Origin of the sequence: Novosphingopyxis sp. YJ-S2-01 (genome assembly GCF_016093175.1) — a bacterium.
In the GTDB taxonomy this organism is placed as follows: domain Bacteria; phylum Pseudomonadota; class Alphaproteobacteria; order Sphingomonadales; family Sphingomonadaceae; genus Novosphingopyxis; species Novosphingopyxis iocasae.
The window spans coordinates 449,423-506,145 of sequence record NZ_JAEDAI010000001.1; the positions used below are offsets into that span (position 1 = coordinate 449,423).

Below are 56,723 nucleotides of genomic sequence, written 5' to 3' on the forward strand. Positions count from 1 at the left end.
GCCTTTCCTGGTGATCTCTACCGAGGAACGCCGCGGGCGCGCCGAGGAAGCTGTCGCCGATGATGCGATCGCCTGGATTACCAAGCCCTTTCCCTTCGGCAGCCTGTCTGAGCTGATCCACCGCCATCTGGGTTGCGACGCCGCCAGCGGAGCGGAGGCTGGCGCCGCCGATGGGGCCGTCCATGCGTAAACGCGCCGCCCCGTTGATCGCAAACGAGATGCGCCGGTCCGCCGACGATATCGAAGAACTCGGGATGCGCCTTGCGGTCGACCGGCACATGGTGGTGCACCATCCCGCCGATATCCAGCTTTTCGACCTGCTCACGCAGCGGCTGCGCTGCCTCGCGGCGATCTGCGAGGCTCCGGATATGGTCCAGGCGGTGGAGGATTGCCCACTGGGCGATCTTTCCCGCAACATCACCAGCACGCTGACCGCGTGGGACAGCGGTGCGGGCGACCAGCCCGAGATCGCACCGCTTACCGCGCCGACGACGCTTACAGTCCGGGCACGCTGATTTCGAACAGGGTGGGCCATAGCTTGCCCGTGACGAACAGCCGCTTGCCCTTAGCATCCCAGGCGATACCGTTCAGCACCGCGTCGCGGTCCGTCTCCGCCACTTCGGCCACCAATGCGCGGCAATCGATCACCTGCGTAACCAGTCCCGTCTTCGCATCGATCTTGAGGATGAACGGCGTCTGCCAGACATTGGCGAGGATCGCCCCGTTCACATATTCCAGCTCATTGAGCTGCGGGATGGCCCGGCCGTCCGGCATGTGGACCAACAGCGTGCCGCGCTCGGTAAAGCTGGACGGGTCCATGAAGCGCAGGATCGGCGATCCATCGCTCATGATCAGTGCATCGTCGCCCGTGGTCAGGCCCCAACCCTCGCCATCATAACGAAAACTGCCCTTAGGCCGGAAGTCCTTCAGCGCCCAGCGGTGCGCGACGCCCGCCTGCCAGGTGAGGCTGACAAGCTCATCCTTCCACAGCGCCAGCCCCTCGCCGAACTCCTGTGGCGGAATGGCTACGCTCTGCAGCACCTTGCCGTCCTCCAGCCGCACCTTGCGAATGGTGGATTGCTCCAGCTGCCCGGTGCTCTCGTACAAGGTGCCGTCGTGCCACAGCAGCCCCTGCGTGAACGCGCCCGGATCATGCGGGAAGCGCGCCACAATCGTCGGGGCGACGACGGGCGGGGCCTGCGCTGGCGCGGCGGCCTCGGTGGTCTCCGCGGCTTGGGTGGACGCGGTGCTCCCGGCATCGGGTTCGGCAAGGGCGCAGCCGTGAAAGGCGAAGGCTGCAATCAGCAGCGAAAGGAGCGGACGCTTCATGCGCGCGATCATGCCGCGCGCTTGCCTCCGCGACAATCGCTATTGCGGCTGGCCGCGCCGCGCTTGCGCCGTTCGTGCGGGCGGCGTCAGAACACGATCTGCGCGCGTGCCCCGATCTCGTCCACCGCATAGTCCCGGTTGCCGCTCGGCGTCGGGATGATCGCATCGCGGTACACCAGATGGCCGTAAGTCATCATGAAGCGCACATAATCGATCGGCGTCCAGATCAGCGAGGCTTCATAACCGTCCTGTGTGCCGCCCAGGATCGGCCCGTCATTGAGCCGCAGCCCGTCATAGCGCACCGCAGCCTGGATCGCGCCGAGGCCGCCCTCGCTCACCGGATCGCTCACCTTCACGCCCTTGAAGATGCCGTTCTTGTACGGCCGGGTGTCATTCGTGAGGAACATGCCCAACTCGACCGAGCTGCCGAAGAAGGTGGGATCGAAACCGGTATCGGCGTTCACATGCTGCCAGAAGCCTTCCGCCTCGGCCCAGAAGCGACCGCGGACCGCCGCCAGCTCCAGACCATAGCCGAAGGTGTTGTCGGCCAGCAGCAGGGGCGTGCCGATGAAGCGTACATCGGTGGTATGGACCAGCGGACGCTGGCGATAGATTACGCGCTGCGGCAGGGAACCGGGATCGTGATAATGCAGCGATCCGCCGAAATGCAGCTGGGTGCGGCCGATCTTCGGCGCATAGACCAGCCGCCCGTCGCCGCCGATCGCATCATTCGCATCGTCGAACAGATCCTCGACATTGGCGGTGAAGACACCGGCCTGCGCGATCAGCGGCCCGTCGAAATATTGCACGGACGCCCCAACGCGGCGAACAAAGTCGAAGGCATCGGTAAAGGCTGCGCGCTCGATGAAGCTGGTATCGTTGGAACTGGTCAGCTCCTCCAGGCCCTGGAAGCCGTTATGCTGACCCACGGTAAAGACCGCCTTGCCCGCCTCATATTCCATGAACGCGTCGGTGACGACGATCTCACCGTTCGCGAAGTCCACCTCCATCTTGTAGCCGAAACCGCCGGGCATCGTGCCCTCGACGCCAAGGCGCGCGCGGCGCAGTTCGTTGGAGAAGCCCAAGCCCGGATCGCTGATGCCGTCCGGCGAGCCGACATAGGCGGCATCGTACATGATGCGACCGCGCGGTTTGAAGCTCCAGCCATCTTCACCGCTGAACTGCGGCGCGCCTTTCCAGCTGATCTTGGTTCCGGCAGGCACGGCGGGAGTGGCGGGCGGCGGGGCGGCGGCAACCACCGGGGCCGCGGCACCGGCACGCGTTTCGGGCGGGACGACGACAGGCGCGGCGCCATCCGCACCGTCCGGCTCGGCCGCATTCAAGCGCGCCTCCAGGGCTGCCAACCGCGCCTTGAGTTCGGCAACCTCAGCCCGCAGCGCTTCGGTTTCGCCTTGCGGCGTCTGCGCCGCGGCCGGAACTGCCATCAGCAGACCGAAGCCGGCAACACCGGCCCCCAGAAATTTGCGCATTCCCATATTCCCTGAACCCGACTCCGCCGGCGGGAATAGGGCTGGGCTTCATCATTGCAAAGCCGTGATAGGAAAAAGACCGATATATGACCGTCCGGCAGGGGCCGCCGAACGCTGAATATCGCGCAGCGAGCTACCAGATCCGTACGCGTTGATCGGGCGCGAGATACAGCTTGTCGCCAGGCTTCACGTCGAACGCCTTGTACCAGGCATCAAGGTTTCGCACGGTGAGCGCGCGATACTGCCCGGGCGCGTGCCCATCGGTCGCGATGCGCTGGCGCAGCGCCTCCTCGCGCATCTTGGTGCGCCAGCTTTGCGCATAAGCGATGAAGAAGCGCTGATCACCCGTGAAGCCGTCGATCACGGGCGCTTCCTTGCCATTCAGCGAGGCGCGGTAGGCATCATAGGCCGCCTGTAGCCCGGCAACGTCGGCGATATTCTCGCCCAGCGTCAGCTTGCCGTTCACATTCACCCCCGGAAACGGCGAATAGGCATCATATTGGTTGGCGAGCGCCGCGCCCTGCTGCTGGAAGCGTTTCAGATCTGCCTCGGTCCACCAGTCGCGCAGCTTGCCCTCCGCATCGAAAGCGGCCCCGTTATTATCGAAACTGTGGCTGATCTCATGCCCGATCACCGCGCCGATCGAGCCGTAATTGGATGCCGCATCCGCCTTCGGATCGAAGAAAGGCGGCTCCAGGATCGCCGCCGGGAAGTTCAGCGCATTCTGCACCGGCAGGTTCACCGCGTTCACCGTCTGCGGCGTCATCCACCATTCGTTCTTGTCGAACGGCTGCCCGATCTTGGACAGCTGATGGCGATATTCCGCCATTTCGCCGCCGATCTCGTCGGCATAGGCGTTGGTGTTCGAAAGCTCGAACCCCGCATAATCGCGCCAGCTGTCGGGATAGCCCACGCCTACCTTCAGCGATTCGATCTTCGCGAGCGCTTCCGCCTTGGTTTCGGGCGCCATCCAGTCGATTTTCTGCACCCGGCTGCGGAAGGCGGCGATGATGTTGCTCACCATCCCGTTCACCTGCCGCTTTGCCGAGGCGGGGAAATATTTCTCGACATAGAGCTTGCCCACCGCATCGCCGAGATAGCTGTTCACTGCGGCCAGCGCGCGCTTGTCGCGCGGCTGCTGTTCAGGCGTGCCGTTCAGCTGCGTGCCGTAAAAGGCGAAGTGATCCTGATCGATCGTGCTGGGCAGCACGTCCGCATGCGCATTGATCTGGTGGAAGACCAGCCAGTCCTTCCAGCTCTGCAGCGGCTCGCTGGCGACAAGTTTCGACAGCCGCGAAATGGCGGGCGCGTGATAGGCGGCGAATTTCAATTGGTTGGAAAGCTGCGCCGCGCTGAAGAACGCGTTCCAGTCGATCCCCGGTGCCTGCTTTTCGAAATCGCCGCGGCTCCAGATCGTCGCGCTGTCCGCGAAATCCTCGCTCTGTGCGCGCGTTTCATGTGCCCGCGCGATCTTGGTTTCCAGCGCGAAGATGCGGTCCGCCCGCGCCGCGGCATCGGAAATTCCGGCATCGCTCAGCAGCTTCTGGATATAGGCCTTGTACGCATCCCGGATCGCCACCTTGTCGGGATCGGTCGACAGATAATATTCGCGTTCCGGCAGGCCCAGCCCGCCCTGCAACAGATAGGGCAGCACTTCGCCCGGCGTCGATAGCCCCTGCGTCACGAACAGGCCGAACAGATTTTCGGTCTGGAAATCGGTGGCGTTTAGCGGATCGACATCGGCGCGCAGGTTTGCGCCCAGCGTTTCGGATAGCTGCTGCTTATCCTCGATCGCGGCATAACGCTGCAGATCGGGCTGGATCGGGCGCATCCCCGCACTGTTGATCGCGTTCACGTCCATATAAGCGTGGTAGAATTTCGCGATCCGGCTGGCGTCGGTGCCGGCCATCGGCTTGGACTGCACGATTTCCTCGATCAGCGCCTTGTTGCGCTTTTCCGCTTCATTGAACACTTCCAGAAACACGCCGGTGCTGGAGCGGTCGGCCGGGATTTTCGCGGTCTTCTGCCAAGTGCCATTGGCATAATCGTAGAAATTGTCGCCCGGGTTCACTTTGGTGTCCATACCGGCCAGATCGATACCGATTTCGGTGCCCGCCGGTGTCGTCGCTTCCGCCTTCGGCCCTTGCTTGTCGGGCTGCATCGAGCAGGCGGGCAAGCTTGCAAAAGTGGTGGCGGACAGAAGCAGCGCGGCGATCAGGCGGCGGTTCATGAAGGGGCGGTCTTTCGTGGCTGGGTGATGGAGACGATATAGGTTTACGTTGGGGAAGGCGGAAGCGAGAACCCGGCGAAATTTTGTTGCGCGCGGCTTTTCATGGGAGCGCCTGCCCGCTAACCCCGTTGGGCGATAAAAGGAGAGACGATGCCGCACGCTTCTAAGCCGCACATTTGCATGGAGCCTGAACGATGAGCGCGCCGGTGCTGACCAGCATGGTCGACCGCGATGGAGAGGCGTTCAAGGGCAATGCCGCGCATAACCGCGCGCTCGTGAAGCAGCTGCGCGCCGATGTCGCCAAGGCCGCGAAGGGTGGATCGGAAGGAAGCCGTCAGCGCCATGTGGACCGCGGCAAGCTGCTTCCGCGCGATCGTGTCGAACGCCTGCTCGATCCCGGCTCACCGTTCCTGGAGATCGGCCAGCTTGCCGCCAACGGGCTTTACGGCAAGGACGATATTCCGGGCGCCGGGGTGATTGCGGGCATCGGCCATGTCTCGGGCCGCCAGTGCATGATCGTGTGCAACGATGCCACGGTAAAGGGCGGCACCTATTATCCGATGACGGTGAAGAAGCATCTTCGCGCGCAGGAGATCGCGGAGGCGAACCGTTTGCCGTGCATCTACCTGGTCGACAGCGGCGGCGCGAACCTGCCGCATCAGGCGGAGGTGTTTCCGGACCGCGACCATTTCGGCCGCATCTTCTACAATCAGGCGCAGATGAGCAGCCAGGGCATCGCCCAGATCGCCTGCGTGATGGGCAGCTGCACCGCCGGCGGCGCCTATGTGCCCGCCATGGCCGACGAGAGCGTGATCGTTCGGAATCAGGGCACCATCTTCCTGGGCGGCCCGCCGCTGGTAAAGGCCGCCACGGGCGAAGAAATCAGCGCCGAGGATCTGGGCGGCGGAGACCTGCACGGGCGCAAATCCGGCGTGGTCGATCATGTCGCGGAAAATGACGAACATGCGCTCACCATCGTGCGCGATATCGTCAGCACCCTGCCCCCACAGCCCGATCTGATGGGCTCCGGTTCGCTCAACCTGCGCGATCCGCGTCCGCCGAAATTCGACGCCGAAGAGCTGTACGGCATCGTCCCGCAGGACGTGCGCCAGCCTTATGACGTCCATGAAATCATCGCGCGCCTGGTGGACGGCAGCGCGTTTCAGGAGTTCAAGGCGCTCTACGGCGAGACGCTGGTTTGCGGTTTTGCGCATATCCACGGAATGCCGGTCGCGATCCTCGCCAATAACGGCATCCTGTTCTCCGAAAGCGCGGTAAAGGGCGCGCATTTCATCGAACTGGCCTGCCAGCGGCGCATTCCGCTCCTGTTCCTGCAGAACATCTCCGGCTTCATGGTCGGCGGGAAATATGAGGCGGAGGGCATCGCCAAACATGGTGCAAAACTCGTCACCGCCGTCGCCACCGCCAGCGTTCCGAAGGTCACCATCCTGATCGGCGGCAGCTTCGGCGCGGGCAATTACGGCATGAGCGGGCGGGCTTATTCCCCACGCTTCCTGTTCAGCTGGCCGAATTCTCGCATCTCGGTGATGGGCGGCGAACAGGCCGCCTCCGTGCTCGCCACGGTGCACCGCGATGCGGACTCCTGGAGCGAGGAAGAGGCCGAAGCCTTCAAGGCGCCCATCCGCGAGAAATACGAAGAAGAGGGTCACCCTTATTATGCCACCGCCCGCGGCTGGGACGACGGCATCATCGACCCCGCCCAGACGCGCGACGTACTCGGTCTGGCGTTCGCAGCGTGCCTGAACGCGCCGGTGCCTGAGAAGCCGCAATTCGGCGTGTTCCGGATGTGATGCAAGAAATGCGCTTCTCCTCAATCCTCCCCGGAACGGGGAGGGGGACCATCCGCCATCGGCGGATGGTGGAGAGGAACGCGCGCCTGGGCTTCGGTCTTGAAGCCGCCCGGCCGTTGTCGCAATTGGCGCCACAGCAGTACTTCCGGCAAACTCACCGCTCAGTGAAGTTTCCGCGCGTTCGCGATTGTTCTTCGTGGCCGAGAAAGCATCGCCAACTCCCCTCCACCACCGCTTCGCGGCGGTCCCCCTCCCCGTCCCGGGGAGGATTTGAGGTAACCTTATGATCCAATCCCTCCTCATCGCCAATCGCGGCGAAATCGCCTGCCGCGTCATCCGTACCGCGCGCGAGCTCGGAATTCGCACGGTCGCAGTTTATTCGGACGCGGACGCAGGCGCGCTGCATGTGCGAATGGCGGACGAGGCGGTGCACATCGGCCCCTCGGCGGCGGCGGAATCCTATCTGGTCGGCGACAAAATCATCGCTGCGGCGAAGGACACCGGGGCAGAAGCGATCCATCCGGGCTACGGCTTCCTCAGCGAGAACGCGGACTTCGCGCAAGCGGTGCTCGATGCCGGGCTGATCTGGGTCGGCCCCAAGCCCGCAAGCATCCGCGCGATGGGTCTGAAGGACGCCGCGAAGACGCTGATGGACGAGGCCGGGGTGCCGACCACGCCCGGCTATATCGGCGACAATCAGGAGCCCGCCTTCCTCGCCGAACGCGCCGCCGAGATCGGCTATCCGGTGCTCATCAAGGCCGTCGCCGGCGGCGGCGGCAAGGGCATGCGCAAGGTCGAGCGCGCAGACGACTTCGCGGACGGCCTGCAGTCCGCGCAGCGTGAGGCGAAGGCCGCCTTCGGCAACGACGTCGTACTTCTGGAAAAATGGGTCGAGAGCCCGCGCCATATCGAGGTGCAAATCTTCGGCGATTCCCACGGCAACGTCGTCCACCTGTTCGAGCGCGACTGCTCGCTCCAGCGCCGCCACCAGAAGGTGATCGAGGAAGCCCCCGCCCCCGGCATGGATGAAGACACGCGCGAAGCCGTTTGCGGCGCCGCGGTGCGCGCCGCCCAGGCGGTGGATTATGAGGGCGCGGGCACGGTGGAGTTCATCGCCGACGGCAGCGAAGGCCTGCGCGCCGACCGCATCTACTTCATGGAAATGAACACGCGGCTTCAGGTGGAACATCCGGTGACCGAGGAGATCACCGGCGTGGACCTGGTCGAATGGCAGCTGCGCGTGGCGGGCGGGGAGCCGATCCCGATGCAGCAGGACGAGCTGGCAATAGACGGCCACGCGATCGAGGCGCGGCTCTATGCCGAGGACCCGTCGAGCGGCTTCCTGCCGAGCACGGGGCGGCTCGAACTGTTCGATCTGGACCCGCATGGCCGCATCGAGACGGGCGTGGAGACCGGCGCCGACATCTCGCCCTTTTACGATCCGATGATCGCCAAGATGATCGTCCACGCCGACACCCGCGACGAGGCGCGCGAGGGGCTGCGGGAGATGATCGCAAACAGCGCGGTCTGGCCGGTCAAGAGCAATGCGGCATTCCTGGTGAACGCGCTCGACCATCCCGACTTCGCCGCCGCCAATCTCGACACTGGCCTGATCGGCCGCGCCGGGGACGATCTGCTGGCGGGCGGGCCACCGGAGGACGCACAGCTCGGCGAGGAAGCGGATGCGCTGGTGCAAAGCGGGCCGATGGCCGGCTTCCGTCTCAACGCGCCGCGCAAGGACAGCGCCTGGTTCCTGCTCGATGGCGAGGCGAAGGAGTTGCCGATCGGCACGGGTGTGGCGGAGCCCGCCGAAGAGCTGTTGGTGGCCAGCGAGGGACAGGTGTTTGCGCTCAAGCCCTTCCGCGCGGACGGCAGCGGCGCGGCGGCGGCGGGCGATGGCGCGATCCTCGCGCCCATGCCCGGCAAGATCATCGCCGTGAACGTGGCGGAGGGCGACGTGGTAAAGGCCGGCGACAAGCTGGTGACGCTGGAGGCCATGAAAATGGAACACAGCCTCACCGCACCCTTCGACGGTACGGTGAGCGAATTGAAGGCCAGCATGGGCGCTCAGGTCCAGAAAGACGCCGCGCTGGTCGTGGTCGAAGCGGACGCCTGAAATCTTCCTCGCTCGGGCAAGGATTGCTGGCCTTGACATCGCCGTGCGCGCTCGCCATTGACGCGGCCTTGTTCGCGGCGGCGGCCCGCCGCGAAACGGTGCTCCTCTAAACGGAGCGCACCGAACCTGGGGACAGGTGGCCGAGTGGTTAAAGGCAGCAGACTGTAAATCTGCCCGGTTTTCCGTACGCTGGTTCGAATCCAGCCCTGTCCACCAGATTTCGCGTTCTGAAGTTGCATGCGGGGCACTGTGCCCCTCTTTCTATCCGTCGCGACGATCACCCGGCGCGCTGCCTGTCACCCTCAGCCTTTGCCGGGCATGTCGTTCTTGCCCTGTGTTGCCTTCACGCTGGACAAGTGCAGCCTTTTGCCGTCAAGAAATGCGCCGAAAAGCGCCGCCATCCGGGATTTCTCCGCCTTGCCTTTCAGCCGTTGATGAGACTGCTCGCTCCACTCCCTCGCCTGTGGTCGTTCGCAGGCCTGGCCCTGGCGCTCCTGTTCCTGCCTGCGGCGGCGATGGCGGCGGCGCCCACGCAATCCTTCCTGCAGCCGATGAGCGCGACAGCGCAGGAGCAGTCGGCCCATTTGATGCGGGTGATTGCGGTTACGATGATCGTGATCCTGCCGGTGCTGATCGGGGTGCCGCTGATCCTGTGGCGCTATCGCCTGCGCGGCGCAAAGGCAAAATATACGCCGGAATGGGACTATTCGGGCAAGCTGGAATGGGTGTTGTGGGGCGTACCGGTGCTGGTCATCATCGTGCTGGCAGCCTGGCTCTGGTCTTTCACATCCAGGCTCGACCCCTATGAACCGGTGGGGCAGAAGCCCTTGCAGGTACAGGCGATCGGGCTCGATTGGAAATGGGTGTTCATCTATCCCGAAGAAGGCATCGCGACGGTCGATGAACTGGCGCTTCCGGTGGGCCGGCCGGTCGAGCTGACGCTGACAACGGACACGGTGATGCAGAGCATGTTGATCGCGCCGTTGACCGGGCAGATCTACGCGATGCCAGGCATGACCACGAAGCTGAACTTCGCCGCCACGCGCACCGGCTCCGCGGAGGGCGAGAACACGCAGTTCAACGGCGATTCCTTCGGCAGGCAAAAGTTCATCGTCAAAGCGTTGCAGCCCGGCCAATATGCCGCGTGGCTCTCCGCCGTCCGGGGCGCTCCCGTACTGGACGATGCGACCTATCGTGTGCTGCGCCGACGCTCCGTGCTGGCCGGCGCGCGGACCGATCTGGGCCTCAGCAAGCAAGCGATCCCCATCTATTTCAGCGCGCCCGACCGCAGCCTGTTCGACCGGATCGTGGCGAAATACCATCTGTCCGGCGATAGCGGAGCGGTGCCCGCCCTGGGCGGCACGGGCCTTCCCCCGAAGGGCGGAGTGAGCAGCAGGTGACGGAACAGACCAGCCTTATTTTCGGCAATCTCGACTGGAATGTGACGCCTTACACAGACCTGTTGTTGAACCCGAACAGCAGCACGATCATCGGAGCGGTTGCGGCGACCATCCTCGTGCTGGGCGCGATCGGCGGATTTGCGCTACTCAGCTGGAAACGCTGGTGGGAGCCGCTGTTTCGCATCTGGCTGAGTTCTGCGGACGCAAAGAAAATCGGTATCATGTATATCGTGCTGGCGCTCATCATGCTGGCGCGCGGCGTCATCGAAGGCTTTGTGATGCGCGCCCATCAAGCGACCGCTCTGGGTACGCTGGCCAGCGAGGAAAACGGCCTGATCGCGCCGGACCATTTCGCACAGCTGTTCAGCACGCACGGCACCATCATGATCTTCTTCGTAGCGATGCCGCTCTTGATCGGCCTCATCAACTTCGTCCTGCCGCAGCAGCTTGGCGCGCGCGACATGGCTTTTCCCGTGCTCAATCAGGTCAGCCTGGGGATGACCGCGGCGGGCGCAGCGCTGGTGATGATCTCGCTGCTGATCGGCAAGTTCGGTACCGGCGGCTGGACGATGTACCCGCCTTATACCGGGATCGACTACAGCCCCGGAGAGGGGGTGGATTACTGGCTCTGGGCAATCGCCATATCGGGCGTCGGATCGACGCTGACGGGCATGAACTTCGCCGTCACGATCTTCAAGAAACGCGCGCCGGGCATGCACTTCATGCGCATGCCGCTGTTTTGCTGGACCAGTCTGTGCGTCGCGATCATGTTGATCTACGCCATGCCCGCTCTGACGGTATCGAGCGCGATGCTGCTGCTCGATCGTTATGCCGGATTTCACTTCTTCACCAACGCCGCCGGCGGCAACATGATGAATTATGCGAACATCTTCTGGATGTTCGGCCACCCGGAGGTTTACATCCTGATCCTGCCGGCATTCGGCGTGTTTTCCGAAATCAGCTCCACCTTTTCCGGCAAGAAACTGTACGGTTACACCTCGCTGGTGATCGCCAGCATGAGCATTGCGGTGATCAGCTTCACCGTCTGGCTGCACCACTTCTTCACCATGGGGCAAAGCTCCAGCGTCAACATCGCCTTCGGCATCGCCACTATGATCATCGGCGTGCCCACGGGCGTGAAGATCTACGATTGGATGGCGACGATGTGGCGCGGCCGCATTCGCGTGACGGCGCCGATCGTCTATCTGGTGGGCTTCTTCATCCTGTTCGTCATCGGCGGGCTGTCCGGGATCATCCTGGCCAATCCATCGATCGATTATCAGGTGCACAATTCCACCTTCCTGGTCGCGCATTTCCACAATGTGATCATCCCCGGCGTGCTTTACGGCATGCTGGCCGGCATCCATTACTGGTTCCCCAAGGCGTTCGGCTTCCGGCTGAGCGAGACTTGGGGACGGCGCACTGCCTATCTGTTCGTGGGCGGGTTCCTCTTCACCTTCATGCCGCTTTATGTGCTTGGCCTGATGGGTCTGCCGCGCCGTTCGCCCACCTTCCAGAACCCCGATTTCATGCCGCTGATGTATATCGCGGCGTTCGGTGGGTGCCTGATGCTGTGCGCGCTCACCAGCCTGTTCTTCACCTTCTGGACCAGCTGGCGCAACCGCACCCAGCTGGCAGTGCCGGGCGGCGATCCGTGGAATGGCTCTTCGCTGGAATGGTCCAGCCCGGCGCCCGTGCCGGAATGGAATTTCCCGCGTATCCCGAAGGTGCGCGCCCGCGATGATTGGGGCGCCACCAAGCGCGCCGGGGATCCGTGGAAAGCGCCGTCGTCCTATGTCGATATCGAGATGCCGGCCAATACCTATTTCGGTGTGATCCTGGCGGCGGCGGCCTTCATGCTGGGTTTTGCGATGATCTGGCACATCTGGTGGCTTTCGATCGCCGGGCTGCTGACGATCGTCGGCTCGATTTTCTGGCGGGGCATGCGGGTGATCGAACCACATGTGGTGCCCGCGGCGCAGGTCGAGCGGGAAGACCGGCGCTTTCGCGAACAGGTGGCCGCGCTTACGCCTGTCGCGCGCATCGATGAGGAGACCGAGCGCAACCGCGGCGTTCCCGATCTGACGGAGTTCGCCGGATGAGCACGTCCCCGAATGGCGAATATCCAGGGCTGAACCTGGGCGCGGCGCATGGCGAGGCCAATGAGGAGGCGGAGACCAATGTCTTCGGCTTCTGGGTTTTCCTGATGAGTGACCTCATCCTCTTCGGCATCCTGTTCGCCACCTATGCTTCCTATCTCAACCCGATCGGTATCGCCGGCGCGCCGGGACCGGAGCAGATGTTCGACATGCGCAGCGTCGCGATCCAGACGGCACTGCTGCTATTTGGCGGGGTGGCCTATGGCGGGGTATCGCTGGCGCTGAAATATGAAGGAGGCCGCGGCAGGGTGATCCTGTGGCTGGCGATCAGCGCCCTACTGGGTGCAGGCTTCGTATTTTTCGAAGTCAGGGACTTCATCGATCAGGCGCATAAGGGCGGCGTGCCGCAGGCGAGCGGCTGGCTCAGTTCCTACTGGTCGCTGGTGGGCCTGCACGGCCTGCATGTCAGCGTCGGCATTCTATGGATCTGCAGCACCATTGCGCAAATTCTGAGGCGCGGGCTAGACGATGTGGTGAAGGTCCGCCTCTCCATGCTGGGCGTGTTCTGGCATTTTCTGGACCTGATCTGGGTGGGTATTTTCTCCTTCGTTTTCCTGGTGCCGCTCGCATGACCAAGCCGAACACCGGAAATCTGGATCCAGGTGAAACCGCATCGCACGAACTGCGTAGCTATGCGGTGGGCTTCGTCGTCAGCGCGGCGCTGACGATTGCGGCCTTCGCCGCGGTGCTTTCGGACCTGTCCACGATGATGAAGATCATCATCGTCTGCGTGGCCGCGCTTCTGCAGGTGAGCACCCACTTAGCCAAGTTTTTGCATCTGAGCATTCACGGCCGCCAGTCGCGCGAGGATCTGCTGCTCGTGCTGTTTTCCGCCAGCCTGCTTGCCATCATGGCGGGCGGCACGGTCTGGATCCTGTCGGACCTTCGCAGCCGGATGCACGGACCGATGGAAGAAGGTGCCATGACGCACCCGTCATCGGACGCGGTCCCGCCCGCAGCGCCGCTCACCCGCCGATGATTCTGGTCCCCTTTCGTCGCCGCTCGATTATCTAGCCTGGGAGACGATTGCCCGCGAGATAAGCATCAGCGATCAAGCGTATTTCCGGTGCATTCCCGATTGTCAGAGTGGGGGAGAAGTGGAAAAGACGGCGGCCGGATGGGGCTTACATTGGGGCAAGGGGGCAAGAATTTCCGATGTGTTTTTCGGCTGAAATGAATTTCGTGGCGGCGGCGGGCATCGGTGCCGTCGGCCTCGCCACAATGCGTCATGTGAAGCATCCGCGCGAAGTGCTGCTGGCAGCGATGCCGCTGTTGTTCGCGCTGCATCAGTTCACCGAAGGGTTCGTGTGGCTGGGGCTGACGGGCCGGATCAACGCCATGGCGCGCGACAACACGGCCTTCCTCTTCGTGCTCTACGCGCAGGCGCTATTGCCGTTTCTGATGCCGCTGAGCGTCTGGTTGTTGGAACGGCAGACATGGCGCCGCTGGGTGATCGGTGCGCTGACGCTGCTCGCGCTCGGTTTCTCATGCTACATGACGTACAGCGTCGTAGGGTTCGAGAACTGCACCTATGTCGAACAGAATTCGATCGTCTATCGCAACCCCCGCGCGGAATCGCTGTGGACGGGCGCCATCTATATTCTCGTCACCTGCGGCTCGCTTGTGCTGTCCGGCAACAAGGTTGTGCGCTGGTTCGGTGTCCTGAACCTGATCGGCCTGTCGATCGTGGCGGCGGTGAAGGAATATGCCTTTTCGTCCGTTTGGTGCTTCTACGCCGCGGTTCTCAGCGTGATGCTCTATTTCATGTTTCGCCAGGACCGGATCCGCTACGCTAATGATGACTGAGGATTAACCGCCCCGGCCATTATCCGGCCGGGGCGATAGACCTCGATCAGCGCAGGAAGTTGTTGCGCAGCAGCTCCACGACTTCGCGCGATTTGCCGTCCAGCACGGCCTTCACCCCGAACATTGCCGTCGCCGCCACCTGGGACACCTCGATCTTGGGCGGCATCACCAGCTCCATCTGGTTCACATGCACGTCGAGTAGCGCCGGGCCGTCCGCCGCCAGCCAGGCGTCCATCGCCGTTTCCAGATCGCCGCTTTCCTCGACATGCCAGCCCTGAATGCCGCAGGCTTCGGCCAGCTTCGCGAAGTCCGGATTGACGAGGCCGGTGAAGTGATCGACCAGTCCCTCGACGCGCTGTTCCATCTCAACAAAGCCCAGCGTGTTGTTGTGAAACACCACCAGCTTCAGCGGCACCTTTTCCTGCACCAGCGTCAGCAGATCGCCCATCAACATGGTGAGGCCGCCATCGCCGCACATCGCGATGACCTGCCGGTCGGGATAAGCGAGCTTGGCGCCGATCGCCTGCGGCATACCGCTCGCCATCGTGCCGTGGAGCAAACTGTTGAGAAAGCGGCGCTTGCCGTTTGCCTTCAGATGGCGAAGCATCCAGACCATCGCCGTGCCCACATCGGACACGAAGATCGCGTCATCATCGGCCTTCTTGTCGAGCATATTGGCCACGAATTGCGGGTGGATCAGCGAAGGATCGCTTTCCTTGCCCTCTTCCAGATAGCCTTTCTGATCTTCCTTCCACTGCTTCTGATGCTCTTCCAGATGCGCGCCGTCCGACTTCGCGGCGACCATCGGCGTCAGCGCGGCGAAGGTGGTTTTCGCATCACCCACAAGACCCATCTGGATCGCCGAACGGCGGCCCAGATGGGTGGGGTCGATATCGATCTGCACGATCTTTTTCGCTTCCGGATAGAACTGCGTATAGGCAAAATCGCAGCCCAGCGAGATAACGAGGTCCGCGCTTTCCAGCGCCTCCACCCCGGCCCGGTTCCCCAGGATGCCGTTGACGCCGACATTATAGGGATTGTCCGGCTCCAGGAATTCCTTGGCGCGGGTGGTGTGGACCATGGGTGCCTTCACCTTCTGGCAAAAGGCCATGATCTCATCCCGCGCATCGCGGGCGCCGATGCCGGCATAAACCGACACCTTGCCCGCGCCGTCAACCAGCGCGGCCAGCTCCGCCATCTCCATGTCATTGGGGCGGCAGACCGGCTGAGGCCGATAGACTTCCCAGTCCATCGCATCCTCGTCCTTTTCGGTGAACATGTCGCCATTGACGATCACCACCGCCACGCCCCGCTTGGTCAGCGCGGCCTGCGCGGCCTTGGTCATGATGCGCCGCGCCTGTGATGGGTGGGAGATATATTCGCAAAAGTGGGAATGCTGCTCGTAGATCTTTTTCTGATCGACTTCCTGCGGGAAGTTGAAACCGCTCTCCGTGCGCGCGACGTCCGATGCGATCAGCAGAACCGGTGCCCCGTTGCGGTGGCTTTCATAAATGCCGTTGACGAAGTGGAGCGAGCCTGGGCCGCAGGTGCCCGCACAAACCGCAAGTTCCCCCGTCATATAGGCCTCGCCACCCGCCGCGAAGGCACCCACTTCCTCATGCCGCACGGTGATCCAGCGCAGATCGGATTTGGACACAGCATCGGTGAAGTGGTTGATGGTATCGCCGGGGATGCCATAAATGCGCTTCGCACCCGCCTTCTGAAGGGAATCGACGACGATATCCGCGACGGTCTTGGCCATTATTTTCCTTTCGATCCTATCAATGGGCAGCGTTTCGGTGTCGTTACAAGAAACGGACAAGTCGCGCTTTAGCTGCGCGAGAGAATTGCGCCGTCCTTCAGCATCATGCAGGTTCCGCGGGCAAGCGGTTCCCAGCCTTCCGGATCGAGCGGGACCGAGGCGAACAGGTGCAGCGGCCCGGAAATGGCATCGATACTGGCACCGCGTGTTTTCCACTCATGCCCGTGATGGCGCTCGTCGAAACTGCGGATGCTCAGCCCCGGCTCGCGCGGCTCGGTCAACCCGCCTTCGGTCTCGAAGCGCCGCCGGTCGGCATGGACGAACAGATGCTCGCCATCGAAGAACAGGAAGTTCGCGCTGCCCAGCTCACGCATCTCGGCGGCGAAGCGGGTGAAGATGTCGAAACGGACTGCAGGCTCCACGGCCTCCGCTCGGCGCAGCCGGTCCAGCAGCAGCAGGAAAGCCAGCTCGGAATCCGTATCGCCGATCTTTTCCGCGATCAGGGCCTGCGTGTCATCCCGGTCCTCAAGCCCCGGCAGCCCGCCGTTATGGGCAAAGGCATGGCGCCGCCCGTGCACCACGCGGTCAAACGGATGGGTATTGGCCAGCTCCGGCTTGCCCGCCGTCGCCCGGCGGACATGCGCCATCAGCTGCTTGCAAGGGCGTTCGTTGCGGACGACCATCTTGGTCAGCTCACTGGTCGCGGCGGGATCGGGTTCGCGAAACAGATAGGCATCGCGGTCCAGCGCGAACAGAATTCCCCAGCCGTCGCGGTTACGATGCCGCTCGCCCCCTTCAGCCGCAAACAGATCGAGTTCGTAGCAAACCCGCTGCGGCACCGACGCGCTCATCGCAAAAAGCTCACACATAGAGTTCGAAGTTCCTCTGGCCTGATCCGGAACGCGCGGACGCACGGTGGTTTAGTTGATCTTGCCGTTCCCCACACTGCGTCACAAGAGGCTCGCGCGCCGGTTTCGATATAAATCTTGCCGGGCCTGAAGGGCCGAAATAGGTGAAAAACCGGGGCTGCCCCTCTTGCCTCCAGAATATTATGCGCCGGGACCGCGCAGCCGCCCCGGCCAGCCAGAAAGATGCCTGTGTCAAACCAGCAATCTGCAGACACCCAGCCCATCCAGCTGCGCGTCGATGCCACCGACATCGCGCGGGCCATCTTCTGGACCGCGCAGTCGCTTTCGGTTCGCGGCTATGAAGATCGGATCGTGCTGACGCTGGCCAAATGGCTGCCTGCCTATCATGCGCCGCGCGGCGCGATTGATCGGCTCGCCGGGCTACGGTTTCAGGCCGGCGGGACGGATTGCCGCTGGCACCGCGATCCGGATAACCCCTTCCACCTGATCGTCGAGCTGCCCGCAGGGGCTGAGCGGCTCGACATCGCGCTCCAGTCGCTTTCGCCCACCGAGAGCAATCAGGGGCGGATCATGGTGAGCGATGAGATCCTGCGCTTTCATTGGGAAGAATGCCTGCTCTATCCGGCGGATGCGCCGATCGACACGATCATGGTGGAGCCGGTGCTGCGCCTTCCCGAAGGATGGGAATGGGCATGCGCGCTGGACGCTGCGCGCGAAGAGACGAATGGCTCGGACGTCTCCGTGCTGCATTTCGGCGTCGTCGATGTCCGCACGCTGATCGATTCCCCCGTGCTGGCGGGAATCCACGCCCATCGCGAAACGCTGGATCAGGATATCGAGCTGCTGATCGTGGCCGATCGCGCGGACCTGCTGCCGCAAGGGCGCGACGAGCTGGAATGCCACCGGCGGCTGGTGGCGGAGGCGGATGCGCTGTTCGGCCGTCGTCCGTTCGGCAAATATCACTTCCTGATGGCCTGTTCCGATCAGATCGGGCGCATGGGGCTGGAGCATGAATGCTGTAGCGAGGAAGGCGTGCGCGCTACCTATTTCAGCAACTGGGCAAGCTCGACCACGGAACGGGACCTGCTGCCGCACGAATTCGTCCACGCCTGGGTCGGCAAATACCGCGTTCCGGCGGGCAATTTCCAGCCCGACTTCAGCCGCATGACCAATGAGCTGATGTGGGTCTATGAGGGGCTGACCCAATATTATGGCCATGTGCTCGCCGCCCGCTGCGGCCTGATTTCCGCCGAGCTGACGCTTCAGGCCTTTGCCCTGATCTTCGCGACCTATGACGAGCGACCGGGGCGCAGCTGGCGTCCGCTCGGCGACACGGACAATGATCCGATCTTCACCGCGCGGGAGAGCCAGCCCTGGCAAAGCTGGCAGCGCTCGGAAGATTATTATTCCGAAGGGCTTCTGATGTGGATGGAAGTGGATGTGACGATCCGTCAGGCTTCGGGCGGCACGCGCTCGCTGGACGATCTGATGCGCCGTTTCTTTGCCCCGCCGCAAGCGGATGGCCAGGGCAAGCGCCTTCACCCGCGCCCGTATGACCGGGCCGATCTGATCGCCGCGCTGCGCGATGTGCAGGACCATGATTGGGAAGCGTTCTTCGCCGAGCGCGTCGACAAGGTCACGCCGCATGCGCCCTATGCGGGGATCGAAAAAGGCGGGTACCGGATGGTCTGGTCAGACCGGCCCTCCGGCTGGCTTGCCGACGACCAGTCCCATCATTCCTATTTCGATTTCTCCTATTCGCTGGGCCTGAAAATGGGTCTCAATGCCAAGGTTATCGACGTCCTGTGGGACGGCCCGGCCTTCGCAGCCGGCGTCGTCAAAGGCATGCGCGTGCTTTCGGTGGGCGGCACGACCTATTCGCATGCCGCCATGCAGGACGCGATCGACAGCTGCGCCGATGGCGGCGGGACGATCGAACTGGTGGTGGAGCGGCTGGACCGGGTGAAGACGCTTTCGCTGCACTGCCCGGTCGGCCAGCGTTATCCGTGGCTGAAGGCGGCTGAAGATAGCCCGCGCCTGCTGGACGCTATCCTCGAACCGCTATTCAAAAGTTCGGCGGCTTAGCTTCCAGGCTTTGCCGGCTTATCCGCCGCCTGGTCTGAAGGAGCCGCGCCGGTTGGCACAGCAGCCTTTTCGGGGGCCGGTACGCTCAGCTGACCGCTCAGGATCAGGTTCTGATAGGCGTAGGGAATCTCGATCCCGGCGGCATCGAAGCGCTTTTTGACGTTTTCCAGTAGGTCATGCTCCACGCCTTTGGCGATGGCGGAATCGCGGCACCATGCGCGCAGCGACAGATCGACACTCGACGCGCCGAGTGAGACGACCGGGCAACCGACCACTTCCAGCACGTCCTGATGCGCCTGCGCCAGCTCGAGGATGATTGCGCGCGCCTGCTCTATGTCGGAATTATAGCCGATCGAAATGGTGGGCGACATCATCACCCTGGGGTCGATCGAGGAGAGGTTGATCATGATCTGGTTGGCGATGGTCCCGTTCGACAGAACGATGCGCCGATTGTCGAACGTCCGCAGCACCGTGTAACCCAGCGACAGATTCTCCACGATCCCGGTTTCCAGCCCCGTCGGCGTGGTCAGTTGCAGGCGGTCTCCCCGCCGGAACGGCTTGTATATCACCAGGCTGATACCGGACACGAGATTGCCGAGCGTCGATTGCGCGGCAAAGCCGATCACCACGGAGACGATGCTGACGCCCGCCAGCAGGGAGGTCGTCAACTTGTTTAGCGCGGGCACCGCGTGGGAAAAAAGCAGCGCCAGTACGATCCACATGATGAACGTCACGAGATTCGAGATGAAGCTCAGCGTCATCCGATCGATATGCTCGTTCGGATCATGATCGATCAGCGTCTTGAGCGCGCGGCGCAGCAGCCTGCTCAAAATTAGCCCGAAGATCAGGAACAGGACGCCCAGCACCACCGCACCCCAGAAATGATCGGGGTTCACATAATGCGTCAGATCGGTCAGCGCCTTGGGCGCGCTGGCCACTTCAGGCGATGCTTTCGCCGCGGGCGTGGCGTTGCCTTTGGTGTTCAGAACCGATGCTAGCATAAGGAGGGTTTGAACGAATCCGGATTGGCCGCCCGCCAATATTCGGCAAAGGGCGTCGCGTCCGGCTCGCTCAGCAGCCGTCCTTCCTCCACCTCGTTCACGATCCGCGACCAAGGCACCATTTCCGCATTGTTCTTCCACTGGCGCAGATGATGCGGGGTGAACTCGTCCGGCGATTCCAGGCCGCACGCGACAACGATATCATGCAGGCTGTCGAGCGTCTTGGATTGGAAATTGGCGACGCGCTGCGCCTTGTCCGGAATGACGAGGCCGCGCTGGCGCGCGGGCGAACTGGTCGCCACGCCGGTGGGACAGGTGCCGGTATGGCAGCGCAGCGATTGCACGCAGCCGAGCGAGAACATGAAGGCGCGCGCCGCATTGCACCAATTGGCGCCCAGCGCGGCGTTCATGGCGATGGAGGAGCCGGAGAACACCTTCTCCGAAGCCGCCAGCTTGATCTTGCCCTTCAGCCCGGTGCCGATCAGCGCGTTGTTGACGTAATAAAGGCCGATGCGCAGCGGCAGGCCGACATGATCGGACAGCTCGAGCGGCGCAGCGCCCGTTCCGCCGCCGCCCCCGTCGACCACGATGAAATCGAGATAGATACCGCTGTCGAGCATCGCCTTGCAGATCGCGAAAACCTCATGCGGCATACCGACGCACAGCTTGATGCCAACCGGCTTTCCGCCGGAAAGATCGCGCATCTTGGCCGCGAACTCCAGCATTTCGCGCGGGGTCGAGAAAGCCGAATGTCCCGGCGGCGATAGGCAGTCTTCGTGGGCCGGCACCTGGCGCGTATCGGCGATTTCCTGCGTGACCTTGGGCGCCGGCAGCAGGCCGCCATGGCCCGGCTTTGCGCCCTGGCTCAGCTTGATCTCGGTCATCTTGACCTGATCGTGCTGCGCCTTGTCCTGAAACGCGTCCGGATCGAACGAGCCGTCTTTCTGGCGCGCGCCGAAATAGCCCGAGCCAAGCTCCCACACGATGTCGCCGCCATGTTTCAGGTGATAGGGCGAGAGACCACCCTCGCCCGTATCATGATAGAAATCGCCAATCTTGGCGCCCAGGTTCAGCGCCTCGATCGCGTGGCTGCCGAGCGCGCCGAAGCTCATGGCGCTGATGTTTAGCCGGGCCGCGTCATAAGGCTTGCTGCACTGGTCCGTTCCCACATGCACGCGCGTGCGCTTCGGCGCGTTGGGGTTCGGATTGATGGAATGGCACAGCGCCTCATATTCTTCGGAATAGACGTCCAATTCGGTGCCGAAAGGGTGCGCGTCCTCCTGCTTTTTCGCGCGTGCGTAGACGAGCGAGCGGGACACGCGGTCGAACGGGCGGCCTTCCAGCGGGCCTTCCACGATATAGCTGCGCAGGAACGGGCGAAGATCTTCGAACAGCCAGCGGAAACGGGCGGACAGCGGATAATTGCGGCGCAGCGAATGCTTGGACTGCGCCAGATCCCAGATCGCGATCAACAGCAGCGGCGCGAACAGAATGAGCGCCCAGAAGAAGCCTGGCGAAACCCAAACCCCTAGCGCCACCGTCACGGCCACCAGCAAAAGAGGCAGCCAAAAGCCGAGATTTCTCTCCAGGCCGCCGTCAGCAACCAGACCGCGAAGCACCATGCAGGATATCCTCAAACTTTTCTAGGAAATGGACGAACTGACTTTTGTTTAGAAAGCATTCGCGCACCTTAGTAAACCGCCGTTGACATGGCGGGACATGCCGATCCGGAATGCCGCCATATAGGACGCAATTGCGGGGCGTTCGTTCCTGGAAAAACAGTAATAGACGCGCTCTTTGTGCAGTTCGGCCAGCGAACCTGCGTAAAAGCGCGCGCTTCCCAAACCGGCCGCGATACGTCATTGCGGCAGCATCCCTGGGCAGAACATGCAGTCGCCCACAATGACGATGGAGTAATTTCATGGCCAAGCGCGGACGCGCCCGCAAGGAAGCCCGGCGGGGCCTGCCGCATTTCTATGGCCGCCACGCGGTCGAAGCGGCGCTGGACAATCCCGATCGCGACGTGCGCAAGCTGTTCCTGACGCGCGAGGCGGCGGCGACGCTGGAGATACCGGACGGCATCCCGGTCCAGTTTTGCGAGGTGACCGATCTTGCCCGTCATGTGCCCAAAGACGCGCCGCATCAGGGCATGGTGGCCGAAGTCGCGCCGTTGGAAGACCTTCTGCTGGGTGATGTGCTGGATGCGGGCGATCGGGCGACGCTCCTCTTTCTCGATCAGGTGACCGATCCCCACAATGTCGGCGCGATCTTCCGCTCGGCTGCCGCCTTTGACGCGGTGGCGGTGGTGACGCAGGACCGGCACGCCCCGCCCGAAAGCGGCGTGGTCGCGAAGGCGGCATCGGGCGCATTGGAGCTGGTGCCGTGGATCCGGGTGGTGAACCTTTCGCGCGCGCTCGAGGAGGCGGCGGAGGCAGGATATTGGCGCATCGGCCTCGCCGGCGAATCGGACGCACTGCTGGCGGACGCGCTTACGCCGGGACGCAACGCGCTCGTCCTCGGCGCGGAAGGCGAAGGCCTGCGCCATAATGTGGGCGAGCATTGCGATACGCTGGCGAAGCTGCCGATTTCCGAGCGGATGGAGAGCCTGAACGTCTCGAACGCCGCGGCCATCGCGCTCTACGCCGCGGCGCAGCGCTAAAGCCGATGGGCCTCACCGCGCAGCAGATCGCCGCGTCGCTCGATGCGCTGGGCGCGCGCGAGCCCAGGGTGGCTGCGGCGGTGGAAGCGGCAGGCTATCCGACCCCGCGCATTCGCGAGCGCGGCTATGCAACGCTCCTGCGCACCATCGTCGGCCAGCAGGTGAGCGTTGCCGCCGCCGCCTCGGTCTGGAACAAGCTGGAGGCCGCGCTCGGCCCCGGCTGCCCGCCGAATGCGCTGATTGCGCAAGATGTCGACGCCCTTCGCGCCTGCGGACTGTCCCGCCAGAAACAGGGCTATGCCCGCTCGCTCGCCGAGCTGATCCTGTCGGAAGACCTTCCGCTCGATGCGTTGCCGGAGGATGACGAGGAGGCGATCGCCTATCTTACCCGCGTGAAAGGCATCGGGCGCTGGTCCGCCGAAATTTACCTGCTTTTCGCCGAAGGCCGCCCGGACATCTGGCCCGCCGGCGACCTCGCGGTGCAGGCCGGGCTGCACAAGATTATGGGGCTGGACGCGCGCCCCAGCGAAAAACAGGCCCGCGCCCTCGCCGAAGACTGGTCGCCCCTTCGCGGCGCCGCAGCGCTGCTGACCTGGCACGTCTACAACAATCCGGCTTTGTAAGCCCCGTGGCGGCGAAGGCTTTGCCGGGCTCCGTCTATTCGATCGGCGGGAGCACGCCGGGGTTCAGGCGCTTCACCTCCTGAAGGAAGCTTTTGGGCTTTTTCCAGAATTTCGTCTTCTCGTTGATCCGCAGTCCTGCCGATTTCGCCATGGCAGCAATGAAGTGGACGCAATTGGCGTCGTTCAGATCGTAGCTCGGCTGCTTGGCGGCGGCCCAGCGGCGGACCTCCATGATCAGCGCGCGATATTGCGCATCGCTCAGCCGCACCGAGAATTGCGCGTCACTATCGTCGATATAGCTCTGCTTGGCGACATCCAGCCGCCCTTTCACGCGGCCGAGCAGGATCGCCGGGCTGATCGACTTGGCGGTGAAGCCGAAATTATCATGCACCGTCTGGCCTGCGGGGTCGGTGCCGTCCAGCTTCACGAAGGCGTGCGGGAAGCTGCCGCCGAAATCCTGGCTGTAGAAGGTGGCGACCACTTCCGCCTGGGCAGCGGCGGGAAGGCCGAAAGCAAGCGACAAGGCCAGCCCGAACGCGGCGAACCATTTACGAAACATCACGAGATTACTCCTCGATACCGGTTTGTGCGAGGAGCCATCGCGCCGCTTCTTCCGGCGTCGCCTTATCCTCGTCGCGATCGACCATGTAATTGGCGCGGCGCATCAGGTCGACGTTTATCGCGCCTATCAGCGGCTGCAACGCCGCAATGAAAAGGGCATCATCGGCATATTCGGGCGCCACCATCAGGATCGCATCGTAATTGGGAAGGACACCCTTGGGGTCCTCCAGCGTCACGAAATTCTCCTTCGCGATGCGCCCGTCGGAGGTGAACGCGCTGATCGCATCGACCTGCCCGCTCGCCAGCGCCGCATACATGAAGGTGGGGTCATAAGACCGCAGCGAAGCGAAGCGGATCGGATAGGCCGCCTTCAGCTGCGCCCATTCGGGCCGCTCCAGAAAATCGAGGTCCGCACCGAAGTTCAGCCCCGGCGACCGGCGGGCGAGATCGTCCAATGTGCGCAGGCCGCCATCCGCCTCCTTCTGCCGCACCGCGATGGCATAGGCGTTCTCGAACCCGAGCGCGCCGACCAGCTTGATGCCGTAGGTTTCGGCCACCCATTTCGCGATCGCTTCACGCATCGCATCGCGCGGGATGGGCTTTTCGCGATTCATCTCATTGGCCCAGATGGTGCCGGCATAATCGACATAGGTATCGACCGAACCGGTGGTGAGCGCCTTGAACACCACGCCCGAACCCAGCCCTTCCTTATATTCGACGCGGTAGCCGGCGCGTTTGAGCTGGATGCCGACCACGCGGGCCAGGATATATTGCTCGGTAAACGCCTTGGCACCGACCGTGACGACGGGGCGATCGTCACCCGACGGGATCAACCGCGGCACCAGCGCGGCGAGCAGGCCTGCGGCGATGAGGCCGAGTGCTAGCCATATCTTCCATCGGCTGCGCTGCGCGATGCCGCGCTGGATTAGGCCGAGCAACTGGTCGGTCACGAGCGCGAGCCCTGCGGAGGCGATGCACCCGGCGAGCACCAATGTGAAATTCTGCGTCTGCAAGCCTGCGAAGATCAGATCGCCCAGGCTGGTCTGGCCAACCGTGGTCGCCAGCGTTGCGATGCCGATGGTCCAAACCGCCGCGGTGCGAATGCCGGCCATGATCGTGGGGGCGGCGAGCGGGGCCTCCACCCAGCGCAGCTTCTGCCACGGCGTCATGCCCACCCCGTCCGCGGCCTCCGTCATGGCGGGCGCAACGCCTGTTATCCCGGTCACCGAATTGCGAATGATGGGGAGAAGCGCATAAAGGGTCAGCGCCATCAACGCCGGCAGGAACCCTAGCGGCGTCAGCCAGTCTCCGGTGACCGAGCGCAGCCCGAGCAGCAGGGGATAAAACAGCGCCAGCAGCGCCAGCGTGGGAATGGTCTGCACGATCGAGGCGATGGTGAGCACCACCCCTGCCACCCGTTCGCTGCGCGACGCCCAGATCGACAGCGGCACGCTGACCAGGATCGCAAGGACCAATGCGGCGAGACAGAGTTCGACATGCGCGGCCAGCAGCGTCGGCACGCGCGCAAAGGCATCGGCCCAGCGCCCGCTCATGACGCCGCCCCGTTTTCCCGGCGTTGTTCCAGCTCCACCAACCGTTCGGCCTGGGCACGCGGCACCGCGATCAGCGCCTCCGCCTCATCGGCCTGACGCTCATTCAGCATGGCGGCGGGCGGCGCGTCGGCGACGATGCGACCGCCGGACATCACCAGGACGCGGTCCGCCAGAAGCAGCGCTTCGGCCATATCGTGCGTCACCATGATGGTGGTGAGGCCAAGCCGATCGTGCAGCGCGCGATAGGCTTCGCCCAGATTGTCGCGCGTCACCGGATCGAGCGCGCCGAAGGGTTCGTCCATCAGCATGAGGCCGGGCTCTCCGGCCAGAGCGCGGGCGACGCCGACGCGCTGCGCCTGCCCGCCCGAAAGTGCGGCGGGGCGGCGACCGGCAAAATCGCGCGGCAGTTCCACGAGATCGAGCAGTTCGCCGACATCGCCGCCGCGCGTGCCTTCGATCCGCTGCCCGATCAGGATATTCTCACGCACCGTCATGTGCGGGAACAGTCCGATATTCTGGAAAACATAGCCGATCGTGCGGCGCAGCGCATAGGGCTCGCGCCCCGCCACCGGTTCTTCTCCGACCAGCACCTGGCCGCCGGTGGGATCGACGAGCCGGTTCACCGTCTTCAGCAGCGTCGATTTGCCGGAGCCGGACTGGCCCACAAGCGCCACGAAGCTGCCCGCATCGATGGTGAGCGAGACATCGTCCACCGCCGAGACGGCACCATAGTTTTTCGTGACGCCGTCGAACCTTACCGACGGACCGGTGGTCCTGCCTTCGCGCATAGCGGCGCATAGTGGAGATGCGTGCACGGGCTGGCAATGGGGAATGGCCCCGAACGACCAAGTGGCGAAGTTGATGCTTCGACATCGGGGGGAATCGCGTATAGGTTCGAAAAAAGAACCCATCGCCTTAGGAGTGAGACGCCATGAGAGATCGCAAAATCCTGTTCGTCACCGGTGCCGCTTCGGGCATAGGACGCGAAGTAGCGCGCTATTTTTGCGAGCGCGGCTGGTTTGCCGGATTGACCGATGTGAACGAGGCCGGCCTGGCAGAAACCGCCGCCATGATCGGCGAAGACAATTGCTGGACGCATCCGCTCGACGTCACCGATCGCGACGCCTGGGCCCGCGTGATCGAGGCTTTCTCGCAGCGCACCGAGGGGCGCATGCATCTTCTCTTCAACAACGCCGGCATCGGCAAGGGCGGCCGGTTCGAGGAGATGGACCCGGCCGATATCGACAAGCTGGTGGCGATCAATTTCACCGGCGTGATGAACGGCACCCAGGCTGCGTTCGATCTTCTGAAGGCATCACCGGGTGCCTGCATCCTCAACACCTCGTCCGCGTCCGGCATCTACGGATCGGCCGGGCTGAGCGTTTACAGCGCCACCAAGTTCGCGGTGCGCGGCCTGACCGAGGCGTGGGACATCGAATTCGCGTCGCACAATATCCGAGTTCGATCGCTGATGCCCGGCTTCATCGATACCGGCATTCTGTCCGCGGTCGGCGAAGACAGCAATCAGACCGGCAAGGAACGGCTGCAAGCCGCGGGGATCGAGGTCAGCCCCGTTTCCATGATCGGGCCTGCGGCATGGGACGCTGTTCATGGCAATGCCGTACATACGCCGGTGAACAAGATGGCGCGGCAGCTTATGTTTGCAGCGCGCTTTTTCCCCGGCCGCGTGCGCAAGCGCATGGGGCTGTTGAACGGACTGGAGGAGGCCGCCGAAGGCTGAGCGTCGGAAGGCGGCGCGGCCTCAGTCGCGTAGCAGATCGTTGATCCCGGTCGAGGCGCGGGTCTTCGCGTCCACCGTCTTGACGATCACCGCGCAGGCAAGGCCTGGGCCGGGCGTGCCGTCCGCCATCGGCTTGCCGGGCAGGCTGCCGGGCACGACCACCGAATAAGGCGGAATATGTCCGCGGATGACTTCGCCGGTCTCGCGCACCACGATCTTGGTCGACTGGGTGATGAACACGCCCATCGAAATCACCGAACCTTCGCCGACAATAACGCCTTCGACCACCTCGGACCGCGCACCGACGAAACAGTTATCGCCGATGATCGTGGGGTTCGCCTGCAGCGGCTCGAGCACGCCGCCGATGCCCGCACCTGCTGAGATGTGGCAGTTCTTGCCCACCTGCGCGCAGGAGCCGACCGAAGCCCAGGTATCCACCATCGTGCCCTCGCCGACATGCGCGCCCAGGTTCACGAAGCTCGGCATCAAAACCGCGCCCTTGCCGATAAAGGCGCCGCGGCGCACGAAGCTGCCCGGCACTGCCCGGATCCCCGCCGCCTTGAAATCGTCCGCCGTCCAGCCGGCGAACTTGCTCGGCACCTTGTCCCACCAGACCGCACCGCCCGGCCCGCCTTCGATAATCTCCATGTCGTTAAGACGGAAGGACAGCAGCACCGCTTTCTTCAGCCACTGATTGACCGTCCAGCCGTCACCGTCCCGCTCGGCCACACGCATGCTGCCATCGTCCAGCCCGGAGAGCGCCGCGTTCACCGCCTCGCGCACCTCACCCCCGGTTGAAGCCGACAGCGAATCGCGATCGTCCCAGGCCTGTTCGATGATGGGCTGCAACTGTTCGGCGTTCATGGGCGTCTCCTTTATGGCGGCCCGCCGATACCGGGCCAACCGCACGGCGGCAAGCCGGGGTTGGAAAAGTTCACCATGTGTTCACGCCTTCCCGCTTAGCTGCGACCCGTCGATAAGGGAGTTGGTATGAGGAAATCGGCTTTTCGCAGCTTTGCCGGCGGCGTTTCCGTCCTGACCGTTTCGCTTGCTCTGGCCGCTTGCGGAGGCAGTGGATCGGGCGGTCCGTCCGCGCAACTGCCGGCCCCGCCGCCGCCCAGCCCGGCCCCTGCACCGCCTCCTCCTCCGCCGCCTCCCCCACCGCCGCCAACCGGCAATCTTGATTTCGACACGGCCGAATTCCGCCGCTCGGACGGCCCGGCTTATCACAATGCGGTGACCGCCTATCAGAAGGGCGCGACCGGCCAGGGTGTCACCATCGGCGTGATCGATACCGGTATCGATCCGAACAGCCATGAATTTGCCGGGCGGATCGTTTCCGCCTCACGCGATGTTGCGGGCAATCGCGGTCTCGGGGACGACGATGGCCATGGCAGCGCGGTGACGCGCGTGGCCGCCGCGGCGAAGGACAACCGCGACATCATGGGTATAGCTTTCAACGCGAGTATCCTCGCCTTGCGTGCGGACACGCCTGGCAGCTGCACCGCCACATCCGGCAATGCTGACGAGGCGGGATGTCTTTTCACCGACTCAGCTATCGCGAACGGCATTAATGTGGCCCGGCAGACCGGCGCGCGAGTCATCAACCTTTCGCTAGGCGGGGAGGGCCGCATTGGCGGCTCACTTGCCAACGCCATCCGTCTGGCAAGCGAGGCCGGCATCGTTCTTATCGTTTCGGCGGGGAATGAATTCGGCAAGGATCAGCCGGACTATGATCCGAACAATCCAAGCCCGTTCGCACAATCCATCCTGGCCGCCGGCGGGTCCAATGTCATCATCGCCACCTCGGTAGACGACTCCAGTCAGATTTCCAGCTTCAGCAACCGCGCCGGCGTTTCGCAGGCTTCGGTGTTATCCGCGCTCGGCAGCGGGATTTGCTGCGCCTATGAAGACGATTCCATCAAGACCACGGTTCGGAATGGCCAGACCTTCATCACCGTGTTCAACGGCACCAGCTTCGCCGCCCCGCAGATCAGCGGCGCGGCGGCGCTGCTGGCGCAGGCTTTTCCGAACCTCACCGGCGCGCAGATCGTCGATATCCTGCTGCGCAGCGCGCGCGATGCCGGTGTAAGCGGCACGGACGATGTCTATGGCCGCGGCATTCTGGACATCGCCGCCGCGTTCCAGCCGCAGGGCACCACATCGCTTGCCGGAACGAGCACCGTCGTAGCACTTGGCTCTAGCGCCGGTACGACATCCGGGGCGATGGGCGATGCGGGCACCGCGGGCGCGCGGCTGGAGACGGTCGTGCTGGACGGATACAAGCGCGCTTACAATGCCGATATCGGCCATGGTCTGTCCGGCAGCGCACCCTCTTACAAACTCACCGGCGCGCTGACCGATCGCGGCCGCTCCGTCTCGATGGCGGCCGGCCCGGTAGCGATCGCCTTTGCGGTGGCACCGCAGGCGGACGGCACCGCGCGGGTCGATGCACTGCAGTTGCGCGGGGCTGAAGGCGAGCAGGCAAGGCTTCTTGCCGGACGCATCGCAGCCAAACTCTCGCCGGACCTGTCGGTCAGCTTCGGCATATCGCAGCAGGCCAGCGGGCAGGTTGCCGCACTGCAGGGGGCGGAGCGCCCCGCCTTTCTGGTCGGCGAAGATGCGGCGAGCTCCACAGGCTTCATCGCACGACCCGACGCCTCGGTGGCGGTGCGGCGGCAAATCGGCCGGTTCGGCCTGACGCTGAGCGGAGAGAGCGGCGAGCAAGCCTTGTGGGAAGACGGCGTCCCCGGCAGTCTGGTCGGGCGCTATCGGGACTATGGCTATAATCGCTTCGGCGCGGCGCTGGACCGGCGTTTTGGAAACCTCACCGCGACGCTGGGCGCAGATTGGCTCGGTGAACGCGAGACAGTGCTTGGCGCACGTTTTTCCGACGCGATCGGGCGCGGCGGCGCATCCAGCCTTTTCCTCGACGCAGGACTCGCATGGGTGCCGGGCGATGCCTGGCAGCTGGCGGCAAACTGGCGGCAGGGCTGGACCCGGGCGCTCGCCACGCAGACGGTGACCGGCACCGGCATTTTGCAATCGAGCGCCTTCAACCTCGATCTTTCGAGATCACGCCTGTTCACCGGCGACGATCAGATCGCCTTTCGCTTCGCGCAGCCGCTCCGGGTAAGCGCTGGCGGCGTCGATCTCAATCTGCCGAGCGCCTATGACTATGCCACCGGCGGGACCAGCTACGCCGTCCAGCGCCTCAATCTCGCGCCGCAGGGGCGAGAGCTGGTAAGTGAAATGAGCTATCGCGCAGGCCTATGGGACGGGATCGTCAGCGCCAATCTGTTCTGGCGGCAGCAGCCCGGCCATTATGAAGCAGCGCCCGACGATCTGGGCGCTGCGGTGCGTTACTCGCTGAAATTCTAAGGCGCAGTCGGCGGCTCAGACCATAAAGCTTTCGCCGCAGCCGCACGCGCCCTTGGCGTTGGGGTTCTGGAAGGTGAAGCCCGCCTGAAAATCGTCCTCGGTCCAGTCCATCGTCGATCCGACGAGGTACAGCACCGATGCGCCATCGACGTAGAAGGTGCCACCAGGCGTTTCGATCTTCTCGTCGAACTTCGATTCTTCGTTCACATAATCGACCGAATAAGCGAGGCCCGAACAGCCGCGGCGCGGGGTGGACAGCTTCACGCCGATAGCATCGTCCGGCGCCTGCTTCATAAGCTCGGCGATCCGCGTCTCGGCGGCCTGCGTCAACGTGAGCGCTGCGGGGCGCTGGCGGGTTTTCGTTTCGGTGGTCATAGCTTTTCACCTCTGATCCGTTAGGGCGGAGCCTGTCGAGGCCCGGCGCCCGTACGAGAAACGTCCTTCGACAAGCTCAGGACTTACGGTCTCAATTTCTATTCCCAGTCCAAAGTACCATTTTGGACTGATACCTATAGCATCCCCAGTTCCAGCTTGGCGTCGTCGGTCATCTTCTGGGGGTCCCATGGCGGATCCCAGACCAGATTCACTTCGGCATGACCGACGCCGGGAACAGAGCCGACCTGCAACTCGATTTCGCCGGGCATCGATTCCGCGACGGGGCAATGCGGCGTGGTGAGCGTCATCGTCACGACCGCATGGCCGTCATCCGTCACCTCGACGCCGTAGATCAGGCCGAGATCGTAGATATTCACCGGAATTTCCGGATCGTAGATGCTCTTCAGCGTCTCGATGATCGCCTCGTAGAGATCGCCGCCAGGTTCACCTTTTGGCTGCTCGGCGGGTTTCTGCGCCAGGAAGCCTTCGAGGTAATCGCGCTTGCGGCCGAGTTTGGCGGCATCGCTTTCACCGTCGAAGGGAGAAGGGGCGGCAACCTTGCCATCGTCTTCCACGTTCGAAACATGCGCATTGTCCACGCGGGCCTTGGGCGGCTCTGCGGCGCGCTCCACCTCTTCGGTGCGAAATTTGCTCTGTTCGTTCATATGCTCACCCGAAAATCTTTCTCACGCGCTCGACGCCGCGCACCAGCGCCTCCACGTCGCTTTCATCCGAATACACCCCGAAGCTGGCGCGCGCTGTCGCGGGGACGTTCAGCGCCTCCATCAGCGGCTGGCAGCAATGATGGCCGGCACGGATCGCCACGCCTTCTTCGTCCAATATGGTGGCAACGTCGTGCGGATGCACCCCCTCCACAGCGAAGCTGACGATGCCGACGCCATCGTCGGGGCCGAACAGGGAAACGCTGTTCACCTGGCCCAGCGCCTCGCGCGCCTTGGCCGCCAAGCTACGTTCGTGCCGCTCGATTGCATCGACGCCGATGGCGTTCACATAATCGATCGCCGCGTGCAGCCCGGCTGCGCCTACGATATGCGGCGTGCCCGCTTCGAACCGGCCCGGCGCGGGGGCGTAGGTGGTGCCTTCAAAGCTGACCTTGTCGATCATCGATCCGCCGCCCTGCCAGGGGGGCATGGCATTCAGGATGTCACCCTTGGCCCATAGCACGCCGATGCCGGTGGGGCCGTAAAGCTTGTGGCCGGAGAAGACGTAGAAGTCGCAGTCCATCGCCTGCACATCGATGGCAAGGCGAGGCGCGGACTGGCAGCCGTCGAGCAGCAGCTTCGCGCCCACCTTGTGCGCCAGATCGGCGGCACGGCGCGCGTCGAGCACGCTGCCGAGCGAATTGGAAAGATGGCAGAGCGCAACCAGCTTGTGCCGCTCGGTCAGGTTGGCTTCCACCCAATCGAGATCGATATGGCCGTCTTCGGTGAGCGGCGCGACATCGATCGTCGTGCCCACGCGTTCGGCCAGCATCTGCCAAGGCACGATGTTCGAATGATGCTCGAGCACGGACAGCATGATGCGGTCGCCATCACCAAGGTTTGCCTGCCCCCAGCTGTCGGCCACGAGATTCACCGCCTCGGTCGCCCCGCGTACGAACACGCATTCGTCGGGGGTAGCCGCGCCGATGAAATCGGCCGCCGCCCTGCGCGCCGCTTCATAGCGCAGCGTCATGTCCGACGAGCGCCGGTACACGCCGCGGTGCACGGTGGCGTAATCCTCGCCATAATTGCGCGCGATCGCATCGATCACCGCTTTCGGCTTCTGCGCGGTCGCCGCGGTGTCGAGATAGTGCCAGTCCTGCGGAAGGCCGGGAAAGTCGGCGCGGACGTTCAACGCAAATTCTCCAGCGCGGCCTGCGCCTTGGCCTCCAGCGCCTCGCGCGCTTCATCATCATCGATCGAAACGAACGCATCGGAAATGAATGCCTGCAGCATCAGCCGGCGTGCGGTTTCGGGCGGCAGTCCGCGCGTGCCCATGTAGAACAGCGCCTGTTTGTCGAGCTCGCCGACCGTCGCGCCATGCGCGCACTTCACGTCGTCGGCGAAAATCTCCAGCTGCGGCACCGCATTGGCGGTTGCCCCGCGATCGAGCAGCATGGACTTCACCGACTGTTCGGCATCGGTCCGCTGCGCGTCGCGCGCCACGCCGATCTTGCCAAGGAAGCTGCCGGTCGCCTTGTCCGCCAGCACGCTGCGCACCGTCTGGTTGGACGTACCTTCGGGTTCGACATGTTCGACGTCGGTGACGATTTCGAGCACCTGGGTGCCCTTCGCCAGGATCGCGCCGCCCAGCTCGAAATGCGCGCCCTTGCCCAGCTTCGCGGCAATCTCGACCCGGCCATAATCGCGGCCCGCGAGCACGCAGTGCAGATCGAAACGCGCGCCGTCCGCGACGGTCACGTCATAGCGCAGAATGCCCGATACGGGCAGCTCATCGATGCGCAGCCGTTCATGCCCGTTCTCGGGCACATGCAGCGTTTCGGCAGGCTCCAGATCGGCCCAGACGCGGGACACAGCATCGAGATCGGAATAGCGCCAGGCTTCGTCGCGCTTGGTGGGGAGGGTTTGTGCGTTCACGCCGCCACCACTTCATAGCCTTCGTCTTCGAGCCGCAGAGCCAGTTCCGGTCCGCCGGTCTTCACGATCTGGCCCTTGGCGAGCACGTGCACGAAGTCCGGCTTCACGATTTCCAGAAGGCGCTGATAGTGCGTGATCAAAAGCACGCCCTTATCGGGCTTGCGCATGATGCTGTTGATGCCCTCGCCCACGGTGCGCAGCGCATCGATATCTAGGCCGCTGTCGGTCTCGTCCAAAATGGCGAGCTTAGGGTCGATCAGGCCCATCTGCACCATCTCGTTGCGCTTCTTCTCGCCGCCCGAAAAGCCGACGTTCACCGCGCGCTTCATCATATCCATGTCCATCTTCAGCAGCGCCGCCTTTTCGCGCGCCGCCTTCAGGAACTCGCCGCCCGACAGCGGATCCTGCCCACGCACCGCACGCTGCGCATTCACCGCCTCGCGCAGGAACTGCACGTTGGACACGCCGGGAATCTCGACCGGATATTGAAAGCCAAGAAACAGCCCCGCCGCGGCCCGCTCATGCGGGTCCATGTCGAGCAGGTCTTGCCCGTCGAACGTGACACTGCCCTGGGTGGCCTCATAGCCGGGACGCCCGCCCAGCACATAGCCCAGCGTCGATTTGCCCGCGCCGTTGGGGCCCATGATCGCATGAACCTCGCCCGGATTGATTTCGAGGCTGAGCCCGCGAAGGATTTCGGTGTCGCCTACGGAGGCGTGAAGATTGTCGATTTTAAGCATGGGATACTTTCGGAAGAGCGTTGTTTTGTTCTGAAGCGCTGTCGGGAGAAACCAAGCGATGGGTCACCCCACGCTCCCTTCCAGACTGATCGCCAGCAGCTTCTGGGCTTCGACCGCGAATTCCATCGGCAGCTGCTTCATCACGTCCTTGGCAAAACCGTTGACGATCAGCGCTACCGCCTGTTCCTCGTCGAGGCCGCGCTGCATGGCGTAGAACATCTGATCGTCGCTGATCTTGCTCGTCGTCGCCTCGTGCTCGATCGTCGCGGTGGGGTTCTTCACCTCGATATAGGGCACAGTGTGCGCGCCGCATTTATCGCCCAGCAGCAGCGAATCGCACTGCGTGAAGTTGCGGACATTCTCCGCATTCGGCCCGACGCGCACCAGGCCGCGATAGCTGTTGTCGCTATGGCCCGCGCTGATGCCCTTGGAGATGATCGTAGAGCGGCTACCCTTGCCGTTGTGGATCATCTTGGTGCCGGTATCGGCTTGCTGGTAATTGTTGGTGAGCGCGACGGAATAGAACTCACCCACGCTGTTTTCGCCGTTCAGCACGCAGCTCGGATATTTCCAGGTAATCGCGCTGCCGGTCTCCACCTGGGTCCAGCTGATCTTGCTGTTCTTCCCCTGACACAGGCCGCGCTTCGTCACGAAATTGTAGATGCCGCCCTTGCCCTCGGCATCGCCGGGATACCAGTTCTGCACGGTGCTGTACTTGATCTCGGCATCGTCGAGCGCGACCAGCTCGACCACGGCGGCGTGGAGCTGGTTTTCATCGCGCATCGGCGCGGTGCAGCCTTCGAGATAGCTGACATAAGCGCCCTCGTCCGCGACGATCAGCGTGCGTTCGAACTGGCCGGTATTTTCCGCATTGATCCGGAAATAGGTGGAAAGCTCCATGGGGCAGCGAACGCCCTTGGGAATGTAAACGAAGGTGCCGTCCGAAAAGACCGCGCTGTTGAGCGTGGCGAAATAATTGTCCTTCTGCGGCACCACCTTGCCGAGCCACTTCTTCACCAGCTCGGGATGCTCGCGGATGGCCTCGCTGATCGACAGAAAGATCACGCCAGCCTTGCTCAGTTCCTCGCGGAAGGTGGTGGCGACCGAAACGCTGTCGAACACCGCGTCGACGGCCACCTTGCGCGCGCCCTCGACATTGGCGAGCACCTTCTGCTCCTCGATCGGGATGCCGAGCTTCTTGTAGGTCTCGAGGATTTCCGGATCGAGCTCATCGAGCGAACCGATGGTTGGCTTCTTCTTGGGCTCCGCGTAATAGTACGCGTCCTGATAATCGATCATCGGAATGTTGAGCTTGGCCCAATCCGGCTCCGTCATCTCCTGCCACATGCGGAAGGCCTTGAGGCGCCAGTCGAGCATCCACTGCGGTTCTTCCTTCTTGGCGCTGATGAAGCGAACCGTATCTTCGCTCAAACCCTTGGGCGCGAAGTCCTGCTCGATGTTCGAGGACCAGCCATGTTCATAGGTCGAAGCGCGGTCGACCGCCTCATGCGCCTCGCGATTCATCTCGTCGCGCTCGCTCTGACGGGTCTTCAGGGTCTGTTCTTCGGTCATGCGGATACCTTTTGGGCCGGCTCGGGCGCCGACAGACTGGAGAGGCTGATATTCTTGAGCGCGCCGCGCACCGCACCGTTCACCGCGGCGCTGTGCGGGCGGATATGACAATCCGCCTGGATCGCGCAATCCTGCGCGTTTTCTGAAAGGCAGGCGGTGAGCGCGATGGGCCCTTCGACCGCCTCGACAATATCGGCAAGGCTGATCGCGGACGCGGGCCGGGCAAGGCGAATGCCCCCGCCGGTACCGCGCGTGGAACTGAGCAGGCCGCCCTTGGAAAGCAGACTGACGAGCTTCTGCGCGGTCGGCAGCGGCAGTTGCGTTTCCTCGGCCAGCTGCGTGGCGGAAATGCGCGTGGGACCCTTGCAATCGCTACCCACCAGCGATGCCGAGCCGCAATGCCGTGCGGCTGCGGACATCAAGACAATCGCATAATCTGCCATGCTGCTGAGGCGCATGAAAAGCGGGCCACCTTAATCGGAGTGATTCGTTCCGATTGGCATGTGGGCCACGCCGCGCCCGAAATCAACCGCCGCCCGCTTATACAAAGGAATAACCGTTCAACAGCGGACCTTGCATGATGCATCCGCCCTCACCATAGCGCCAGCGCATGTGGTTCAAGAGTTTCGCCCGCCCCGTCCTGTTCCAGATAGAGCCGGAGCGCGCGCACCGGCTGACGATCGAGATGCTGAAGCGCAAACCGCGAACCGCTGGACCGGTGGAGGACCCGGTCCTCGCATGCGAGGTGGCGGGACTTATCTTTCCCAATCCGGTCGGGCTGGCCGCAGGCGTCGACAAGGACGCCGAAGCCCCTTTGTCCTTCCTCGATCTCGGTTTCGGGTTCGCGGAAGTCGGCACGATCACGCCGTTGCCGCAGGAAGGCAATCCGCGCCCGCGCATCTTCCGGTTGGAAGAGGACCGCGCGATTGTGAACCGCCTCGGCTTCAACAATGGCGGCCAGGCTGCTGCGGCCAAGCGGCTGAAGCTCTATGCGCGCCGACCGGGCCCGATCGGCGTCAACATCGGGGCGAACAAGGATAGTCCGGACCGGATTGCCGATTATGCGCGCGGGGCCGCGGCGATGTGCCCCTATGCGGACTATCTCACGGTCAATGTTTCCTCGCCCAACACGCCGGGCCTGCGCGCGCTGCAAGACAAGGCGATGCTGTCCGCGCTGCTTGCGGCGGTCATCGAGAACAATCATCACGCCTGCCCCGTCTTCCTGAAGGTCGCGCCCGATCTGGAGCCTGCCGATATCGAGGATATCGCAGAAGTGGCGATCGATCAGGGCGTGGCGGCGCTCATCATCTCCAACACCACCATCACCCGGCCCCTTCTGCATTCACGTAAGGCGAGCGAGAGCGGCGGCCTTTCCGGCGCGCCGCTGGCCGAGCTATCGGCGGCGCGGCTTACCGATTTTCGCCGGATATGCGGAAACCGCCTTCCCCTGATCGCGGTCGGCGGGATCGCGTCGGGCGCGGATGCCTATGCCCGCATCCGCGCAGGCGCATCGCTGGTGCAGCTCTATACCGCGCTGATCTATGAGGGGCCGGGCCTGGGCAGACGGATCGCAAATGATCTTGCCGCGCTGCTGAAGCGTGACGGTTTCGAAAATGTGCGCGACGCGGTAGGTATCGACGTGGGTTGATCGATCATGCGGTGAAACCCCCGTCGTTCGCGGGGCGTTAAGCATCGAGGCCGCACGACGCGCCCGAAAGGACCGCCATGACCCGACCGATTCTCCGCCCGCTTCTCTCCCTCGCGGCAGCACTTGCTCTCACCGCACCTGCCGCTGCCGAAGCACCGCAGGACAGCTTCGGAAATCCCGCCGATCTGCCGGGCAGCTATGTCCCCTCGGTTCCCGAGCGTGAGCAGGCACCGCAGCCGCTGAATGCTGAGGAAACGCAGGCGCGCGAGGCCGAGCGTGCGGAAAGCGGAGAAACCGCGCCGTCATCGCAAGAAGATGCGTCCGCGAGCGGTAGTTTGTTCGCCGGCGGCAAGCTGATCCAGCCTTCCGGTCTTTCCGTCGGCCTGGCCTCCAGTGCCGATCCGCGCGCGACCGAGGTGGGCATGCAGATTCTGCGCGAGGGCGGCTCTGCCAGCGACGCGGCGATGGCTATGATGCTGGCGCTGACCGTCGTGGAACCGCAATCGAGCGGTATCGGCGGCGGCGGTTTTCTGGTCCATGCGTCCGGCACGGACGGTGCAATCACCACCATCGACGGCCGCGAGACCGCGCCGGTGGCCGCGCAGTCGGACCGGTTCCTGGGGCCGGACGGCCAGCCTCTGCCGTTCGTTCAGGCTTTTCAGGGCGGCAAATCGGTCGGTGTTCCGGGCAACATCCGCCTGATGGCGCTGGTCCATGAAAAATGGGGTAAGCTGCCCTGGGCCGATCTGTTCATGCCCGCGATCCAGCTCGCCGAGGGCGGGTTCGACGTCAACGAGACGCTGGAAGGCCGCCTGAAGGATATCGCGCCGCTTTGGGATCGTTTCCCGGAGGCGAAGGAAATCTACTGGAAGAACGGCGCGCCTGCGAAAGTCGGCGATACGATCACCAATCCCAAGCTCGCCGCCACGTTCGAGCGGATGGCTGAGCTTGGCCCCGACGCTTTCTATTCGGGCCAGACCGCGCAGGAGATCATCAACGCCGTTCGCACCACGGCGGTGAATCCCAGCGACATGACGCAGGATGATCTGAACGCCTACCAAGCGATCGAGCGTGATGCCGTCTGCATGCCCTATCGCACCTACCGCATCTGCGGCATGGGGCCGCCCTCTTCGGGTGCGACCACGGTGCTGCAGATCCTGGGCATGCTGGAAAATTTCGATCTGCCCCAGCTTGGCTCGGGCAGCCCGGAAAGCTGGCACCTGATCGGTGAAGCCATGCAGCTCGCTTATGCAGACCGCGCAGCCTATCTGGGCGATCCCGGCTTCGTCTATGTCCCTGTCGATGGCCTGTTGAACAAGGACTATCTGAAAAACCGCGCCGCGCTCATCAAGCCGGACAGCGCGCTCGGCACCTATGAAGCCGGTACACCGCCCGAGGCGGAGCCGCGGACCGAAGCTCCTTCGAGCGAAGTGCCCGGCACCACCAATTTCGTGGCGGTCGACAAGGACGGCAATGTCGTCACCATGACATCCACGATCGAGGGGCCGTTCGGCAGCCAGCTGATGGCCGCAGGCTTCTTCCTGAATAATGAGCTGACCGATTTCACCTTTGCCCCCATGAAGGACGGTAAGCCCGTGGCCAATGCGGTGAAGGGCGGCAAGCGCCCGGTATCCTCCATGTCACCGACGATCGTGTTCGACAGCCAGGGCCGGCCCGTGCTGGCGCTCGGATCGGCGGGCGGCAAGCGCATCATCATGCATGTGGCCAAAACGCTGATCGGCTATCTCGATTGGGGCTATTCGCTTGAGGAGGCGATCGCGCTGCCCAATATCTTCTTCGGCGGTGACGGACTGATCGTGGAGCAGGGCACGCCGCTCGCAACCCTGGCCCCGGAGATCGAGGCATTCGGCCAGCCGGTTGTGGTTGGCGACCTGCCGTCCAAGGTCAACGCTGCCCGCTGGACCGAAGAAGGCTGGAAAGGTGCCGCGGACCCGCGCAGCGAAGGCACCGCCCAGGCCGAGTGACCTTTGGCAAGGGCCGGTCTCGCCGCCCACTGCGGCAAGACCGGCCTCTGGTGCCTCGAGCTTTGACCGTTGCCCGCTCGCTTCGTGCGCGCTAGCTCTTGATGAGGAGCGGCCGCGGTTTCGATGGCCGCAGTGGAGAGCGACCTTTGGCATTCGACGCGTTCGACGGGTTTCCCAACCTCGTCACCATGTTCTTCGACCGGGCTGAGGAAAAGGGCGACAAGCCGTTTCTGTGGCGCAAGGAAAAGCGTGGCTGGGTATCGCTGAGCTGGCGCGAGGCGGCACGTCAGGTTGCGGGTTTTGCCAAATGCCTGCACGAACTTGGCATGAAACCGGGCGACCGGGTGATGCTGGTGTCCGAAAATCGCCCGGAATGGTGCATCGCCGATCTGGGAATCATGGCGGCCGGCTGCATTACCGTTCCAACCTACACCTCCAACACGGAACGCGATCATCAGCATATTCTGGACGATAGCGGTGCGCGCGCCGTTGTGGTCTCCACCGCGAAGCTGGCACAGGTGCTCCTCCCGGCGCTGACCCGATCCAGCGGGGCGGAACATGTCATTGCGATGGAAGAGTTGCCGCGCCAGCAAGCCGGCCAGCTGAGCATCTGCAAATTCTCCGACATAGCCCTGGGCACCGATCAAGACGTCGTCGATGCGCGCCGGCGGGTCAGCACCATCGGGCGCGACGAACTTGCCTGCATCATCTACACCAGCGGCACCGGTGGTGCCCCGCGCGGCGTGCGACAGCACCATGGCGCGATCCTGCACAATGTCGCCGGTGCCTCGCAGATCATCGCCGAAGATTTCGGTTGGGATGACGAGGTGTTCCTCTCCTTCCTGCCGCTCAGCCACGCTTACGAACATACCGGGGGGCAGTTCTTCCCGATCGGATTAGGCGCGCAGATTTATTATGCGGAGGGCCTGGAAAAGCTCGCCAGCAATATCGAAGAGACAAAACCCACGATCATGGTGGTCGTGCCACGCTTGTTCGAGGTGCTGCGCACGCGGATCATCAAGGGTATCGAAAAGCAGGGAAAGGTGCCCCATTTCTTCCTTCAGCGTGCACAGGAAATCGGCGCGCGGCGCGCACAGGGCAGCCCGCGGCTTGGCGACAAGGCGGTGGACCTGCTGCTTGACCGCCTGTTCCGCCCCAAGATCCAGGCTAAGTTCGGTGGGCGCCTGAAGGCGATGGTATCGGGCGGCGCGCCGCTCAACCCGGAAATCGGCACCTTCTTCGATTCCATCGGTCTCTGTCTGCTACAGGGTTATGGCCAGACCGAATCGGCACCGATCATCAGCTGTAACCGGCCGAGCGCAGGCGTTCGTATGGAAACGGTCGGCCCGCCCCTGATGAACACCGAAGTGAAGATTGCCGAGGATGGCGAGCTGCTGGTGAAGGGCGAGCTCGTGATGCACGGCTATTGGCACAATGAAAGCGAAACGGCGCGCGTCCTGAAGGACGGCTGGCTGCATACCGGCGATATCGGGCATCTCGATGAGGCCGGGCGGATCGTCATTACCGACCGCAAGAAAGATATCATCGTCAACGACAAGGGCGATAATGTCGCGCCGCAGAAGGTGGAGGGCATGCTGACGCTCCAGCCCGAAATCGCGCAGGCGATGATTGTAGGGGACAAGCGGCCCTATATGGTCGGGCTGATCGTGCCGGATGCGGAATGGGCGGTGGAGTTCTGCCGGTCGCACGGCTGCGGGTTCGACTTCGACAAGATCCAGAACCGGCCGGAGTTTCGCAAGGTGATCGGCGAGGCGGTGGACCGCGTAAACGCCGATCTGTCGGTCACCGAGCGGGTGCGCCGCTTCATCTTCGCCGACGAACCGTTCTCCATCGAGAATGAGGAGATGACGCCGTCCATGAAGATCCGCCGCCACAAGATCCGCGAACGATATGCCGAGCGGCTGGACGCGCTCTACCGCGGCTGAGCGTTCCGGCTCGGCTCAGCCTTTATCAGGGCTCACATAGGGCGTGAACTGACCCAGCGCGCAGGAACCGCCGAACATGCCGGTATTGCGGTCGACCAGGCGGATGATGTCACCGTTGCAGGACTGTGACTGGAACTGGTCGGTCACGATGATGTCCCAGTTGCTCTCGATCCCCGGACAGGATCCGCGCAGATTGTTCACATAGACCGGGCCGCCGCCCTGCTGATAGACCAGCACATTCGGGCTGACGCCGGTGCTGCTGGCGCTGCGCGTGCCGACCGGCAGGCAATTGACCGGCTCGCGTGCCACACGGTCACCGATCAGCTTGGCAAGCTTCTCGCTCTGCTGGGCGGTGAGCGGAGCGGCCGCGGTGTCACGCGGCGCATTGGCACAGCCACCGAGCGTCAACGCTCCTGCAGCGGCGAGGGTAAAGGCTAGGGCAGCGCGCGGCATGACGATCTCTCCATTAATGACAAAGACCCCTGTATTTCCCTAACGCAGCGCGCGGCGCAAAGGTTGCGCGCGCGGCAGCCGCCGATCAGGCGGCGTCCTTCGCCGCGCGGCGCTCTGCCAGTTCCTCCACCGAGCCTGCACGCATGAACGGATTGGTGGCCTTTTCCGCGGCGATGTCGGTCGGCACCGTCGCCTCGCCCCGCGCACGTTTGGCACGCACCTCGTCCATCCGCTCCACTAGCGCCTCGTTCTGTGGCTCCACGGTCAGCGCGAAGTCGCCGTTCGCCTCGGTATACTCATGCGCGCAGTAGATGACGGTCTCGTCCGGCATGGCTTCGAACTTGCGCATCGCGGCGTACATCTGCGCCGCATCGCCTTCGAACAATCGTCCGCAACCCATGGCGAACAGCGTATCGCCAACGAAAGCGATGGCTTCGCCGGGCAGGTGATAGGCGATGTGCCCCGCGGTGTGGGCGGGCACGTCGAGCACGTTCGCCTCGACCGAACCGAGCTTCACCACATCGCCCTCGCCCACCAGCCGGTCGAGCGTAGGGATGCGCTCGACTTCGGCCTTCGGGCCCGTCACCGTACAGCCAGTCGCAGCCTTGATCGCTTCGTTGCCGCCGGTGTGATCGGGATGCCAGTGCGTGTTCCAGATCTGCGTGATCGTCCAGCCCCGCTGCTTCGCCGCGTCCAGCACCGGATCGGCCACCGCAGGGTCGACCACCATCGTCTCGCGGCTCGCGGGTTCGTGGACCAGCCAGACATAGTTGTCGTTGAGGACAGGAATGCGGACGATCTCCATCACCAGCTCCCCACATTCTCCATTGAGGCCCAAGGTTCGGCAGGTTCCTTCGCGCCGTCCTTCTGCAGCAGCTCGATCGAGATGCCGTCGGGAGAGCGCACGAATGCCATGCGCCCGTCGCGCGGCGGGCGGTTGATGGTCACGCCGCCGTCCTGCAGCCGCCGGCAGCTCTCATAGATGTCGTCGACCGCATAAGCGAGGTGCCCGAAGTTGCGCCCGCCGCTATACTCTTCGGGCGCGCTGCCGTCCTCGGGCGGCCAGTTCCAGGTGAGTTCGACTTCGGCGCCATCGTCGCCCGGCGCGGCCAGGAAGACGAGCGTGAAGCGCCCGGCCTCCACCTCCTTGCGGCGGACCTCCTTGAGGCCGAGCAGGTCGAAGAAGCGGAGCGTTGCGTCGATGTCGGTGACGCGGATCATGGTGTGGAGATAGTGCATGGGGCCCTCCCTATCACGATCCGGCGGGCGGCGTCACGGGCGCTTGCGCAGGCTCGTCCGCAGCGGCGAGCGTTGCCAGCTGCGCGATCGCGGCCTCAGCTTGCGCGGTTCCCGGTGCCGCCGCGGCGACCCTCTGCCACTTCGCCTTGGCCATCGCCATATCGCCCTTGAGCGCGGCGATGTTGCCGCTTTCCAGCAGGACGGCGGGCTCTTCGGGCGCCAGCGCCCCGGCGGTCTCTATCGCGGACGCCGCCTTCATCAGATCGTCCATGCGCCGCGCCAGCGTGGCGGTGAGCAGCCAGGCGAGCGGGTCCTGCGGCACCAGTTCGGTAGCACGCGCCAGCGCCTTCGCCGCCTCATCCGCGCGCCCGGCGGCGACCAACGCCCGCGCCCGGTCCAGCTGCACCTCGCCCAGCGCCTTCCCAGCAAGCTGTCCCGTCGCGATCGCCCGGTCGAAATGGGAAAGCGCGGCCGCGCCCTGGCCGTCCGCCAGCGCGGCATTGCCCGCCTGCATCCAGAGATTGCCCGTATCCGGACGGTCCAGTTCACTCGACAGCATCGCGGCCTTGGCGAAGGCGGCCTCGGCCCGGTCCCAGCGTTCGCTGCCCGCTTCGGCCAACCCCAGGCATTGCTGCGCGGGCACGCCGCCATTGCCCGCGATCCACTCGTTCGCGCGCACCACCGCCGTCACCGGATCGGTCGCGGCTAGCTCCAGACACTCGCCGAGCCGAGGATCGACGGTGGCGGCCACTTGCGTTTGCGGTGTGGCAGCAGGAACGGGGGCAGCAGGCACAGAAGCAGCGGGCGCGGGGCCAACTTGCAGCGCGAGAGCGAGCAGGAGCGGGGTCATGAAGCGGCGATATCCTCGTACAGACGGTCCACCGTCGCGGCGAGCAGCCGGAGATCGGACTCACGCGACAGGCGGTGGTCGCCATTCTTGACCAGAACGGTCTGCACATCGTCTGAACGCAGGGCCGCAGCGAGCTTCAGCGAGATGGGGTGCGGCACGTCGGCGTCGCACTGCCCGTGCAGAAGGCGCACCGGACAGTCGATCGCGATCGGACCGTCCAGCAGCAGGTTCGCCTCGCCCGATCGCCAGAAGGCGGCGGTGGTCGGCGTCGGCTCGGGCCCGTACTCGTTCGCCTCATACACCGTCTCGCCGCGTTCGAACTGCGCCACTTGTTCGGGCGTGAAGCCCCAGCGGGTGAAGTCGGGCGCGGCGGCGATGCCGACGATGCCCGCCACGCGCGGCCCCAGCGCCAGCGCGGCGAGCAGCATCAGCCAGCCGCCCATGCTCGATCCGACGAGGATCAGGGCCCCTTGCGTCTGCTCGCCGATCACATGCAGCGTGTCGGCCAGGAAGCTCTCCAGCGTCTGATCCTCGAACGCGCCGCTGCTCGCTCCGCAGCCCGCATAGTCGAACAGCAGCGCCGCGCGGCCCGCATCGGCGGCGCGATCGAACAGCATGGTCGCCTTGGACCCGGCCATGTCGGACTTGTAGCCGGGCAGGAAGACCAGCGTCGGCCCCGCTCCCTTCACCTGCCGGAAGGCGAGCCCCTCGCCACCAGGACGCTCGGTGAACTGCACCTGCCCCGAACCGGCCGCGCTCATGCCGCGCGCCCCAGCTTCACACAGTTCACACTGTTGAGGAGGGGGAAAAGCGAGGGCCGCGGAGCAAGGGTTCGGGGCGCATGCGGGCGGGTCGAGCGGGCAATCATCATGATCCGGTCTCTATCACCGACGGGGCGCTGTAGGAAAGGTTCGCGAGGCGATGGGGCGGGCCGAGAAGGAACCGCCGCGCCCGTTCGCGCGTCCCCGCTGCATGGACGCACCGCCCCAGCATAGCACCGGACGCCCCGGCATCGCGGCGATCGCGGGCGGCGTGCTGCTCGGCGCGGCGGCGATCGGCATCCTGTGGGCCGAGCGCGCCCAGCCGCTGCGCCAGCCGACCCGTCCGCGCACGCGCCGCACGATCGTCAATCTGGCGCTGGGCGCGATGAGCATGGCGGCAGTGAACCGGATCGAGGCACCGATGACGCAGCCGCTGGCGCGCGCAGCGGAGCGCAAGCGCCGGGGCCTCGTCCAGCTTCTTCCCGGCCCCGCTTGGCTGCGCGACGCGGCGGCGGTACTGCTGATGGATTACACCGTGTATCTCTGGCACGTCGCGACGCACCGCGTGCCGTTCCTGTGGCGCTTCCACCTCGGCCATCATGACGATCTCGATCTCGACGCGAGCACCGCGATCCGTTTCCACGCCGTCGATATGGCGATCAGCGCGCCCTATCGCGCGGCCCAGGTAGCGCTGATCGGCACCTCGCCCCGCGCGCTGCAGATCTGGCAAAGCTGGTTCTTCTTCTCCGTACTTTTCCACCACAGCAATATGCGCCTGCCGGAGCGGATCGAGCGCACACTCGCGCGCTTCGTCACCACGCCGCGCATGCACGGCATCCACCATTCCGCGGTGAAGGAGGAGACCGACAGCAACTGGTCCAGCGGCTTTGCTTTCTGGGACCATCTGCACGGCACCTTCCGCCTGGATGTGCCGCAGGAGCGGATCGCGATCGGCGTTCCGGGCTACCGCGACCCGGACGAGCTGGGCTTTCGCGATTCGTTGGCGCTGCCCTTCGTGGAGCAGCGGGATGCCTGGGCGGAGGATGCGGGCGCGGATAATGCGCGCGGGCGATAGGCGCCCGACCCGAACCCAAGTGACACGGTGCTTCGACAAGCTCAGCACGAACGGAGGTAGGTAAGCAGTGCGGCAAAGCACCGTTCGCCCTGAGCCTGTCGAAGGGCCGTCCTTCTTCCACTCTTGCGAGCGCGCCCGCCGATCCGCATACCGAGCCCATGACCGATCTTCCCGCCGCCTTCGAAACCATCGCCAAATCCCGCCGTTCGGTGCGTGCGTTCAAGCCCGATCCGATCCCGCAGGAGCTTCTGGAACATATTTTCCGCATCGCCGGCACCGCGCCCAGCAATTGCAACGCGCAGCCCTGGATCACCCATGTCGTCTCCGGCGATCGGCTCCGCCAGATCGAGGAAAAGCTGATCGCCGCCGTGCGCGCGGGCGATGCCGATCCGGACGCGGGGCACCGCGAAGACCCCTATGTCGGCATCTACAAGGAACGGCGCATCGGCGCGGCGGTGGCGCTGTTCGAGGCCACCGGCGTGGGCCGCCACGACAAGAAAGCGCGCGAGGAAAGTTTCCTGCGCAATTACCGCTTCTTCGATGCGCCGCACGCCGCATGGTTCTTCATGCCCCCCGCCTTCGGCCTGCACGGCGCGGCGGATATCGGCATGTATGCGCAGACGCTGATGCTGGCGCTTGCGGCGAACGGCATGGGCAGCTGCGCGCAAGGGGCGCTTGGCCATTATTCCAATGTGGTGAAACGCGAACTGGGCGTGGACGAGGGGCTGGCCTGCACCTTCGGCCTGAGCTTCGGTTATCCGGACGAGGACCATCCCAGCACCAAGGCGATCACCGACCGCGCACCGCTTTCGGACCTCGTCCACTTCCACGAATAGGCGCTGCTCCCGCGTCCACAAACCGCCGTCATTGCGAGGCCGCAGGCCGAAGCAATCCAGGGCGGATGCAGCGCTGCGCCCGCCCTGGATTGCTTCGCTTCGCTCGCAATGACGTCGTGCTGTAGGCCGGGAAGCGCACCCCCGCGCTCTACTCCCCCGCCTCGCGCTTCAGTTCGTAAAGCTTCTCCAGCGCCTCGCGCGGGGAGAGCGCGTCGACGTCCAGATCGCGCAAGGCTTCGCGCAGGGTATCGCACTGTTCCTCCTCCGCCTCCACCGCGGCGGCGAAGAGCGGCAGGTCGCCCAGCCCCGCGGCCAGCCCGCCGGTTTCCGCGCGGCCCTTTTCCAGCTTGTCCAGCACCGCCTTCGCGCGCGCCAGCACCGGCGGCGGCAGGCCGGCGAGCTTGGCGACGGCAAGGCCGTAGCTGCGATCGGCCGGCCCGGCGGCGAGTTCGTGGAGCAGTACCAGCTCGCCCTTCCACTCGCGCGCGCGGACATGGCGCAGGCTGAGCGCGTCCAGCGTATCGGCGAGGCGCGTCAGCTCATGATAATGGGTGGCGAACAGGCAGCGGCAGCGATTCGTTTCGTGAATCGCCTCCACGACCGACCAGGCGAGCGCGAGCCCGTCATAGGTGGACGTTCCGCGCCCGACCTCGTCCAGGATGACGAAGCTGTTTTCGGTAGCCTGGCTCAGGATCGCGGCGGTCTCGACCATCTCGACCATGAAGGTGGAGCGGCCGCGCGCCAGATTGTCCGAAGCGCCGACGCGGCTGAATAGCCGATCGACGATGCCGAGGCGGGCCGAGGATGCGGGCACGAAGCTGCCCGCCTGCGCCAGCAGCACGATGAGCGCGTTCTGGCGCAGAAAGGTGGACTTGCCGCCCATATTGGGGCCCGAGACGAGCCACAAACGCTCGTCCGGCCCCAGCCCGCAATCATTGGCGACGAACCGCTCGCCCGATGCGGCCAGCGCGCTTTCCACCACCGGATGACGTCCGCCGACCACCTCGAAACAGGCGTGATCGGCAAAAGCCGGGCGACACCAGCCGCTGGCGGCGGCGCGTTCGGCGAGCGCGGCGGCGACATCGAGCCGGGCGAGCGCATCCGCCGCCGCGGCGATTGCGTCTCGCCGCGCCGCCGTTTCCTCGATCAGCGTTTCCAGATGCGCGGCCTCGGCGGCCTGCGCGCGGGCCCCCGCGTCGACGATGCGCGCGGCCTGTTCGTGCAGCGCGCTGGAGTTGAACCGCACCGCGCCCGCCAGCGTCTGGCGGTGGGTGAAGCCGCTGTCCTCCGCCATCAGCTTGTCGCCATGCTTCGCCGGCACCTCGACGAAATAGCCGAGCACATTGTTGTGCTTGATCTTCAGCGCCGGAATGCCCGTCGCCTCGCGATAATCGGCCTCCAGCGCGGCGATGGCGCGGCGCCCACCGCTCGCGGTTTCGCGCAGATCGTCCAGCCCCGCATCGAACCCGGCGGCGATATAACCGCCCTGCGCGGTCTCGGTCGGCGGCGAGGGGACGAGCGCGCGGGCGAGCAGATCGGCCAGATCGCCATGCCCGCCCAGCGCGGGGATCAAGTCGTCCAGCAGCGGCGGGCGGCCCTCGGTCTTTTCCAGTCGGGATTTGAGCAGATGCGCGCCATGCAGCCCGTCGCGAATCTGCCCCAGATCGCGCGGGCTCCCGCGCCCCGCCGTCACGCGGCCCAGCGCGCGGGCGATATCGGGCAGCGCGCGCAAGGCTTCGCGCAGCGCAGTGCGGACCGAAACCGTGTCATGCGCCCAGGCGACCAGCGCCAGCCGGTTCTCGATCGCCGCGCGGTCCGTCAGCGGCGCGGCAAGATCGCGCGCGAGCAGCCGCGCGCCCGCCCCCGTTAGCGTGCGGTCGACATCGTGCAGCAGGCTGCCACGCCGCCCGCCGCCCTGCGCCGCGACGATTTCCAAACTCTCGCGCGTCGCCTGGTCGAGCCCCAGATGATCGCTGTCGCGCTGTGCCCGCGGCGGCGCGAGATAGGGCAGCGCAGCCCCTTGTGCGCTGTGCGTCAGATAGGCGACGAGGCCCCCGGCGGCGGCCAGCTCCGCCCGCCCGAAATCGCCCAGGCCATCGAGCGTCGCGACGCCATACAGCTCGCGCAGCCGCTTCGCCCCGCTCTCGCTGTCGAACGCGCCCGGATTGTGGGCGATGCTGCCGGCCGGCGCGCCGTCGAGGCGGCCCGAACAGACGATCTCGCTGGGCCGCAGCCGCGCCAGTTCGGTCTCCAACGAGGCGCGGTGGCACGCCATCAGCTCGAACCGGCCGCTCGATATGTCCGCCGCGGCGATGCCGATCTGGCCGTTCGCTTCGGCCAGCGCCACGAGCATATTGTCGCTGCGCGCATCGAGCAGGCTGTCCTCGGTCAACGTGCCCGCGGTGACGAAGCGCACGATCTCGCGCGCCACCAGCGCCTTGGAACCGCGGCCCTCTTCTTTCGCGCGCTTCTTGGCCTGTTCCGGCGTTTCGGTCTGCTCGGCGATGGCGACGCGGTGGCCGGCCTTGATCAGCCGCGCCAGATAGGCGTCCGCGCTGTGCACCGGCACGCCGCACATCGGGATCGGTTCGCCCTCGCTGCTCCCGCGCGAGGTGAGCGCGATGTCCAGCGTCTCGGCGGCGGCCTTCGCATCCTCGAAGAACAGCTCGAAGAAATCGCCCATGCGATAGAACAGCAGGCAATCGCCCGCGCGCGCCTTCAGCGCATGATATTGCTCCATCATCGGGGTGGGTCCGGCCATGGCGCGCTCGATAGCGAAGGCGCGGCGGCATCGCCAGCGATCCATGCAGAGGCACCGCGCGGCAGGCGAAATTAGCGGCTTACCCCCGTTGTACCGCCTCGCCCTAGCGTCTAGGCCGTTGCTGCAATCAGAAAGGGCCCGACATGAGCGACAGCGTGATCCAGTTTTCAGACCGCGAGGCGCTGAACTTCCACAGCCAGGGGCGCCCCGGCAAGATCGAGATCATCGCGTCCAAGCCCGTCGCCACGCAGCGCGACCTCAGCCTTGCCTATTCGCCCGGCGTCGCCGTGCCGGTGAAGGCAATCGCCGAAGACCCGGGCAAGGCTTATGAACTGACCGCGAAGGGCAATCTGGTGGCCGTCATTTCCAACGGCACCGCGATCCTCGGCCTCGGCAATCTGGGCGCGCTGGCGTCGAAGCCGGTGATGGAAGGCAAGGCGGTGCTGTTCAAGCGCTTCGCCGACGTCGATTCGATCGATATCGAGATCAAGACCGAGGATGCGGACCGCTTCATCGAGGCGGTGGAGCTGATGGAACCCAGCTTCGGCGGCATCAATCTGGAAGACATCGCCGCGCCCGAATGCTTCATCATCGAGCAGACGCTGCGCGAGCGGATGAACATCCCCGTCTTCCATGACGATCAGCACGGCACCGCGATCATCGCGGCGGCAGGCCTCATCAACGCCTGCATGCTGACGGGGCGCAAGCTGAAGGATATCAAGATGGTCTGCAACGGCGCGGGCGCGGCGGCCATCGCCTGCACCGAGCTGATCAAGGCGATGGGCGTGCCGCACGACCATGTCATCATGTGCGATCGCGACGGGCCGATCTATCAGGGCCGCACCGCGAAGATGGACCAGTGGAAATCGGCCCATGCGGTGAAAACCGATGCGCGCACTTTGGCCGAAGCGCTGGAAGGCGCGGACGTGTTCCTGGGCCTGTCCGCCGGCGGCGCGCTGAAGCCCGAGATGGTCGACCGGATGGCCGAAGACCCGATCATCTTCGCCATGGCCAATCCCGATCCCGAAATCCTGCCCGAACTGGCGCGCGAAGTGCGCCCGCAGGCGATCATCGCCACCGGCCGGTCCGATTATCCCAACCAGGTCAACAATGTGCTGGGCTTCCCGTTCATCTTCCGCGGCGCGCTGGATGTGCGCGCCACGACGATCAACGAGGATATGAAGATCGCCGCCGCTCATGCCATCGCCGAACTGGCGCGTGAGCGGGTGCCGGAGGAAGTGGCCGATGCCTATGGCGGCCATGCCCACAAATTCGGGCGCGACTATATCATCCCCGCCCCGTTCGATCCGCGCCTGATGGAAGTGGTCGCCTCCGCCGTGGCGCAAGCGGCGATGGATTCGGGCGTCGCGCAGAAACCGATTGAGGATATGGACGCCTATCGCCGCTCGCTGCGTGCGCGCCTCAACCCCACCATTTCGGTGCTGACGCAGGTGTACGAGAATGCGCGCGAGGAGCCCAAGCGCGTGATCTTTGCTGAGGCGGAGGAGGAGGTGGTGCTGCGGGCCGCCATCCAGTTCCGCGACGGCGGCTACGGCGTGCCGGTGCTGGTGGGCCGCGACAAGGCGGTGGTCGACATGCTCCACAAGATGGGCGTCGACAATCCGGGCAGTTTCGAGATCCACAACAGCGTCTCCTCCCCCCATGTCGGCGCGATGGTGGAGATGCTGTACGAGCGGCTCCAGCGGCGCGGCTATCTGCGTCGCGACGTGCAGCGCATGGTGAACCGGGATCGCAACATCTTCGGCTCGGCGCTGCTGAAGCTGGGCCAGGCCGATGCAATGATCACGGGCACCACGCGCACCTATAGCCAGTCGCTGCGCGAGGTCCGCCGCGTGCTCGATCCCACGCCGGGCGCGCATCCCTTCGGCATTCACGTCATGGTGGGCAAAAGCCACACCGTGTTCATTGCCGACACCACGGTGAACGAACGGCCGACCCCGGAGATGCTGGCGCATATCGCCGAGCAAACCGCCAAGGTGGCCAAGCGCATGGGCCAGGAACCGCGCGTCGCCTTCCTCAGCTATTCCACCTTTGGCAATCCGGAGGGCAAGTGGCTGGACAATATCCGCGGCGCGATCACGCTGCTGGACCAGCGCGGCGCCACCTTCGAATATGAAGGCGAGATGCCGCCGGACGTGGCGCTGAACCCGGAGCTCATGAAGAACTATCCCTTCATGCGCCTGTCGGAGCCGGCCAATGTGCTGATCATGCCCGGTCTGCAATCGGCAAACTTAAGCGCCAAGATCCTGCGCGAACTGGGCGGAGACCGCACCATCGGCCCGATGCTGCTGGGCATCGAGAAGCCGGTGCAGATCGCCACGATGAGCTCGACCGCGTCCGAACTGGTGACGCTGGCCGTGCTCGCGGCTGCCGGTACGGTGGAGTAAGCGTTTGGGGGCAAGCGGCGCGGACGCTTGGGAGCTCCGTGCCGCGTCGCTCGCTCGACAACCGACCTATCGAACCCAACCCCCGTCGCTCCAGCGAAGGCTGGAGCCCATCACGCCTATCAGACCGGAAAGAAGGTCCGGTTCAGCGCAGGATCAACGCCTAGGCGCAGCGCTTTTGACACGCGTGGTTCGCGTTCGAGAAACGGGATAGGCTCCAGCCTTCGCTGGAGCGACGATGTGCGTTGTGGACAGGGCGATGCGTTAGACGGCGATCGGTTCGCTACGCCTGCGCCGCGCGTCCAGCCTTAGCCGCCCGGATTAGTGGGATCGTTGCTCGGCCCTGCGCCGCCCGGAACGCCCGGTGCGCCCACTGCGCCGATATTACCGAACAGCTCCTGGAAGAAACTACGCTCGCGCCCGCGGGTCGGCGTCTTGTCGCCCACCGGGTTGATGTCGGCAACCTGCTCCAGCCCGATGCGATCGACCTCGCTGACATTACCCGCGGAATCGAAGGTGATGTGGAGGATGGTCTGCTCGGTCGGGCGCGGCTCGGCAAAGGCGAGCTGGCGGGTATTACGCGAGACATAATACCATTCTTCATCGCCGAACTGGCTCTTGAAGGTGGGATCGCCCAGCGTGCCCTGCACGCTCGCCTTGTTATCGACCCCGGCGGCGACCGAGCTCGACAGCACCGGATCGAAGATATAGCCGCGATGCGCCTGCAACTGGCCGCAGGCTGACACCCCCAGAACGAGCGCGCCAAGAGCACTTAGCTTCAGCAGGGATTGGATATTGGCGGACATGGATACTCCGATATGGTCCGGCCCGAGTAGCGGGCGTCATGAGACATGGCAGCGTTCGCCGCCATTGCATCTCGCGCGGCCGATAGCAATATGGACGGGCGAATGAGCGCGCGATGAACCGCGCCGCGCCATCCTTTGAACCTGAGCCGACACGATATGGGAACGCAACGTCAGATGGGACTGATCCAGCGGATGTTCGGGCGGAAAGCCGATCCCGCCACCGCCATGCAGCCGCTCTACGATCAGGTCGTCGCCCGCGCGCGCGAGCCGCATTGGTATGAAGCGGGCGCGGTGCCCGATACGATGGACGGCCGCTTCGACATGATCGCCGCGCTGCTTTCGCTCGTGCTGCTCCGGCTGGAGCCGGAAGAGGAGGCGCGGCAGGAAAGCGTGTGGCTGACCGAACTGTTCGTGCAGGACATGGACGGGCAGCTGCGCCAGCTGGGCATCGGCGATGTCAGCGTGGGCAAGCATATGGGCAAGATGATGAGCGCGCTGGGCGGGCGTCTGGGCGCCTATCGCCGCGCGTTCGGCGGAGAAATCACGCTGGACGCGGCCATCCGCCGCAACATCTTCCGGGAAGAGGCCGCGCCGGACGCGGGCGTCGCCCATGTCGAAAAGGAAATGCGCGCGCATGCCGCCAGCCTTGTCGAGCTGAAAACCGAGGCGCTGCTGAGCGGGAGGGCACCATGGTAGACCCCGAAACGCCGCCTGAATTCAGCCATCCCGTCAAATTCGGCGAACTGGGGTCGCGGCCGTATGAAGCCGCTCTCGAAGCCGATGAGGCGGAGCGTTCGGCGCTGGCCGCGCGGTTCGATTGCCTGGCGCTCGATACGCTCACCGCCGATCTGGAGGCGGTGCGAGAGGGTGATGTGGTGCGCGTGACCGGTGGACTCGCCGCCATAGGCACGCAGGCCTGTATCGCCACGGGCGATCCCGTACCCTTCACTATCGACGAGCCGATCGAACTGCTGTTCGTGCCGGTGCCCAAAGGCGGCGATCCGGAAGAAGAGGTGGAGCTGGACGAGAACGAACTCGATTCGCTGTTCCACGACGGCCGCACCGTCGATCTGGGCGAAGCCGCGGCGCAGAGTTTCGGCCTGGCGCTCGATCCCTATCCACGCAGCGACGGCGCGGCGGAAGCACTGGCCGAAGCCGGTGTGATCGGCGAGGATGAGGTGGAGCCGAAAGGCGCTTTGTCCGGCCTGAAGGCGATGCTGGAAGGCAAGGGCAAGAGCTGAGGCTCCAATTCCGTCATTGCGAGGAGCGAAGCGACGCGGCAATCTAGGGCCCATTGGCGCAAGACGTGGTGCTGCGGGGCCCTGGATTGCTTCGCTGCGCTCGCAATGACGGCAATGCGAATCCGAGGCGGGCCGCGCTACCCCCGCTGCCAGCGCAGATAGCGGCTCGCCACCGCGATCAGCTTGTCCGAAACATGCGCCAGCCCATGCTCCTGCGCCGCCAGCTTCGCCGCCTCGGCCCAGCTGGGATAGGGATAGATCGTCTCCATCAGCTTCGTCAGCGTCAGGCCGTGAGTCATGGCCAAGGTGAAGCTCGTCAGGATCTCCGCGGCGTGCGAGCCGACGACCACCGCACCCAGAATTTCGTCCTTGCCCGGCTTGGTCAGCACTTTGACGAAGCCCGTTGTCTCGCCCTCGGCCACCGCGCGTTCCAGCTCGGCCATTGCGAAGCAGGTCACTTCATAGGCCACGCCCTTGCCCTTCGCGCTGGCCTCGTTGAGCCCCACGCTCGCCACTTCGGGCGAGGTATAGGTGGCACGCGGCATCACCGGATCGGCAGCTTTCGGGCTGTAGAGCGGGGCGAATAGCGCGCTGTAACCCGCTTTCAGCCCCTGATAGCCCGCGGCATGGGTGAACTGGAACGGCCCCGCCACATCGCCCGCGGCGAAGATGTGCGGTAGCGAACTGGACAGCCGCCCGTCGGTGACGATCGTGCGATCCGTATCGACGCCGATGTCTTCCAGACCATAGCCCGACAGACGCGCCTTGCGGCCGATGCCGATCAGCAGCGCGTCGTAACCCAGCCGCGTCTCGCCATCCGGCCCCTTGGCGATGAGGTGGCGGCCTTCGCCGTCCAGCGCGAACCGCTTCGCCTCATGCCCCGTCAGCACGCGCACGCCGTCCGCTTCCAGCGCCTCGCGCAGCAGCGCCGCGGCATCGGCGTCTTCCTGCCCCATCAGCCGGTCCGACTGCTCGACCAGCGTCACCTGCGATCCCAGCCGCTGGAAGCTCTGCGCCAGTTCGCAGCCGATCGGCCCGCCGCCGATGATGACGAACCGTTCGGGCACCAGCGCCTGCTCGCCCATCGCGTCCCACAGCGTCTCGCTGGTCAGATAACCGCTGTCCTCGATGCCCTCGATCGCCGGCACCACCGGCTCGGACCCGGTCGCGACCACGAAATGGCGGGCGGTAAGGCGCTGCGTGCCGCCTGCGTTCAGCGCGATCTCCACCGTCCACGGGTCCACGAAGCGCGCATAGCCGCGGACCACGTCCACGCCGTAGCCGGTGAACGTCTCCACGCTGTCATGCGGCGCGATGTCCCGAATCACCTGCCCTACCCGCGCCATGACGCGCGCGAAATCGGGATGCGGATCGGCGGCGGTCAGGCCGTGTTCCGCCGCCTCGCGCATCGCAGCGGCGGCGCGCGCGCTGCGGATCAGCGCCTTGCTGGGCACGCAGCCGGTGTTGAGGCAATCGCCGCCCATCTCCCGCGCTTCGACCAGAGAGACCGTGGCCCCCGCCTTGGCCGCAAGATAGGCGGCGGTGAGGCCTGCCGAACCCGCGCCGATCACGATGACGTTGCGATCGAACGTCTTCGGCGCCCCAACGCCGCCCGCGCTCGGCCTGCGGATGGCGGAGCCCCCGACGAGGACGATGGCCAGCAGGATCAGAACGACGGCGGCGATGGAAGCAATGGCGGTCATGCCGGATGCGTTATCACGGGCGCATCGGCGCGCCTACTCCGCCGAACATAGCTCCGCGGGGATATCGGGCGTCGCACGCCGCCGCTCGAGCCAGAAGGAGACAAGCAGGATGGCGAGGCCGCCGATCGCGAGGAGGCTGCCCACCCAGCCCGGCGCGGTCCAGCCGTAACCCGCGCTGATCGCCGCGCCCGCCAGGAACGGCCCCAGCGCATTGGCGGCGTTGAACGCGGCGTGGTGCAAGGAGGCGGCGAGCGTCTGCGCCTCTCCCGCCACATCCATCAGCCGCGTCTGCAGCACCGGGCCGAGGCCGCCGCCCAGCGCGATGGCGAAGCAGCCGATGCCGAGCAGCAGCAGATTGCCGGTCATCAGCGGCAGCGCGGCCAGCACGATCGCGCTCCAGACGAGCAGGCCGATCGCGGTGCGCTTCATCGCCCGGTCCGCCAGCCAGCCCGCGCCCAGATTGCCCACCGTCATGCCGATGCCGAACACGACGAGAATGACGGGGACCATGTCAGGCGAAACGCCCATGCCTTCGGTCATCAACGGCGCGATGAAGCTGTAGACCGCGAACATCCCGCCGAAACCGATCGCCCCGGCACCCAGCGTCAGCCAAACCTGCGTGTTGCCGAGCGCGGACAGCTCGCTCTTCGGATCGCGGCCGTTTTCCGGACGCTGAAGCGGCGCGAACAGTTGCACCGACAGCGCGGTCAGCAGCGCGAGGACGACCACGATGGCAAATCCCCAGCGCCAGCCGATGGTGAGGCCGATGAAGTTCGCCGCCGGAGAGCCGATGATGGTGGCAAGCGTCAGGCCGAGCATCACCAGCGCCACCGATTGGGCGCGCTTGTCCGGCATGACGGAGGCCGCCATCAGTGCGGCGACGCCGAAATAGGCGCCGTGCGGCAGGCCGCTGACGAAGCGGGAGGCGAGCAGCCAGCCATAAGTGGGCGCCCAGACGGTGAGCGCGTTGCCCGCCGCAATGGCGATCATCAGCCCCACGAGCAGCCGTCGGCGCGGCAGCCCCGCGCCGAGAAAGGCGAGCAGCGGCGCGCCCGCCACCACGCCCAAGGCATAGGCGCTGATCGCATGGGCAGCGACGGGCTCGCTCAGACCCAGTTCGCGCGCGTAGAAAGGCAAGAGGCTCATCGCCG

The 56,723-nt window shown here is 64.7% G+C and carries 49 protein-coding genes and 1 tRNA gene (2 of these 50 running past the window's edge); 23 read left to right on the forward strand and 27 right to left on the reverse strand.

All coding sequences use genetic code 11. The features are described from left to right. Together I6A82_RS02145 and I6A82_RS02150 are read left to right on the forward strand one after the other, a co-directional pair. Nucleotides 1-190, forward strand: partial view of a response regulator gene (locus I6A82_RS02145; protein WP_198093538.1) — the 3' portion only. Its footprint begins 227 nt before the window's first position; 190 of the gene's 417 nt are visible here — the last part of the coding sequence; its start codon lies beyond the left edge, outside the window; its stop codon occupies nucleotides 188-190. Then, complete coding sequence (locus I6A82_RS02150) at nucleotides 183-515, forward strand: hypothetical protein (protein ID WP_198093539.1); 333 nt, start codon at nucleotides 183-185, stop codon at nucleotides 513-515. Before I6A82_RS02145 ends, I6A82_RS02150 begins: the two co-directional genes overlap by 8 nt. Here the strand turns inward: I6A82_RS02150 and I6A82_RS02155 are convergent. The 3 genes from I6A82_RS02155 to I6A82_RS02165 form a co-directional block, all read right to left on the reverse strand. Beyond that, entirely contained in the window at nucleotides 496-1,341 is an 846-nt protein-coding gene (locus tag I6A82_RS02155) for a glutaminyl-peptide cyclotransferase (protein ID WP_232343219.1), read from the reverse strand. The two genes, I6A82_RS02150 and I6A82_RS02155, sit on opposite strands and share 20 nt — an antisense overlap. Nucleotides 1,342-1,415: 74 nt before the next feature. Then, nucleotides 1,416-2,819: a porin gene (locus tag I6A82_RS02160; RefSeq protein ID WP_198093540.1), complete on the reverse strand. Its 1,404-nt coding sequence runs from the start codon at nucleotides 2,817-2,819 to the stop codon at nucleotides 1,416-1,418. 133 nt (nucleotides 2,820-2,952) lie between these two features. Then, on the reverse strand, nucleotides 2,953-5,049 hold the full coding sequence (locus tag I6A82_RS02165; RefSeq protein WP_198093541.1) for a M13 family metallopeptidase: 2,097 nt from the start codon (nucleotides 5,047-5,049) through the stop codon (nucleotides 2,953-2,955). A gap of 194 nt (nucleotides 5,050-5,243) precedes the next feature. Here I6A82_RS02165 and I6A82_RS02170 point away from each other — a divergent pair, with 194 nt between their 5' ends. The 8 genes from I6A82_RS02170 to I6A82_RS02205 all read left to right on the forward strand — a co-directional run bounded on the left by I6A82_RS02170 (nucleotide 5,244) and on the right by I6A82_RS02205 (nucleotide 14,341). Beyond that, nucleotides 5,244-6,860: a carboxyl transferase domain-containing protein gene (locus I6A82_RS02170; RefSeq protein WP_198093542.1), complete on the forward strand. Its 1,617-nt coding sequence runs from the start codon at nucleotides 5,244-5,246 to the stop codon at nucleotides 6,858-6,860. Between the two features lie 283 nt (nucleotides 6,861-7,143). Beyond that, the gene (locus tag I6A82_RS02175) at nucleotides 7,144-8,976 is read left to right on the forward strand and encodes an acetyl/propionyl/methylcrotonyl-CoA carboxylase subunit alpha (RefSeq protein ID WP_198093543.1); all 1,833 of its coding nucleotides are present in this window, start codon (nucleotides 7,144-7,146) and stop codon (nucleotides 8,974-8,976) included. Between the two features lie 130 nt (nucleotides 8,977-9,106). Further along, nucleotides 9,107-9,192, forward strand: a tRNA-Tyr gene (locus tag I6A82_RS02180). A 218-nt stretch (nucleotides 9,193-9,410) separates the two neighbouring features. Further along, a complete protein-coding gene (locus I6A82_RS02185; protein WP_198093544.1) occupies nucleotides 9,411-10,376 on the forward strand; it encodes a cytochrome c oxidase subunit II in 966 nt (321 codons plus the stop codon). Further along, nucleotides 10,373-12,478: a cbb3-type cytochrome c oxidase subunit I gene (locus I6A82_RS02190; protein WP_198093545.1), complete on the forward strand. Its 2,106-nt coding sequence runs from the start codon at nucleotides 10,373-10,375 to the stop codon at nucleotides 12,476-12,478. The genes I6A82_RS02185 and I6A82_RS02190 overlap by 4 nt, the downstream gene beginning before the upstream one ends. After that, complete coding sequence (locus I6A82_RS02195; RefSeq protein ID WP_198093546.1) at nucleotides 12,475-13,107, forward strand: cytochrome c oxidase subunit 3; 633 nt, start codon at nucleotides 12,475-12,477, stop codon at nucleotides 13,105-13,107. The genes I6A82_RS02190 and I6A82_RS02195 overlap by 4 nt, the downstream gene beginning before the upstream one ends. Beyond that, a complete protein-coding gene (locus tag I6A82_RS02200; protein ID WP_198093547.1) occupies nucleotides 13,104-13,514 on the forward strand; it encodes a cytochrome C oxidase subunit IV family protein in 411 nt (136 codons plus the stop codon). Before I6A82_RS02195 ends, I6A82_RS02200 begins: the two co-directional genes overlap by 4 nt. 176 nt (nucleotides 13,515-13,690) lie before the next feature. Beyond that, complete coding sequence (locus tag I6A82_RS02205) at nucleotides 13,691-14,341, forward strand: DUF6629 family protein (protein WP_187334840.1); 651 nt, start codon at nucleotides 13,691-13,693, stop codon at nucleotides 14,339-14,341. A 46-nt stretch (nucleotides 14,342-14,387) separates the two neighbouring features. Here the strand turns inward: I6A82_RS02205 and I6A82_RS02210 are convergent, their stop codons facing one another. Beyond that, nucleotides 14,388-16,103, reverse strand: a complete 1,716-nt coding sequence (locus I6A82_RS02210) for a thiamine pyrophosphate-dependent enzyme (protein ID WP_198093548.1) — start codon at nucleotides 16,101-16,103, stop codon at nucleotides 14,388-14,390. 68 nt (nucleotides 16,104-16,171) lie between these two features. Beyond that, nucleotides 16,172-16,972 carry a class II glutamine amidotransferase gene (locus tag I6A82_RS02215; RefSeq protein ID WP_198093549.1) on the reverse strand — a complete coding sequence of 267 codons (801 nt, stop codon included), beginning with the start codon at nucleotides 16,970-16,972 and terminating at the stop codon, nucleotides 16,172-16,174. A gap of 228 nt (nucleotides 16,973-17,200) precedes the next feature. Between I6A82_RS02215 and I6A82_RS02220 the strand changes: the two genes are divergently transcribed. Further along, on the forward strand, nucleotides 17,201-19,057 hold the full coding sequence (locus I6A82_RS02220; protein WP_198093550.1) for a M61 family metallopeptidase: 1,857 nt from the start codon (nucleotides 17,201-17,203) through the stop codon (nucleotides 19,055-19,057). Here the strand turns inward: I6A82_RS02220 and I6A82_RS02225 are convergent. Then, entirely contained in the window at nucleotides 19,054-20,058 is a 1,005-nt protein-coding gene (locus I6A82_RS02225; RefSeq protein WP_232343221.1) for a mechanosensitive ion channel family protein, read from the reverse strand. The two genes, I6A82_RS02220 and I6A82_RS02225, sit on opposite strands and share 4 nt — an antisense overlap. Next, nucleotides 20,052-21,680 carry an FMN-binding glutamate synthase family protein gene (locus I6A82_RS02230; RefSeq protein ID WP_198093551.1) on the reverse strand — a complete coding sequence of 543 codons (1,629 nt, stop codon included), beginning with the start codon at nucleotides 21,678-21,680 and terminating at the stop codon, nucleotides 20,052-20,054. Before I6A82_RS02230 ends, I6A82_RS02225 begins: the two co-directional genes overlap by 7 nt. A 299-nt stretch (nucleotides 21,681-21,979) precedes the next feature. Here I6A82_RS02230 and rlmB point away from each other — a divergent pair, with 299 nt between their 5' ends. Both rlmB and I6A82_RS02240 read left to right on the forward strand, forming a co-directional pair. Continuing rightward, nucleotides 21,980-22,717, forward strand: coding sequence for a 23S rRNA (guanosine(2251)-2'-O)-methyltransferase RlmB (rlmB, locus tag I6A82_RS02235; protein WP_198093552.1), 738 nt, complete (start codon nucleotides 21,980-21,982; stop codon nucleotides 22,715-22,717). Nucleotides 22,718-22,722: 5 nt separating this feature from the next. After that, nucleotides 22,723-23,340: a DNA-3-methyladenine glycosylase family protein gene (locus tag I6A82_RS02240; protein ID WP_198093553.1), complete on the forward strand. Its 618-nt coding sequence runs from the start codon at nucleotides 22,723-22,725 to the stop codon at nucleotides 23,338-23,340. 34 nt (nucleotides 23,341-23,374) lie between these two features. On the opposite strand, the gene I6A82_RS02245 is transcribed toward I6A82_RS02240, so the two are convergent. Genes I6A82_RS02245 through I6A82_RS02255 form a run of 3 tightly spaced genes read right to left on the reverse strand, consistent with a single transcriptional unit; the run spans nucleotide 23,375 to nucleotide 26,242 of the window. Continuing rightward, nucleotides 23,375-23,899, reverse strand: coding sequence for a hypothetical protein (locus tag I6A82_RS02245; RefSeq protein WP_232343498.1), 525 nt, complete (start codon nucleotides 23,897-23,899; stop codon nucleotides 23,375-23,377). 7 nt (nucleotides 23,900-23,906) lie between these two features. After that, the gene (locus I6A82_RS02250; RefSeq protein WP_198093554.1) at nucleotides 23,907-25,454 is read right to left on the reverse strand and encodes an ABC transporter permease/substrate-binding protein; all 1,548 of its coding nucleotides are present in this window, start codon (nucleotides 25,452-25,454) and stop codon (nucleotides 23,907-23,909) included. Then, nucleotides 25,451-26,242 (reverse strand): ATP-binding cassette domain-containing protein, encoded by a 792-nt coding sequence (locus tag I6A82_RS02255; RefSeq protein WP_198093555.1) that lies wholly within the window; start codon nucleotides 26,240-26,242, stop codon nucleotides 25,451-25,453. The genes I6A82_RS02250 and I6A82_RS02255 overlap by 4 nt, the downstream gene beginning before the upstream one ends. A 143-nt stretch (nucleotides 26,243-26,385) precedes the next feature. Between I6A82_RS02255 and I6A82_RS02260 the strand changes: the two genes are divergently transcribed. Beyond that, nucleotides 26,386-27,195, forward strand: coding sequence for an SDR family oxidoreductase (locus I6A82_RS02260; protein ID WP_198093556.1), 810 nt, complete (start codon nucleotides 26,386-26,388; stop codon nucleotides 27,193-27,195). Nucleotides 27,196-27,216: 21 nt separating this feature from the next. Here the strand turns inward: I6A82_RS02260 and dapD are convergent, their stop codons facing one another. Beyond that, the gene (dapD, locus tag I6A82_RS02265) at nucleotides 27,217-28,059 is read right to left on the reverse strand and encodes a 2,3,4,5-tetrahydropyridine-2,6-dicarboxylate N-succinyltransferase (protein ID WP_198093557.1); all 843 of its coding nucleotides are present in this window, start codon (nucleotides 28,057-28,059) and stop codon (nucleotides 27,217-27,219) included. Between the two features lie 126 nt (nucleotides 28,060-28,185). On the opposite strand from dapD, the gene I6A82_RS02270 reads away from it, so the two are divergent. Then, on the forward strand, nucleotides 28,186-30,576 hold the full coding sequence (locus I6A82_RS02270; protein ID WP_198093558.1) for a S8 family peptidase: 2,391 nt from the start codon (nucleotides 28,186-28,188) through the stop codon (nucleotides 30,574-30,576). 15 nt (nucleotides 30,577-30,591) lie between these two features. Here the strand turns inward: I6A82_RS02270 and I6A82_RS02275 are convergent, their stop codons facing one another. From I6A82_RS02275 to I6A82_RS02305, 7 genes are all read right to left on the reverse strand, one after another. Further along, nucleotides 30,592-30,951 (reverse strand): HesB/IscA family protein, encoded by a 360-nt coding sequence (locus I6A82_RS02275; RefSeq protein ID WP_198093559.1) that lies wholly within the window; start codon nucleotides 30,949-30,951, stop codon nucleotides 30,592-30,594. Between the two features lie 134 nt (nucleotides 30,952-31,085). Further along, the gene (locus I6A82_RS02280; RefSeq protein ID WP_198093560.1) at nucleotides 31,086-31,616 is read right to left on the reverse strand and encodes an SUF system Fe-S cluster assembly protein; all 531 of its coding nucleotides are present in this window, start codon (nucleotides 31,614-31,616) and stop codon (nucleotides 31,086-31,088) included. 4 nt (nucleotides 31,617-31,620) lie between these two features. Beyond that, nucleotides 31,621-32,808: a cysteine desulfurase gene (locus I6A82_RS02285; protein WP_198093561.1), complete on the reverse strand. Its 1,188-nt coding sequence runs from the start codon at nucleotides 32,806-32,808 to the stop codon at nucleotides 31,621-31,623. After that, on the reverse strand, nucleotides 32,805-33,551 hold the full coding sequence (locus I6A82_RS02290) for a SufD family Fe-S cluster assembly protein (RefSeq protein ID WP_198093562.1): 747 nt from the start codon (nucleotides 33,549-33,551) through the stop codon (nucleotides 32,805-32,807). The genes I6A82_RS02285 and I6A82_RS02290 overlap by 4 nt, the downstream gene beginning before the upstream one ends. Beyond that, a complete protein-coding gene (gene sufC, locus I6A82_RS02295; RefSeq protein WP_442945119.1) occupies nucleotides 33,548-34,351 on the reverse strand; it encodes a Fe-S cluster assembly ATPase SufC in 804 nt (267 codons plus the stop codon). Before sufC ends, I6A82_RS02290 begins: the two co-directional genes overlap by 4 nt. Nucleotides 34,352-34,354: 3 nt before the next feature. After that, a complete protein-coding gene (sufB, locus tag I6A82_RS02300) occupies nucleotides 34,355-35,863 on the reverse strand; it encodes a Fe-S cluster assembly protein SufB (RefSeq protein WP_198093564.1) in 1,509 nt (502 codons plus the stop codon). Further along, entirely contained in the window at nucleotides 35,860-36,321 is a 462-nt protein-coding gene (locus I6A82_RS02305; protein ID WP_198093565.1) for an RrF2 family transcriptional regulator, read from the reverse strand. Before I6A82_RS02305 ends, sufB begins: the two co-directional genes overlap by 4 nt. A gap of 152 nt (nucleotides 36,322-36,473) precedes the next feature. On the opposite strand from I6A82_RS02305, the gene I6A82_RS02310 reads away from it, so the two are divergent. The 3 genes from I6A82_RS02310 (at nucleotide 36,474) to I6A82_RS02320 (ending at nucleotide 41,442) form a co-directional block, all read left to right on the forward strand. Further along, nucleotides 36,474-37,511 (forward strand): quinone-dependent dihydroorotate dehydrogenase, encoded by a 1,038-nt coding sequence (locus I6A82_RS02310; protein ID WP_198093566.1) that lies wholly within the window; start codon nucleotides 36,474-36,476, stop codon nucleotides 37,509-37,511. A gap of 77 nt (nucleotides 37,512-37,588) precedes the next feature. Beyond that, nucleotides 37,589-39,496, forward strand: coding sequence for a gamma-glutamyltransferase (ggt, locus tag I6A82_RS02315; RefSeq protein ID WP_198093567.1), 1,908 nt, complete (start codon nucleotides 37,589-37,591; stop codon nucleotides 39,494-39,496). A 188-nt stretch (nucleotides 39,497-39,684) separates the two neighbouring features. Beyond that, nucleotides 39,685-41,442: an AMP-dependent synthetase/ligase gene (locus I6A82_RS02320; RefSeq protein ID WP_232343499.1), complete on the forward strand. Its 1,758-nt coding sequence runs from the start codon at nucleotides 39,685-39,687 to the stop codon at nucleotides 41,440-41,442. A gap of 15 nt (nucleotides 41,443-41,457) precedes the next feature. On the opposite strand, the gene I6A82_RS02325 is transcribed toward I6A82_RS02320, so the two are convergent. The 5 genes from I6A82_RS02325 to I6A82_RS02345 form a co-directional block, all read right to left on the reverse strand. Next, nucleotides 41,458-41,895 carry a DUF6491 family protein gene (locus I6A82_RS02325; protein ID WP_187334861.1) on the reverse strand — a complete coding sequence of 146 codons (438 nt, stop codon included), beginning with the start codon at nucleotides 41,893-41,895 and terminating at the stop codon, nucleotides 41,458-41,460. An 85-nt stretch (nucleotides 41,896-41,980) separates the two neighbouring features. Continuing rightward, a complete protein-coding gene (gloB, locus tag I6A82_RS02330) occupies nucleotides 41,981-42,703 on the reverse strand; it encodes a hydroxyacylglutathione hydrolase (protein WP_198093569.1) in 723 nt (240 codons plus the stop codon). After that, a complete protein-coding gene (locus I6A82_RS02335; RefSeq protein WP_187334863.1) occupies nucleotides 42,700-43,134 on the reverse strand; it encodes a VOC family protein in 435 nt (144 codons plus the stop codon). Before I6A82_RS02335 ends, gloB begins: the two co-directional genes overlap by 4 nt. A gap of 13 nt (nucleotides 43,135-43,147) precedes the next feature. Further along, on the reverse strand, nucleotides 43,148-43,984 hold the full coding sequence (locus I6A82_RS02340; protein WP_198093570.1) for a tetratricopeptide repeat protein: 837 nt from the start codon (nucleotides 43,982-43,984) through the stop codon (nucleotides 43,148-43,150). After that, entirely contained in the window at nucleotides 43,981-44,745 is a 765-nt protein-coding gene (locus tag I6A82_RS02345) for an alpha/beta hydrolase (RefSeq protein WP_198093571.1), read from the reverse strand. Before I6A82_RS02345 ends, I6A82_RS02340 begins: the two co-directional genes overlap by 4 nt. A gap of 211 nt (nucleotides 44,746-44,956) precedes the next feature. On the opposite strand from I6A82_RS02345, the gene I6A82_RS02350 reads away from it, so the two are divergent. Together I6A82_RS02350 and I6A82_RS02355 are read left to right on the forward strand one after the other, a co-directional pair. Next, entirely contained in the window at nucleotides 44,957-45,820 is an 864-nt protein-coding gene (locus tag I6A82_RS02350; RefSeq protein WP_198093572.1) for a sterol desaturase family protein, read from the forward strand. Nucleotides 45,821-45,978: 158 nt separating this feature from the next. After that, nucleotides 45,979-46,656, forward strand: a complete 678-nt coding sequence (locus I6A82_RS02355; RefSeq protein ID WP_198093573.1) for a nitroreductase — start codon at nucleotides 45,979-45,981, stop codon at nucleotides 46,654-46,656. A gap of 148 nt (nucleotides 46,657-46,804) precedes the next feature. Here the strand turns inward: I6A82_RS02355 and mutS are convergent, their stop codons facing one another. Next, nucleotides 46,805-49,417 (reverse strand): DNA mismatch repair protein MutS, encoded by a 2,613-nt coding sequence (gene mutS, locus I6A82_RS02360; protein WP_232343224.1) that lies wholly within the window; start codon nucleotides 49,415-49,417, stop codon nucleotides 46,805-46,807. Nucleotides 49,418-49,560: 143 nt separating this feature from the next. On the opposite strand from mutS, the gene I6A82_RS02365 reads away from it, so the two are divergent. After that, nucleotides 49,561-51,825 carry an NADP-dependent malic enzyme gene (locus I6A82_RS02365; protein ID WP_198093574.1) on the forward strand — a complete coding sequence of 755 codons (2,265 nt, stop codon included), beginning with the start codon at nucleotides 49,561-49,563 and terminating at the stop codon, nucleotides 51,823-51,825. A 305-nt stretch (nucleotides 51,826-52,130) separates the two neighbouring features. Here I6A82_RS02365 and I6A82_RS02370 read toward each other — a convergent pair whose 3' ends face one another. Beyond that, nucleotides 52,131-52,628 (reverse strand): outer membrane protein assembly factor BamE, encoded by a 498-nt coding sequence (locus I6A82_RS02370; RefSeq protein ID WP_187334868.1) that lies wholly within the window; start codon nucleotides 52,626-52,628, stop codon nucleotides 52,131-52,133. 156 nt (nucleotides 52,629-52,784) lie between these two features. Here I6A82_RS02370 and I6A82_RS02375 point away from each other — a divergent pair, with 156 nt between their 5' ends. After that, nucleotides 52,785-53,324, forward strand: a complete 540-nt coding sequence (locus I6A82_RS02375) for a ubiquinol-cytochrome C chaperone family protein (protein ID WP_232343226.1) — start codon at nucleotides 52,785-52,787, stop codon at nucleotides 53,322-53,324. Next, complete coding sequence (locus tag I6A82_RS02380) at nucleotides 53,318-53,869, forward strand: YceD family protein (protein WP_198093575.1); 552 nt, start codon at nucleotides 53,318-53,320, stop codon at nucleotides 53,867-53,869. Before I6A82_RS02375 ends, I6A82_RS02380 begins: the two co-directional genes overlap by 7 nt. A 137-nt stretch (nucleotides 53,870-54,006) precedes the next feature. Here I6A82_RS02380 and I6A82_RS02385 read toward each other — a convergent pair whose 3' ends face one another. Both I6A82_RS02385 and I6A82_RS02390 read right to left on the reverse strand, forming a co-directional pair. Then, on the reverse strand, nucleotides 54,007-55,572 hold the full coding sequence (locus I6A82_RS02385; protein WP_198093576.1) for a dihydrolipoyl dehydrogenase family protein: 1,566 nt from the start codon (nucleotides 55,570-55,572) through the stop codon (nucleotides 54,007-54,009). Between the two features lie 33 nt (nucleotides 55,573-55,605). Further along, nucleotides 55,606-56,723: the 3' portion of an MFS transporter gene (locus I6A82_RS02390; protein WP_198093577.1), read on the reverse strand. The gene runs 91 nt beyond the window's last position; only the last 1,118 of its 1,209 coding nucleotides appear in the window; its start codon lies off the right edge, out of view — the gene reads right to left on this strand; its stop codon occupies nucleotides 55,606-55,608.

Bases quoted from the DNA above. Each gene is read 5' to 3' on its own strand.
- I6A82_RS02320 (WP_232343499.1), top strand. From the start codon at position 39,685: ATGTTCTTCGACCGGGCTGAGGAAAAGGGCGACAAGCCGTTTCTGTGG.
- sufB (WP_198093564.1), bottom strand. From the start codon at position 35,863: ATGACCGAAGAACAGACCCTGAAGACCCGTCAGAGCGAGCGCGACGAG.
- I6A82_RS02310 (WP_198093566.1), top strand. From the start codon at position 36,474: ATGTGGTTCAAGAGTTTCGCCCGCCCCGTCCTGTTCCAGATAGAGCCG.
- I6A82_RS02380 (WP_198093575.1), top strand. From the start codon at position 53,318: ATGGTAGACCCCGAAACGCCGCCTGAATTCAGCCATCCCGTCAAATTC.
- I6A82_RS02160 (WP_198093540.1), bottom strand. From the start codon at position 2,819: ATGCGCAAATTTCTGGGGGCCGGTGTTGCCGGCTTCGGTCTGCTGATG.
- I6A82_RS02150 (WP_198093539.1), top strand. From the start codon at position 183: ATGCGTAAACGCGCCGCCCCGTTGATCGCAAACGAGATGCGCCGGTCC.
- I6A82_RS02325 (WP_187334861.1), bottom strand. From the start codon at position 41,895: ATGCCGCGCGCTGCCCTAGCCTTTACCCTCGCCGCTGCAGGAGCGTTG.
- I6A82_RS02175 (WP_198093543.1), top strand. From the start codon at position 7,144: ATGATCCAATCCCTCCTCATCGCCAATCGCGGCGAAATCGCCTGCCGC.
- I6A82_RS02195 (WP_198093546.1), top strand. From the start codon at position 12,475: ATGAGCACGTCCCCGAATGGCGAATATCCAGGGCTGAACCTGGGCGCG.
- I6A82_RS02210 (WP_198093548.1), bottom strand. From the start codon at position 16,103: ATGGCCAAGACCGTCGCGGATATCGTCGTCGATTCCCTTCAGAAGGCG.
- I6A82_RS02270 (WP_198093558.1), top strand. From the start codon at position 28,186: ATGAGGAAATCGGCTTTTCGCAGCTTTGCCGGCGGCGTTTCCGTCCTG.
- I6A82_RS02225 (WP_232343221.1), bottom strand. From the start codon at position 20,058: ATGCTAGCATCGGTTCTGAACACCAAAGGCAACGCCACGCCCGCGGCG.
- I6A82_RS02375 (WP_232343226.1), top strand. From the start codon at position 52,785: ATGGGAACGCAACGTCAGATGGGACTGATCCAGCGGATGTTCGGGCGG.
- I6A82_RS02245 (WP_232343498.1), bottom strand. From the start codon at position 23,899: ATGTTTCGTAAATGGTTCGCCGCGTTCGGGCTGGCCTTGTCGCTTGCT.
- I6A82_RS02200 (WP_198093547.1), top strand. From the start codon at position 13,104: ATGACCAAGCCGAACACCGGAAATCTGGATCCAGGTGAAACCGCATCG.
- I6A82_RS02260 (WP_198093556.1), top strand. From the start codon at position 26,386: ATGAGAGATCGCAAAATCCTGTTCGTCACCGGTGCCGCTTCGGGCATA.
- dapD (WP_198093557.1), bottom strand. From the start codon at position 28,059: ATGAACGCCGAACAGTTGCAGCCCATCATCGAACAGGCCTGGGACGAT.
- ggt (WP_198093567.1), top strand. From the start codon at position 37,589: ATGACCCGACCGATTCTCCGCCCGCTTCTCTCCCTCGCGGCAGCACTT.
- rlmB (WP_198093552.1), top strand. From the start codon at position 21,980: ATGGCCAAGCGCGGACGCGCCCGCAAGGAAGCCCGGCGGGGCCTGCCG.
- I6A82_RS02350 (WP_198093572.1), top strand. From the start codon at position 44,957: ATGGACGCACCGCCCCAGCATAGCACCGGACGCCCCGGCATCGCGGCG.
- I6A82_RS02335 (WP_187334863.1), bottom strand. From the start codon at position 43,134: ATGCACTATCTCCACACCATGATCCGCGTCACCGACATCGACGCAACG.
- I6A82_RS02370 (WP_187334868.1), bottom strand. From the start codon at position 52,628: ATGTCCGCCAATATCCAATCCCTGCTGAAGCTAAGTGCTCTTGGCGCG.
- I6A82_RS02305 (WP_198093565.1), bottom strand. From the start codon at position 36,321: ATGCGCCTCAGCAGCATGGCAGATTATGCGATTGTCTTGATGTCCGCA.
- I6A82_RS02280 (WP_198093560.1), bottom strand. From the start codon at position 31,616: ATGAACGAACAGAGCAAATTTCGCACCGAAGAGGTGGAGCGCGCCGCA.
- I6A82_RS02185 (WP_198093544.1), top strand. From the start codon at position 9,411: ATGAGACTGCTCGCTCCACTCCCTCGCCTGTGGTCGTTCGCAGGCCTG.
- I6A82_RS02385 (WP_198093576.1), bottom strand. From the start codon at position 55,572: ATGACCGCCATTGCTTCCATCGCCGCCGTCGTTCTGATCCTGCTGGCC.
- I6A82_RS02355 (WP_198093573.1), top strand. From the start codon at position 45,979: ATGACCGATCTTCCCGCCGCCTTCGAAACCATCGCCAAATCCCGCCGT.
- I6A82_RS02170 (WP_198093542.1), top strand. From the start codon at position 5,244: ATGAGCGCGCCGGTGCTGACCAGCATGGTCGACCGCGATGGAGAGGCG.
- I6A82_RS02275 (WP_198093559.1), bottom strand. From the start codon at position 30,951: ATGACCACCGAAACGAAAACCCGCCAGCGCCCCGCAGCGCTCACGTTG.
- I6A82_RS02165 (WP_198093541.1), bottom strand. From the start codon at position 5,049: ATGAACCGCCGCCTGATCGCCGCGCTGCTTCTGTCCGCCACCACTTTT.
- I6A82_RS02205 (WP_187334840.1), top strand. From the start codon at position 13,691: ATGTGTTTTTCGGCTGAAATGAATTTCGTGGCGGCGGCGGGCATCGGT.
- I6A82_RS02255 (WP_198093555.1), bottom strand. From the start codon at position 26,242: ATGCGCGAAGGCAGGACCACCGGTCCGTCGGTAAGGTTCGACGGCGTC.
- mutS (WP_232343224.1), bottom strand. From the start codon at position 49,417: ATGGCCGGACCCACCCCGATGATGGAGCAATATCATGCGCTGAAGGCG.
- I6A82_RS02155 (WP_232343219.1), bottom strand. From the start codon at position 1,341: ATGATCGCGCGCATGAAGCGTCCGCTCCTTTCGCTGCTGATTGCAGCC.
- I6A82_RS02215 (WP_198093549.1), bottom strand. From the start codon at position 16,972: ATGTGTGAGCTTTTTGCGATGAGCGCGTCGGTGCCGCAGCGGGTTTGC.
- I6A82_RS02365 (WP_198093574.1), top strand. From the start codon at position 49,561: ATGAGCGACAGCGTGATCCAGTTTTCAGACCGCGAGGCGCTGAACTTC.
- I6A82_RS02340 (WP_198093570.1), bottom strand. From the start codon at position 43,984: ATGACCCCGCTCCTGCTCGCTCTCGCGCTGCAAGTTGGCCCCGCGCCC.
- I6A82_RS02345 (WP_198093571.1), bottom strand. From the start codon at position 44,745: ATGAGCGCGGCCGGTTCGGGGCAGGTGCAGTTCACCGAGCGTCCTGGT.
- I6A82_RS02250 (WP_198093554.1), bottom strand. From the start codon at position 25,454: ATGAGCGGGCGCTGGGCCGATGCCTTTGCGCGCGTGCCGACGCTGCTG.
- I6A82_RS02240 (WP_198093553.1), top strand. From the start codon at position 22,723: ATGGGCCTCACCGCGCAGCAGATCGCCGCGTCGCTCGATGCGCTGGGC.
- I6A82_RS02230 (WP_198093551.1), bottom strand. From the start codon at position 21,680: ATGGTGCTTCGCGGTCTGGTTGCTGACGGCGGCCTGGAGAGAAATCTC.